Below are 50,227 nucleotides of genomic sequence, written 5' to 3'. Positions count from 1 at the left end.
GCTAGAACGGAAGAGTACGGCTGGGGCGTTCGGTGGGAGACCTTTCTCCGCGGCCTCGGTCGAGGCGTTCTGTCAGAACGGCGACGGCTCGCGGAAGTCTCGCCGGGTCGGGTGGGAAGGCGGTGGTTCGCGGAAGCCTCGGCGGGTCAGACGGAGCCTGCGGGGTCAGGACCCGGCGACGCGTCCTCGGGCGCGCCGAGGCGCGTCAGGCGCCACCGCTCGAGGATGGCGACCATCTCGCCCTGCAGGAAACGGAGGAAGTCCGCCATCTCCACGACGCGGCTCCCCGCGGGCGTGCCGGGACCGCCGAGGGCGTCCACGCCGGTGAGGGCGAGCTTCGCGATCTCCTCGTAAATCTGCCCGTTACTGGCGGTCACCTCGTACCATGCGTGGTCCGGTAGCCGGTATCGGTCCCTGCGGGAGCCGCGGACGGGCTCGCGGACCAGCATGTTGAGCTGCATCAGATATCGCACGGAACCGGAGACCGCGGCCGGGCTGACCTCGAGCCGCTCCGCGAGCTCGCCCGCTGTCATCGACGCGTCGTCGGAGGTCGTCAGCGCGAACAACACCCGGGCGGCCATCCGGGGAAAGCCGAACCTGGCGAAGGTCATGGCCATCTGCTCGACGTAGTCGTGGACCGCGTCCTCGTCGCGCCCGCCCTCGGCGTCATGGTGTCGTCCGGTCACCTCGGCTCCCTCCCGGTCTGCTGCGATCTTCACACATTCTCTACGCGTCGAGTCCCTGGTCAGTATTCACAGTTTTGTGAAACTAATGTAGCTTCTGATGAGTGGAAAACATCATAACCGCCTCGGGCCTGCGGAAACACTTCGGCAGTACCCGTGCGCTCGACGGCCTGGACCTCGAGGTCCGCCGCGGCGAGGTTCACGGCTTCCTGGGTCCGAACGGCGCGGGCAAGACGACCACCATCCGCGTCCTTCTCGGCCTGCTGAAGGCCGACGCGGGCACGGTCCGCCTGTTCGACGGCGACCCCTGGAACGACGCCACCTCGCTGCACCGGCGTCTCGCGTATGTCCCCGGAGACGTCACGCTCTGGCCCAACCTCTCCGGAGGAGAGGTGATCGACCTCCTCGGCCGTCTGCGGGGCGGTCTGGACAACAAGCGCAAGAACGAGTTGCTCGAGCGTTTCGACCTCGACCCGAAGAAGAAGGGCCGGGCCTACTCCAAGGGCAACAGGCAGAAGGTCGGGCTGGTCGCCGCCCTCGCGTCCGACGTGGAACTGCTGCTGCTCGACGAGCCGACCTCCGGACTCGACCCCCTCATGGAGGAGGTGTTCCGGCAGGTCGTCGCGGAGGAGCAGGCCCGCGACGGGCGAACCGTCCTGCTGTCGAGCCACATCCTCTCCGAGGTCGAGGCGCTGTGCGACCGGGTGAGCATCGTCCGCGACGGCCGCACCGTCGAGACCGGCACGCTGACCGAGCTCCGCCACCTGACCCGCACCACCATCACCGCCGAGCTCGCGAGCCCGCCCGACGGCCTGGCGGACCTCGCCGGCGTCCACGAGCTGCACGTCGACGGCACCCAGGTCCGCTTCGAGGTGGACACGCCCCAGCTCGACGCCGCGCTGCGGCAGCTCACCGCCGCCGGGGTGCGCGGCCTCGTCAGCCGGCCGCCGACGCTGGAGGAACTGTTCCTCCGGCACTACAAGACCGAGACGAACGGCGAGGTCAAGGCCGAGGTGGCGCGGTGAACACCCTCGCGGGCACCGGCGCCCTGGTCCGGCTGATCCTGCGCCGCGACCGGTTCCTCATGCCTCTGTGGGTCGTGCTGATGGCCCTCGTGCCGATGTTCCTCGGATCGTCGATCAAGCAGCTGTACCCCACGGCCGCCGCGGTCGGCGAGTACGCGAGGGAGAACCTCGGCAACTCCACCTTCATCGTCCTCTACGGCCGGATCTATGACACGAGCCTGGGCGGCGTGACGTTCTGGCGTGCCAGCAGCGGCATGCTGATCATCGGGATCATCAGCATGCTCGTGGTCATCAGGCACACGCGGGTGGAGGAGGAGGCCGGTCGCCGCGAGCTCCTCGGATCCGCCGTGGTGGGCAGGCACGCCGGTCTCGCCGCGGCCCTCATCGCGACGATCTGCGCCAACCTCGTGCTCGCGGTGCTGCTGGCGCTCGGCCTGACGGGTCTCGGGCTGCCGGCCGGCGGGTCGTTCGCCGCCGGACTGGCCTGGGCGGCGACCGGCGGGATCTTCGCCGCCGTGGGGGCGCTCGTCGCCCAGCTCACCGAGGGCGCGGGAGCCGCTCGCGGCGTCGGCGTCACGGTGGCGGGCGCGGCCTTCCTGCTCAGAGCGGTGGGCGACGTCGCCGGCGAGGGGGCCGACCCCTCGTGGGTGTCCTGGCTGTCTCCCCTCGGCTGGATGAGCCAGATGCGCGCCTTCGGACAGGAGCAGTGGTGGGTCCTCGCTCCGGCCGTCGCGCTCATCGCTCTGCTCGTCGCTGTCGCGTTCGCTCTGCAGGCCCGTCGTGACGTCGCGGCCGGCCTGCTTCCGCCGCGCCTCGGCCCCGCGGAGGCCTCGGCGGGCCTGCGGACGCCGCTCGCCCTCGCGTGGCGGCTGCACCGCGGCAGCCTGATCGGCTGGACCGCCGGGTTCGCCGTGCTGGGCGCCGTGTTCGGCGGGGTCGCGAAGTCCGCGCAGGACATGCTCGCCGGCAACCAGCAGCTGATGGAGATCTTCGAGCGCATGGGCGGAGAATCGGCGCTCAGCGACGTCGTCATCGTCGGCACGATGGGCATCTCCGCCCTGATCGCCTCCGGCTACGCCGTCCAGGCCACGCTGCGCATGCGGACCGAGGAGGCGGGACTGCGGTCGGAGCCGGTGCTGGTCACGAGCGTCGGCCGCGTCTCATGGGCGCTGAGCCACCTCGTCTTCGCGCTGTTCGGGCCGCTGGTGGCGATGGCGGTCGAGGGGCTGGTCACCGGCCTCGTCTACGGGGTGAGCGTGGGCGACCCCGGCCGTGAGATCCCCCGCGGCCTCGCCGCCGCGCTGGTGCAGCTTCCCGCGATCTGGGTGCTGGCCGGGCTCACGACCGCGCTGTACGGCCTGCGGCCCCGCCTCGCGCCCGCCGTGGGATGGGCCGGCCTCGGCGTCTGCCTCTTCCTCGGGCTGATCGGCGCGGCCGTGCAGCTGAGCCAGGCGGTCCTCGACGTGTCGCCCTTCACGCACATCCCGAAGATCCCCGGTGGCGATCTGGCCGGGGTGCCCCTGGTGGTGCTCGTCGCGGTCGCCGGCGCGCTCCTCGCGCTGGGCCTGGCCGCGTTCAGGCGCCGGGACGTCCCCGTCGCCTGACCTCGTACGCCGATCCCGGGGGGTCACCGGGCGGATCCGGCCGCGAGCTGGTCCGCTCATGGCCCCCCTTCGACGTGCCCGGACGCCTGACACGGCCGGACGACTGGCGTGCGTGGACGGCCGGCGTGCGTGGACGACTGGCGCGGCGAGATGGCGATCGAAGGATGCTTGACCGAGCCCTTGGTACCGTGACCGATACTGACCGGAAAAGGGGGTTTTGGTGTCAGTTGCACGGGAGGTAACCGATCGTCTTCTGGCCGCTCTGAACGACCACGACCTGGACGCCGTGGTGAAGTGTTTCGATCCCGAGGCGGTCTACTTCAACGTCGGGGGCACGGCGGAGGGTCACGACCAGATTCGCGCGTACTACGGCTACCTGCTCACCGCGTATCCGGACATGCACTACAAGGTGCAGAACAAGGTCACGGAAGAGGACACCACGGTGACCGAGTGGCGGTTGACGGCCACCCATCGCGGCCCGCTCCTGGCGCCCGACGGCGAGACCATCGAGCCGACCCATCGCCGGATCCTCCTGCAAGGATGCAGCGTCAGCACGGTCGAGGACGGCATGATCGTCAGCTACCGCGTCTACTTCAACGAGCTGGTCCACTACGCGCAGCTGGGTCTGTTCCTGCGCTCCAGCGACGCCGCCTGACACATCCTTCCGATCGCGGCCGGGGCGATAGCCGTACGAACCTGGTCCAATGCGACGGGGGCTCCGCTGCCCGGCGGAGGGAAGCGGCTCGGGCACGGTCTCGATGGTCACATAATGGGTTTCGATGGAGACGGAGAGTGACCACAGGGTCGATGTCAGCGTGCTGGTGCTCACGCGCAACTGTCGCGCGCACCTCGACCGCTGCCTGACCTCCCTGCTCGTCCAGCGGGTCGGCAAGCAGATCGTCGTCGTGGACGACAGCTCGTCCGACGGCACGCGGGACCTCCTCGATCTCTATGCGGCGCACCACCCGGGAGTGATCAAGGTGATCCGTCAGGATCGCCGGACGGTGCCCGCCCGCTTACGCAACCGAGCCCTGGCCGAGGCGACGGGACGGTACGTCTTCTTCTGCGACGGGGGAGACCACCTCGGGCCCGACGCTCTGCGCCGGATGGTCGCGGCGGCCGACGCGAACTCCTCGGACATCGTCCTCGGCAAGATCGTTCGCCGAGGCCGGTCGGCGGGCCACCCCGTCCGCCTGCCCGAGTTCGCCTTCCGCGACGACGCTGCCATGGTCACCCTGCTCGACGGCGCCTACGAAAGCCTCTCCTGCTTCAAGCTGTTCCGCCGTGCGACGCTCGAGCGGCACGGAATCCAGTTCGACGAGAGCCTGACCGTCGGCGAGGACCTGGCGTTCACCGTCCACGCGTACTGCCACGCCGGCGTCATCTCGGTGGTCGCCGGCCACGACTGCTATCACCTGACCCCCCGGCGGGGCGGCGGCCACCCCATGGCCGAGGCGGCCGGCCGGGACCCGCTCGCCTGGCTGCGGATGATCCGCACGCCCCTCGAGCTGATGGCCAGGCACATCCCCCCGGGCGCGCTCCGCGACCACCTGCTGCTGCGGCACTTCCGGCTCGACGTGTTCGCCCAACTCGGCGCCCCCTTCCTGGCCGCGTGCGATGCCGCGCGCGAGAAGATCGTCATGGAGGTCGCCGACATCTGCGCGGAATGGCTGACCGACGGCGTCCGCGCGCGGTTCGGCGACGTCGAGCGGCTGCGCGCCGCGTCGTTGGACGACCACGACCGCCTCGTGCGGCTGGCTCATGTCGAGACGGCGTCGATGCGCCATCGGCTCCTGGAGCTGGCCTGGATCGGAGACCGGCTGGGGGTGTCGGGGAGCGTCTCGCTCGCGGGGTTCGACGGGGAGGTGCGCCTCGTCCTGCGTGAGCGGACCTCGCAGCGGGAGCGGAGCGTCCCCGTGGCTCGCATCGCCGACCGGTTCGGCGCCTCGATCGAGGTGACCTCGCTCACCTCCGGCATATGGGACGTCCACGTGGCCGTGGAGTGCGAGGGGGTCCGCAGGCTGGCCCGGCTTCGGGCCGACCCTGTCCTGGTCGCGCCCGACGCCCACTTCTCCTCGGGTGTCGTGGCGGTGCCTTTCCTCACGCGTTCGCAGGGCTACCTCGGGCTCGACGTCGGCGGCCACCTCCTGCGGGTCCCCGGCGCCGTACGGCTGGCACGCGCCGAGTGGACCGGCAGGCGGCTGCGGGTCGAAGGCCAGGTGCACGTGGGCGCCACGCCGGGCGCCGTGGCCGTACGGCATCTGATCTGGCGTGAACGGGCCTCTGGCCGGGAGCGGCGCCAGCCCGTCGTAGCGACCGGCTCGCACACCTTCGCCGCGGACGCGGGAGGCTTCTCCGCCGGGACGTGGGACGCCTACCTCGAGCTCGACGTGGGCGGGCCGCTCACCCGCTTCCCCGTCAAGGTCGACAGGCCGGAGGAGCTCGACGGGACCATGCGCTGGTGGTCCGGGCTGATGAGATGGACCGTCCGTCCGTACGCCACCGCGGTGAACCGGCGCCTCAGCACGTCGGTGCACGTTTCCACGCCGTTCACCCTGCTGGGTTCCGCGATGCGTAAGTTAGGCGCAAGTTAATTGCCAGTTGTTTGCAACTGCGACATGCTCCTCTAAGGTGAGGGCGTATTCCGCCACTTCGGAGGTGCTTGTCCATGCATGTCCCTGACGGGTTCTTCGACGTTCCCGTGTCCGCCGGAGCGGGCGTGGTCGCGGCCGCCGGTGTCGCGGTCTGCCTGCGACGGGCCAGGCGGGAACTGGACGACCGCACCGCTCCGATGGCGGGCCTCGTGGCCGCCTTCATCTTCGCCGTGCAGATGCTCAACTTCCCCGTCGCGGCGGGCACCAGCGGCCATCTACTGGGAGGGGCGCTGGCCGCCGTGCTCGTCGGTCCGGCGACAGCCGTCCTATGTGTGGCCGTCGTCCTGCTCGTGCAGGGCTTCTTCTTCGCCGACGGCGGCCTGACGGCGCTCGGCGTCAACATCTCCCTGATGGCGATCGTCACCGCCGTCGTGGGCTGGACCGTCTTCCGGCTGGTGAGCCGTACCGCGCCGCGAAGCCGTACCGCCGTGGTCGTGGGGTCGTTCCTGGCCGCGCTCGTCTCCGTGCCGGCGGCCGCGCTCGCGTTCACCGTCCTGTTCTGGCTCGGCGGCACCGCGCCGATCGAGGTGTCGTCCGTGGCCGCCGCGATGGGCGGCGTCCACGTGCTGATCGGACTGGGCGAGGGGCTGATCACCGCGCTGACGGTGAGCAGCGTGCTGGCCGTGCGGCCCGACCTGGTGTACGGCGCCCGCGGCCTGAGGGCGCCCCTGGTGCTCCGCACCGCCGACGGCGAGATTCCGGTCGACAATCCCGCGCCCTCGCCCGCGCCGAAGCTCGGCATTCGGCCGGTCCTGGTCGGCGGAGGGCTCGTCGCCCTGTTGCTCGCCGGTGTCGTGTCGTTCTACGCCTCGAGCGCGCCCGACGGCCTGAACAAGGTGGCGGCCGACAAGGGGTTCAACGCCAACGAGAAGCCCCACGACCTCGAGAACGGGCCGCTGGCCGGATACGGCGTCAGCGGTGTCGAGAACGAGCGGCTCTCCGGCGGGCTTGCCGGGATCGCGGGGGTGGGGATCACCGTCCTCGCCGGCGGTGCGATCTTCTTCACGGTGCGGCGGAGGCGTCGGGACGAGGCCGCCGCGTGAGCGCGGGCCATCATCACGCCCTCTACCTACCGGGGGACACCCCGGTCCACCGCCTGCCCCCGCAGTGCAAGCTGATCGCGGCGGTGGGATTCGCGGTGGCCGTCGTGGCCACACCGCGCGAGGCCTGGGGGGCGTTCGCCGTCGACGCGCTGCTGCTGGCGGCTGTCGCCGCGGCCGGGCGGGTCCCCCTCGGCCTCGTCCTGCGCCGCATGGTCATCGAGGTGCCGTTCGTGTTGTTCGCGGTCGCGATCCCGTTCATCGGCCTCGGGGAGCGGGTCGAGGTGCTGGGCCTGTCCCTGAGCCTGCCGGGGCTCTGGGCGGCCTGGAACATCCTGGCCAAGGCGACGCTCGGGGTGGTCGCGTCGATCCTGCTGGCGGCCACCACCGAACCGCGCATGATGCTCCTCGGGGCGGAGCGGCTCCGCCTGCCGTCGCTGCTCGTGCAGATCGCCACGTTCATGCTCCGCTACCTGAGCGTGATCCTCGACCAGGCGCGGCGGATGCGGATCGCGAGGGAGTCGCGGGGATTCGTCGCCAGGGACATCCGTCAGGCGCCCGTCCTGGCCAGGTCGGCGGGCGCGCTTTTCATTCGATCGTACGAAAGGGGAGAGCGGGTGCACCTCGCCATGTTGAGCCGGGGCTACACCGGTCAGATGCCCGCCGTCCATGATCTGCCGGCGTCGCGACGGCAGTGGGCCGTCGCCGCGGTCCTGCCGGTGCTGGCCCTCACGACGGCCGTGGTCGCGCGGAGCCTGGCATGACATCCGCGGGGGACTCGGGAACCGTCGTGTCGCTCCAGGTGAGCGGGCTCGCGTACGCGTATCCGGACGGGACGCAGGCGCTCTTCGGCGTCGACCTGACCATCAGGCGCGGTGAGCGCGTCGCGCTGCTCGGGCCGAACGGCGCGGGCAAGACCACCCTGGTCATGCATCTCAACGGCATCCTCACCGCCGGTCACGGGACGGTCGAGGTGGCCGGTCTCCCCGTCCGGTCCGACACGCTCCGGGAGATCCGCCGCCGGGTCGGGCTGGTGTTCCAGGATCCCGACGACCAGTTGTTCATGCCGACCGTGCGCGAGGACGTCGCCTTCGGGCCGGCCAACCTGGGCGTGCGGGGCGAGGAACTGGACCGGAGGGTGCGGGACGCGCTGGACCGGGTCGGCATGCTGGAGGTCGCGGACCGGCCGCCGCACCATCTGTCGTTCGGGCAGCGGCGCCGGGTGGCGGTGGCCACCGTGCTGGCGATGGAGCCGGAGATCCTCGTGCTCGACGAGCCGTCGTCGAACCTGGACCCCGCCTCGCGACGCGAGCTCGCCGAGATCCTGCGGAATCTGGACGTGACGGTCCTGATGGTCACGCACGACCTTCCGTACGCGCTGGAACTGTGCGAGCGTTCCCTCATCCTCTCCCGTGGGGTGATCGCCGCGGACGGGGCCACCCGCTCCCTGCTCGCCGACGACGAGTTGCTGGCCGCCCATCGGCTCGAGTTGCCGTACGGCTTCGCGCCGTCTGCTCTCCCACGGTGATGCGCAAGTAAAGTGGGCCTCGCGGAGGAGGTTCAACGATGAAGCTGCGACTCGCGCGCCGATCGGCCTCAGGCGCCGTCGTCGTGGCGGTGGAAGGCGAGCTCGATCTGTTCACGGCCCCGTTCCTGCGCGAGGAGGTCCGTGACGCGATCAAGCAGGACGGGCCCACGCTCGTGCTCGACCTCGCCGCCCTGTCGTTCATGGACTCGAGCGGGCTCAGCGTGCTGATCGAGGCCTGGCGCCTGGCCTCGAGCGAGGGCGGCGGCGTCTGCCTGGCCTCACCGCAGGCGCCGGTGGCCCGCATCCTGCGCACCACCGGTCTTGACCGGCGCATCAAGGTCTACCCCGACGTCGACACCGCGATTTTGCGCCATCCCGAGTAGAACTTCATTCGGTTCTCGCGTTAAGGTCCGGCTATGGACCTGAACGGAGCAGCAGTCATCATTTCGGGCGGCGCCAGTGGCCTCGGTGAGGCCACGGCCCGCGAGCTGGCGGGCCTCGGCGCGACCGTCGTCATCGCCGACCTGAACGTGGAGCGCGGCAAGGCGCTCGCCGACGAGTTGGGCGGCGTGTTCGCCCAGACCGACGTGGCGGACGAGGCCTCGGTGCAGGCCGCCGTCGACGCCGCGGTGGCGACGGGCAAGCCGCTGCGCGCGGTGGTCAGCAGCGCCGGCATCGGCTGGGCCTCCAGGACCGTCAACCGGGACGGCTCGCCTCACGACCTCGCCACCTACCGCAAGGTGATCGACGTCAACCTGATCGGCACCTTCAACCTCATGCGCATCGGCGCGGCCGCCATGGCGAAGACCGAGCCCGTCGACGCCGACGGCGCGCGCGGAGTCGTCGTCAACACCGCCTCGGTGGCGGGCATCGAGGGCCAGACCGGCCAGGTGGCGTACTCGGCCTCCAAGGGCGGCATCATCGGCATGACCCTTCCCGCCGCCCGGGACCTGGCGGCGATCGGCGTCCGCGTCCTGACCATCGCCCCCGGCATCATCGACACGCCGATCTACGGCAAGATCGGCGACAAGAACGCCGAGGAGTTCAAGGCCAAGCTCATCGGGCCGGTGGCCTTCCCCAAGCGGCTCGGCCGGGCGTCGGAGTTCGGGCACCTCGTCCGCGCGCTGATCGAGAACGACTACATGAACGGCGAAGTGATCCGCTTCGACGGCGGCATCCGCTTCCAGCCCAAATAGGTTCATGTTGCTCGCCGCATCGCTGATTCCTTCCGGCTCCTCCGTGCGTCGGAGGATGCCCGCCGATGGCCGGGCGCCGTCGGCGGACCAGCGTGATCGCCGTAGCTCGCTGATTCCTTCTGGTTCCTCCGTGCGTCGGAGGATGCCCGCCGATGGCCGGGCGCCGTCGGGAGACCAGCCTGATCGCCGTAAGTCCCGAGTCTGGAGACGTCATGTCTGACGAGGTTCTGCTAGAGGTCGACGGCGGGGTCGCCGTCATCACGATCAACCGGCCGAAGGCCAGGAACGCGGTCAACGGGGCCGTGGCGCGCGGCATCGCGTCGGCCGTCGACGAGCTGGACGAGCGCAAGGACGTCGCCGTCATCGTCCTCACGGGCGCCGGAGGCACGTTCTCCGCCGGCATGGACCTCAAGGGGTTCCTGACCGGCGACTTCCCCGTCGTCGAGGGACGCGGTTTCGGCGGCCTCACCGAGGCGCCTCCGCGCAAGCCCGTCATCGCCGCGGTCGAGGGCTACGCGCTCGCCGGCGGTTTCGAGCTGGCCCTGGCCTGCGACATCGTCGTCGCCTCCGAGGCGGCCACGTTCGGCCTGCCCGAGCCCAAGCGCGGGCTGGTGGCGGGCGCCGGCGGGATCATGCGGCTCCCGCGCCGCATCCCGTACCACGTCGCCATGGAGATCGCCCTGACGGGCGACCACTATCCGGCGTCCCGGCTCTACGAGCTGGGGCTGGTCAACCGGCTCACGCCGGAAGGCGAGGCGCTGAGCGGCGCACGCGAGCTCGCCGCCACGATCGCGGCCAACGCGCCGCTCGCCCTGGCGGCGACCAAGCGGGTGATCGTCGAGTCGGCGGACTGGTCGAACGAGGAGATGTTCAAGAAGCAGGGCGCGATCATCAGCCCCGTCTTCAGCTCCAAGGACGCGATGGAGGGCGCCGCGGCCTTCGCCGAGAAGCGGCCCCCCGCCTGGACGGGCGAATAGGCGAAACCGCCCGGTCCCCGCGTGAATGATCAGGCGGGGACCGGGCAGTTTCCCCACTCGTGCGCAGAACTCATTACGGTGAAGCCATGAGCGATTCCGGAAGCGGCTTTCCCCCGTCCGGCGAGTCGATGAAGGACCGTTCGGCGCGGCTTCTCAACGGGGCGCTCGGCAGCGCGATCGTGATGATCGTGATGCTGTCCGTCATGTGGGGCCTGGAGGTCCTCGACTACATCCAGAACGGGCGGCTCGACCACTACGGGATCATCGCGCACGACCCGGACGGGCTGCCGGGGATCCTCTTCGCCCCGTTCCTGCACGCCGGTTTCGCCCATCTGATGGCGAACTCGGTGCCGCTGCTCATCCTCGGCTTCCTCGCGGCGATCCGGGGGATCAGCCGGTTCCTCACCGCCAGTCTCGTGATCATCCTGGTCAGCGGTGCGGGTGTGTGGCTCACCAGCCCGCCGAACACGCTGACCGTCGGGGCCAGTGGCCTCGTGTTCGGGTATTTCGGTTATGTGGTGGGGCGAGGTCTGTTCGACCGCCGGGCCCTGGACATCGTCCTCGGCGTGATCGTCGCGGTGCTCTACTACTCGATACTGTGGGGCGCTCTGCCGAACCAGCCGGGCATCTCCTGGCAGGGCCACCTCTTCGGCCTCATCGGAGGCATCGTCGCCGCCTGGTTCCTGCGCCGCCGCCGCGGCGTCGTCTGACCGAGACACGCCTGGCCGTACGGCCGGGCGGGGAGCGCACCAGCCTGTCGGTTCCGTCCCTGCTCAGGGTTAGTGTGGGACGTCTTCTGGAGCGGTGCGAGGTGGTCCTCCCGCACCCCGCCGCCCTCGATCGATGCGTGATCGCCCGTGGGGTCCTCGATGAGGCACAGCTCCGGTGTGAGCGATGTCATAGGAACCGGCGGTGCGCGGTTGGCAGAACTAGATATGGATCCTGGGTTCCGTGCCCGTGTTCGGGCGGGTGACGAGGCCGCTTTCGTAGTCCTGTTCAGGGAGCACGGGACGGCGGTGTACAACCACTGCTTCCGGCTCACCGGCGACTGGTCGGTGGCCGAGGACTGCGCCTCACTTGTGTTCCTGGAAGCGTGGCGCTTACGGGAGAAGGTCGAGCCGGAGGGCTCGGGCCTGTTGCCCTGGCTGCTGGGGATCGCCACGAACGTGGTGCACCGGCGTCGCCGGGTGGCCCGCCGCCACCGGGCGCTGATGGAGCGGATGCCGGCCCCTGAGCTTCTGCCGGACTTCGCCGACGAGGTGGTGGGCCGCCTGGAGGACCAGGAAAGGATCGCCGCTGTACACCAGGTCCTGGAGCGCCTGCCTCAGGCCGATCGTGACGTGCTGGCTCTGTGCGCGTGGGCGGGGCTCGACTACGCCGCCGCTGCTCAGGCACTGGGAGTCCCTGTCGGCACGGTCCGCTCCCGCCTGTCACGGGCTCGCCGCCGCCTGGAGAAGTTCGCCGAGAAGAATCTTCGCCAGAACAGGGAACCCTCGCCCGCAGGCTGGCAGCTAACAGGTGACCGCGACAGTGCGGTCCGGCCTGATGAAGGGAAGCACCGATGACGCAAGGTCCAGACGACGACCTGCGGGCGCTGCGCCGGATGTTGCCGGTGCCCGCCGAACGGGACTTTCCGCCCGGCCGAGGACACCAGCGTGAGGAACACCTGATGACCAGCTTGTTGCAGACGGGGGAAAGCGCCACCGCGAACGAACCGGCCGGAGGCGGGAGGCCGCCCCGGAGGTTCCGCCGACGGGGACTGGCACTGGCCGGAACCGTCGCGATGGTCGGAGCGCTCACCGTCGGCGTGACCCTGGCGATGCCCGGGACCGGCCCCGCCCCCACCCCCGCCGCCGCCGCCGTGGCCACGCCCAAGTTGCTGACCTACGTCCAGGACGCTCCGGCCCAGGACGCCCCCGAGATCCTGAACGGGCTTGCCGACACCGCCGCCCGGCAGCCGGACACGGCCGTCGCGGGTACCGAGCACCTCAAGACTCGGGGCTGGTACCTCAACAGCAGCGTCAAGGACGGCAAGACCACCTCCGCCGTGGTCCCCACCGAACGGGAGACGTGGACCGCCCCCGACGGTTCCGCACACTCCGTCAGGCGCGCCGGCGCACCGGAATTCCCCACGACGAAGGCCCTCGACCACTGGAAGAAGCAGGGCTGGTCCACGAAGCCAGGCAGGCCCGAGGTGAGCGACACACCGGCCGGAGCCGACAGCCGGATGTGGAAAGACCGGCCCCCGACCGACCCCGAGGCCCTGAAGACCTGGCTCGAGCAGGGACATCCGGCGGACAACGGACCGGCCGAGACACTGGTCGCCATCACCGACCTGGTCGGGGAGCGGGTCCTCAGCGCTCCGGAGCGAGCCGCGGTCCTGCGCGTGCTGGCCACGGTTCCCGGCCTTCAGTACGAGGGCACGACCACTGACCGGGCCGGCCGTACCGGCAAGGCGTTCTCCCTGGACAGCGACCACGGCGGCCTTCCGAACCGGAAGACCCTGATCGTCGACCCGGCCGACGGGCGCATCGTCGACGACGAGGAGACGCTCACCGAGAGCGCGGGCAGACTGGGCGTGCCGATCCCGTCGGTCATCTCCTACACCGTCTACCTCGAAGCCGACACCCGGCCCGCTCCCAAGCGGTAGACGGCCGGCCGCACTCCTATCCGGTTCGCGAGGCCGCGCCTCGTTCAGGCGCGGCCCACGCGTGTGATTCCAGGCGGACGCCCCAGAAGGGCCGTACCGCGGGGCCTGAGCCGGGCCGTACGGCGGGACGGGAGCGGAACTAGAGCCGCTCGACCACGTAGTCGACGCAGACGGTCAGCGCCTCGATGTCGGCCGGGTCGATGGCCGGGAACATCGCGATGCGCAGCTGGTTGCGTCCCAGCTTGCGGTAGGGCTCGGTGTCGACGATGCCGTTGGCCCGGAGGATCTTGGCGACCGCAGCGGCGTCCACCGAGTCGTCGAAGTCGATCGTGCCGACCACGTTGGAGCGCTGCGCCGGGTCGGCGACGAACGGCGTGGTGTACGACGTCTTGTCGGCCCAGGTGTACAGCCGGGAGGCGGAGTCGGCCGTGCGGGCCGTCGTCCAGGCCAGGCCGCCCTGGGAGTTCATCCAGTCGAGCTGCTCGGCGAGCAGGAAGAGCGTCGCGACCGCGGGGGTGTTGTAGGTCTGGTCCTTGACCGAGTTGTCGATCGCCGTCGGCAGGCTGAAGAACTCGGGAACGAACCGGCCGCTGTCCGCGATCTCCGACACCCGGGCCAGCGCCTTGGGCGAGAAGAGGGCGAGCCAGAGGCCGCCGTCGGAGGCGAAGCTCTTCTGCGGAGCGAAGTAGTAGACGTCGAACTCCTCGGCGGAGACCGGAAGGCCGCCCGCGCCGCTCGTGGCGTCGACCAGCACCAGGGAGTCGTCCTCGACGACCCGCTTGATCGGCATCGCGACGCCGGTCGAGGTCTCGTTGTGGGTGAGCGCGTAGACGTCCACGCCCTCCTCGGCCACGGCGACCGGGTGGGCGCCCGCATCGGCCTTGATCACGGTCGGCTCGCCCAGCCACGGGGCCTTCTTGGCCACCGTCGCGAACTTGGACGAGAACTCGCCGAAGGCGAGGTGCTGGGACCTTTCCCGGATGAGGCCGAAGGCGGCGATGTCCCAGAACGCCGTGGTGCCGCCGTTGCCGAGCACGACCTCGTACCCCTCGGGCAGGGAGAACAGGTCCGACAGCCCGGCGCGCACTCGGCCGACGAGGTTCTTGACGGGCTTTTGCCGGTGGGACGTGCCCATCACGCTCGCGCCGGCTCCGGCGAGCGCCGCCAGCTGCTCGGGGCGCACCTTCGAGGGCCCGCAGCCGAAACGGCCGTCAGCGGGTTTGATGTCAGCGGGAATCACGATGTCAGCCACCTAACCAAGGGTAGTTAGCCTGGCCCGCGGTCGTTCGACGGGTCCGCGATGTGAGAAATACGCGATCTATAGGCGATGCGGCGGTCCGGATGCGAATCTGATCCTCTCCACTGGGACACACCCTCGGATCCGCTCCCAGAGAGGCGTCTCCGTCCTGCGAGGAGCGGCCCGACGTCCTATTACTGCGCGGGGCGGATGCCGGAGTTCCTCGGCTTCCTCAGGGCGCTGGAGGGCGAGTCCTGCGGGCCGTGGGCGGTGAAGGTCATCGCGGGCGCCGTCAAGGTGGTCGCCGACCACGCGGGCGAGATCAGGGACCTCAGAAGGGTGCGGGTCTACTACGCGGCGCTCGCGACACGGGAGATGTGGCACGGACAGCCCCACGCCGTCCACGGCGTTCGTCTACGGCCCGCTCCGCGCACCTGACCGACGCGCCGGCTGACATGGGCTCCGAACGACGATGGCCCGCTCGTGAGGAGCGGGCCATCGGTCATGCGGGGGAGGCGCCTTGGGTCAGACCCTGCCGACCACGTCGGCGGCGCCGGAGACGTCGTGGACCGAGCGCTGCGGCGGTCCGACGTAGGTGGCGCTGGGGCGGACCAGCCTGCCCGTGCGCTTCTGCTCGAGGATGTGCGCGGCCCAGCCGGCCGTGCGCGCGCAGGTGAACATGGACGTGAACATGTGCGAGGGAACCTCGGCGAAGTCGAGGATGATCGCCGCCCAGAACTCGACGTTGGTCGCCAGGACCCGGTCGGGCTTGCGAGCGTGCAGCTCCTCCAGCGCGGCCGTCTCCAGCGCGGCCGCCACCTCGTAGCGCGGCGCGTTCAGTTCCTTGGCGGTACGGCGGAGCACCCGGGCGCGGGGGTCCTCGGCGCGATAGACCCGGTGGCCGAAGCCCATGAGCCGCTCGCCCTTGTCCAGCTGGCTCTGGACGTACTGCTTGGCGTCACCCATCTGCTCGACGCCTTCAATCATGTGGAGCACCCGGGCGGGAGCGCCGCCGTGCAGCGGGCCGGACATCGCGCCGACAGCGCCCGACAGCGCCGCGGCCACGTCGGCGCCGGTGGAGGCGATCACCCGCGCGGTGAACGTCGAGGCGTTCATCCCGTGCTCGGCGGCCGAGGTCCAGTAGGCGTCGATGGCCTTGACGTGCCTGGGGTCGGGCTCGCCGCGCCAGCGGACCATGAACCGCTCGACGATGCTCTCCGCCTCGTCCACGCGCTTCTGGGGGACCATGGGAAGGCCCAGGCCGCGAGCGGACTGGGCGACGAACGAAAGGGCGGTGACGGAGGCCCTGGCGAGATCGTCGCGGGCCTGGTCGTCGTCGATGTCGAGGAGCGGGCGGAAGCCGAAGGCGGGAGCGAGCATGGCCAGCGCGCTCTGCACATCGACACGGATGTCGCCCGAGTGGACGGGAACGGGGTACGGCTCCGCCGGGGGGAGGCCCGGCTGGAATTCGTTGTCGACGAGCAGGCCCCAGACATGTCCGTAAGAGACATGGCCGACGAGCTCTTCGATGTCGACGCCCCGATAGCGCAGGGCGCCCCCTTCTTTGTCCGGTTCCGCGATCTCGGTCTCGAACGCCACCACGCCCTCGAGACCGGGTTTGAAGTCGGACATTCTCGGCTGCCTCTCTCTTGTGAAGTCCAAAGCCTTGATGTCGAGATACCGGCGGGTCAATTTAACCCTCAGGGCGTCACTGGTCTGCCCCCGGTCCCTCTCAAACGCCGTTGTCCCAGGTAGGGGGTGCTGCGTTCGACACCAGCCAAGCGCGCAACAATATCGTTCCGTGGACAGCGCATCGCAACTCCCCGGTCTCCGGCGTAGCTACGAAGGCCAGCCGCTGCTCGAAGCCGACCTCTCGGACGATCCCCTCGTGCAGTTCACTCTGTGGTTCGCGGACGCCGTCGCCGCAGGCCTTCCCGAGCCGAACGCGATGATCCTCGCCACCGCCTCGTCGGGGGGCCGGCCCTCGGCGCGGACGGTCCTCCTCAAGGGGTTCGACGAGCGGGGCTTCACCTTCTTCACCAACTACGAGTCCCGCAAGGGCCGGGACCTGGCCGAGAACCCGCGTGCCTGCCTTCTGTTCCCGTGGCATCCGATCCGGCGTCAGGTGCGCGTCGAAGGCCGGTCCGTACGGCTTTCGCGGGAGGAGACCGCCGCCTATTTCAACAGCCGCCCGTACGGCTCCCGCATCGGCGCGTGGGCGTCGCGGCAGTCGGCCGTCGTCCGGTCGCGCGAGGAGCTCGACGCCCGCTACCGCGAGCTCGCGGAACGCTGGCCCACCGATCCTCCGGTCCCGGATTTCTGGGGCGGTTACCGGGTGCTGCCCTCCGAGATCGAGTTCTGGCAGGGGCAGACCGACCGCATGCACGACCGCATCCGTTACCGCCTCAACGGGGGCACCGGCCCGAACGCAGTCTGGCTGCGCGAGCGATTGGCCCCTTGAGAGCGATCGGCCCCTTGAGGGAGTGTCCGCCACAAAACATGATTTTCCCGGTATGTCCCCAGTTACGACAAGCCATCGGGCGGACGGGACCGCGTCGGCGGCCCGAGCGCCGCGGCGGCCTTGAGATCCTCAAGGAAGCCCTCGTAGGCCTCGTCCTGGTCCGGGGCGCGGAGGATTGCCGACGGATGGATGGTGGCGACGTAGAACGCGCCCTCGCGCCGAGGGACGGGACGGCCGCGCTCCCTGGTGACCCGGAATCCAGGCCCGAGCAGGGCGCGGGCCGCCGTGGCGCCGAGGACCACCGTCACAACCGGATCCACGAGACGCATCTCGGCATCGAGCCACGGCCGGCAGGCGTCGATCTCCGCAGCCGACGGTCTCTGATGGATCCTCCGCTTGCCCCGCAGCTCGAACTTGAAATGTTTGACCGCATTCGTCACATAAACGGATTCACGATCGATCCCGGCTTCGGCGAGGCCCTTGTCGAGGATGCGCCCCGCCGGTCCGACGAATGGCGCTCCCTGGCGGTCCTCCTGATCACCAGGCTGTTCGCCCACGAGCATGTATGTGGCGTGGGTCATGCCCGCCCCGAACACCGTCTGCGTGGCGTTCCTGTACAAATCACAGCCCTCGCAGGAGCGAGCCGCCTCCCTCAGCGCCGGCAGGCTGAGCCGGGCCGGAAGGAATCGTCCTGCTCCGATGTTTGTCACCCTAGGATCGCTTCCCAGACACAGTCGGCTGCGAACGCCTCGGGAGGTCGTAGCATCGATACAGAACTGGAGGAACCGTGACGGCACATGGCCTGATCGACACGACGGAGATGTATCTCCGCACGATCTTCGAGTTGGAAGAAGAGGGAATCGTCCCGCTGCGGGCGCGTATCGCGGAACGGTTGACGCAGAGCGGGCCCACGGTGAGCCAGACGGTCGCGCGGATGGAGCGTGACGGCCTGGTCAAGGTCGAGGGCGACCGCCACCTGAGCCTGACCGATCTCGGCCGCAAACTCGCCATCAGGGTCATGCGCAAACACCGCCTGGCCGAGTGCCTGCTGATCCAGGTGATCGGGCTCCCGTGGGAAGAGGTCCACGTCGAGGCCTGCCGCTGGGAGCACGTGATGTCGGAGTCTGTCGAGACCCGGCTCCTCCAACTGCTCGATCATCCGACCGTCTGCCCGCACGGCAACCCCATCCCCGGTCTCAGCGAACTCGGTGAACTCGGCGCCGCACAGTCCGGTTTGACCAAGGATGAGGCCATGTCTCCCATGGCAGATCTCGCAGGTCCGGCGATGGTTCCGGTTGTCGTTCGCCGAATTAGCGAACAAGTGCAAAGCGATCCCGCCCTGATGCTTAAACTCAAGCAAGTTGGGATACAACCCGGACGCGAGGTGACGCTCGCGGCTAGCGACGACGGTGTGCGGGTGACAGGGGACTGCGATGCGGACAGCACTTCCGCGGAACTTCCGCGTGATGTCGCGTCGCATGTTTTTGTCACCAGACGATGACGGAAAGAGTCGAGACTGGTTGAATCCCCATCGGGAGCCCCTCCTCTCCCGCGACACCCCACCCCCCCAGGAGCGCCCGTGGCCGGCATGACAGACGTCGCACTCCCTAGGGTGGTGCTGGGATGAAGCGTTGGGGGGATCTCACGCAGGACACCGCGGACCACCTGACCGCGGCCTCCGTCCTGGACCAGGCGGAGATGGCGGTGGTGGTCACCGACCGTTTCAGCAACGTCCTCTACTGGAACCCCTTCGCCGAGCGGCTGTTCGGCACACCCGGCGCCTCCTCCGGCCGGGAGTCCCTTCTGTCCCTCGGCATCATGAAGAAGGATCACCCGCTCGCCGCAGAGCTCGCCAAGCACGTGCTGCGCGGCGGCGTCTGGGAGGGGACCTTCGACGTCGTCCGTGCCGACGGCACGATGATCTACGTACGCGCGCAGGCCGTGCCGCTGCGGCACGGGTCGGGATCCGTCACCGGGATCGTGATCACCGCGCGTGAGGCGATGCGGAGCAACGAGCGGGAGAAGGACCGTTTCGGTCTGCTGGAACGTATCGGCGAGCGGCTCGCGGGCTCGCTCTACGTCGAGGAGACGCTCAACCGGGTCGCCGAGATGCTGGTCCCCCAGTTCGCCGATCACTGCTTCATCGAGCTGATGGAGAACGACCGGCTCATCCGCAAGGTCTCCACCCACGTCAACGGCTGGTCGCCGCCCGCCGGCACGTGGAAGCCGGTCGGCGAGGAGATCAAGTATCCGCCCGGCCACTACGCGGAGACGGCGCAGACGCGCCAGGAGACCATCCTGGTCGAGGACTTCTCCCAGGTCAGTTACCCCTCTCCCAGCGAGGGCGCGGCGCGGATCTGCGGCGAGGTCGGGATGACCTCCGCGATCGTGGCGCCCCTGTGCGCCCGCGGCGAGACGCTCGGCCTCATGTACCTCGGCCTGTCCAACCTCACCGACCGGCGCTCGCCGCACTACGACGCCTTCGACCGCGACTTTGTGGGCGCGATCGCGACCCGGGTCGCGGTGGCCGTGGACAACGCGCTGCTGTTCGAGGAGGAGCGGCACACGGCCGAGTCGTTCCAGAAGCATCTGCTGCCGCGTGAGCTTCCCGCGCTGGACGGGCTGGAGATCGCCGTCCGCTACTTCCCCGCGGCGCCGCTGGCCTCGCACGGCCAGGGCATCCAGACCCAGGTCGGCGGCGACTGGTACGACGTGATCCCGCTGTCGGCCGGCCGCGTCGGCATCGTGATCGGCGACGTGGAGGGCAGGGGAGCCAAGGCCGCCGCGGTCATGGGCCAGCTCCGGGCCGCGTTGCGCGCGTTCGCGCAGGACGACAAGCCGCCGGCGGACATCCTCGCCCGGCTCGACGAGTGGACGAGGGTCGTCGCCCATCCCGAGCGTGACGACTTCGGCGCCGACATCACCAACCCTCCGCTCGTGACCTGCCAGTACCTCGTGTACGACGCGTGGTCGCGCCAGCTGTCGTTCGCCAACGCCGGCCACGCGCCACCGCTGCTGATCGTCGACGGCAACGTCGCCGAGCTCGACATCACGGAGGTCGGCCAGCCGCTCGGCGTCCGCGCCAAGGGCGTCCACGCCGACCTGGTCTACAAGGAGGAGACGCGGACGCTCCCGCCGGGCGCGACGCTGCTGCTCTACACCGACGGGCTCGTCGACCGGCGGCCCATGCGGGGCTCCGAGACCCCCTCGCTCAGCGATGACGAGGCGCTGCGGATCCTGTCCGAGAAGGTCGCCAAGCTCTCCGGTGAGCCCGTCGAGCGGATAGCCGAGGCCGCAACCTCGGCCGTTCCCGGCGAGATCGACGACGACATGGCGATCCTGGTCGTCCGGTCGGTCGCGATGGAGCTCGAGGTCGAGGAGCGCACGTTCCCCGCTCAGCCGATCATGGTGAGCGAGGCACGCCGGATGGCGTCCGAGGCGTTCGCCGACTGGCAGGTTCCGGACGAGCGGGCCGACCTCGCCTGCCTGCTCGTGTCCGAGGTCGTCACCAACGTCGTGCTCCACGCCGCCAGCGCGAGCATCCCCCGCAGGGAACTGGTGCTGGACGGGCCGCCGCTGCCCTTCGACGAGTCCTGGGAGGTCCCGGGCTTCGAGGAGGAGATCGCCGCGGGGGACAAGGAGTTCACTCTCCGCCTGCGCCGCGGCAGGGACTCGATCTGGGTCGAGGTCTTCGACCAGGATCTCCGCCTGCCCCGTATCCGCAGCGCGGGGGAGAACGACGAGGGCGGGCGTGGTCTCTACCTGGTCGACCAGTTGGCCAAGCGCTGGGGCTCCCGTCCCACCCGTGAGGGCAAGGCCGTCTGGTTCGAGATCCCCATCGGCGGCCGCTGAGCCGGTCGGCGGCGCCTGGGCTCGTGATCCGGGCGCGGAGCATGTCACTCCGGATGGGCCCAGTCGGGGCGGGTTTACGTCATCGCAGGTCATCGTGCCTGTACAGGATGTCTTTCCCGGCGTCCGCCTACTGGTTCCGCGCTGCCATCGGTGCTTGACTCGCAGGTATGGAGCTTGCCTACGACCGGCGCGGCAGCGGATCTCCGCTGGTGTTGCTCCACGGCCTCGGGCATCACCGGCAGGGATGGCAGCCGGTTCTCGAGTTGCTGGCGGAGCGGCACGACGTGATCGCGGTCGACTTCCCCGGCTTCGGGGAGTCGCCGCCGTTGCCCCCGGGCCTGCCGTACACCACGGAGACGCTCGGCACGGCGGTCGAGGAGTTCTGGACCTGGCTCGGGGTGAAGGACCCGCACGTCGCCGGCAACTCGCTCGGCGGGTACATCGCGTTGGACATGGCCTCCCGTGGGGTGGTCTGCACGGCCGCCGCCCTGTCTCCCGCCGGGTTCTGGTCGCGGACCGAGCACCTGTACGCGCGGACGGCCCTGCGCCTGCTGCGCGCCTCGGCGTCGGCGACCCGGGGTGAGGCCGCCGCCGCGCTGGCCTCCACGAAGGCGGGCAGGACGGTCGCGCTGGGGTTGCTGATGGCCAGGCCGTCAAAGGTCCCCGCCGACGCGATACGCGCGGCCGTCGAGGCTCTGGGCGGATGCGTGGGCTTCGAGGACACCCTCGACGCGTGTGCCTGGATGGGGCCGCCTCCGCCGCCCAAGGTGCCGATCACCATCGCCTGGGGCGAGCACGACCGTCTGCTGCCGCGCCGCCAGGCGGTCCGGGCGGCGCGGTGGGCGCAGGAGCGCGTCGTGTTGCTCTCGGGGTGCGGTCACCTGCCGATGAGCGACGATCCCGCCCTCGTGGCGCGCGTCATCCTCGATAGCAGTCGCGACTAGCGTCCGCACGGACGGAGGAACCGACGCATACTGATCGGCATGGACTCCGGACTCATCCTTCTGGTCTTCCTGGCGTTCCTGTTCGCCTGGTTGTTGAACAAGGTGCGGAAGTTCTTCCGGTTGAGCCAGGTGGCCTACGCGGGCGTGATGATCGTCTTCGTGCTCGTCATGCTGGCCATATGGGGCCAGCAGTTCCGCTGAGCGGGAGCCGTACGGGCCGGTCTAGAAGCCGAACGACCTGCCGATGATCTCCTTCATGATCTCCGTCGTGCCCCCGTAGATCGTCTGGACGCGGCTGTCCAGCCATGCCTTGGCCACCGGGTACTCCAGCATGTAGCCGTAGCCGCCGTGCAACTGGAGGCAGCGGTCGATGACCTTCGTCTGCAGTTCCGTGGTCCACCACTTCGCCTTGGCCGCGTCCACGGCGGTGAGCTCTCCGGCGTTCAGGGCGACGATGCACTTGTCCACGTAGTGGCGGGCGATCTCGACCTCGGTGGCCAGCTCGGCCAGCAGGAACCTCGTGTTCTGGAACTGGCCGATGTTCTTGCCGAAGGCCTTGCGGTTCCTGCAGTACTCGATGGTCGTCTCGAGGACGGACTCGGCGGCGGCCACCCCGCCGACCGCGATGGACAGGCGCTCCTGCGGGAGGTTGTGCATCAGCTGGACGAAGCCCTGGCCGTCCTCGTCGCCGAGCCGGTTGGCGACGGGTACGCGGACGTTCTCGAAGAACAACTCGGCGGTGTCCTGGGCGTGCATGCCGATCTTCTCGAGGTTCCGCCCCCTGCTGAAGCCCTCCATCCCACGCTCGACGACGAGCAGCGTGGTGCCCCGCGCGCCCGCCGCCGGGTCGGTCTTGGCCACGACCACCACGAGGTCGGAGTTGATGCCGTTCGTGATGAACGTCTTCTGCCCGTTCACCACGTAGTGGTCGCCCTCGCGCAGGGCCGTGGTCCTGATGCCCTGCAGGTCGCTTCCGGCCCCGGGCTCGGTCATGGCGATGGCCGTGATCAGCTCTCCTGACGCGAAACCGGGCAACCAGCGCTGCTTCTGCTCGTCATTCGTCAGATCCACGAAATAGGGCGCCATGACGTCGTTGTGCAGAGAGAAGCCCAGGCCGGTCGCGCCGATGCGGGTGATCTCCTCCAGCACGACCGCGTTGTAGCGGAAGTCGGTGATGCCGGCCCCGCCGAACTCCTCGGGCACGGAGAAGCCGAACATCCCCAGCTCGCCCGCCTTCTTCCAGACCTCGCGGGGGACGATGCCGTCCTTCTCCCACTGGGCGTGGTGCGGGACGACTTCGCGCGTCAGGAACTCACGAACGGTCTCGCGGAAGAGCAGGTGCTCCTCGTCGAAGAGGTCTCGCCGCATCGGTACGCCTTCCGGCTCGGGGTGTCATTCCGTCACCAGAATACGATTCTGTTACCGGCGGGTCGATTGCCCGTCGTCACTCCCTGCCGATGGTGATCACGTCCTCGGCGCGGCTCGGCGAGCCCGGCTCGTCCTCGCGGTCAGGCATGCGCGCGCCGTCCGAGAAGTCGTCGTCATCCGAGGCCGCGCCGTCCTGGGGGCCGGAGTCCGCCGGGTGGCCAGGCCGTACCCGTGCCCGGACCAGGCGCTGGGCGAGCAGCGTCGCGCCGATGGCCAGTACGGCTGTGACGGCCACCGGCAGGTACGGCGGGGTGTCGTCGCCGTCGGTGGCCACGGTCGCCTTGGGAGACGCGGGTGCCGCCGGAGCGGCCGCGGGTTCGGGCTGCGCGACTGCCGCTGGTGCGGCGGTGGCGGGTGGAGCGGGCGGCTGCGACGAGGTGACCTCGCCGTCCCAGGGGAAGCCCGGAGGCTTGATCGTTCCCCAGTAGTCCACGATCCCGATCCCGAGGCTCATCGGAGCCTTCGGAGGGGCCGGGGTCAGCCCGCCCGGGACGTCCAGAGTTCCGATCTCGTACGGCAGGAACATTCCCTGGATGCCCTGGAGCCGCCATTGACCGTCCGGAATCTTGATGGTCACCGCGTAGTGGGCCGGCTCGGGGAGAGGCGTGCCGGTGAAGTTCAGAGTCGTTCCGCCCGACGTGCTGGTCAGGCGCAGACCGGTCGAGCCGAGGTCTTCCCCGGCGATGTCGAACGGATGGGTCCCGTGCTGGAGGACCCAGTATCCGATCGTGTACGCCTTGTTGGCCACGAGCTTGTCGGGAAGCGGATCGAGCTCGGTCGTCGCCCAGCCCCCCGCCCGGGTCTCCGCGTGAACGGGAAGAGCTGTGGCGAAGGCCATCGCCAGCGCGCCGAGTGCCACCAATAGTCGTCTCATCTGAGCACCTCCGGTGTTGATACACCCGGGCCCTCTCGAAGGTTCCACGGACACGGAGGCCGAATTGACCTGATCATGAGGAAATGCGGGTCGGATTTGCCGTGGGGGGCGGCGATTCGGACGCGCAGTACATAGGATCTCTACCGAGTCATGACCGTACGGTGAAATCCCGGTGCGGCTGTCGGAGCGCTGGATGGGAGACGGGTCAGTGCGGAGATCACAGGCACGACGTCGAACGGTCATCGGGGCGTCCGCGGCCGGAGTGGTCGGCGCCGTGGTCCTCGTCGGCGGTCTGTCCGCGATCGGCGCCAGCGCCGACACCAGGACCGTGGCCTATGTCTGCCTTCCGTCGGCCCCGGCGACCGCGACGGCCTCGCCCGATCTCACCGCCGCGCTGAGCGGGCCGGCCAGTGCCACGCCCTCCGAGGCGGTGACGCTCACCTGGACGAACCAGCAGCCTTCCGGCGCCGACGAGATCATCACGGCGCCCACCGAGATCGCCACCACGGACCGCATCGTCATCGTCGGAGACCTCGTGGTCTCCGGGCCGGGCTCCAGCGCGAAGAAGACGATCCAGGCGACCGCCACGGGCACGCCGGACCAGGGGATCCCGAGCGGATCCCCCGTCCCGTTGCCGACGCTGACGGCGGTGATCACGCCGACCGCGACCGGCACGGTCGGGGTCAAGGCCGACGCGTTCACCCTGAAGGTGGGCCCGGCCGACGGCACGCCCGAGACCTGGTACGACTGCTCGCTGTCGACGACCGCCGCGGCGAACACCAGCCCCGCGTCCCTGTCGATCAAGGTCAGCCCGCGGACGACCCGGACCGTCTACGAGACGGTCACCGCCCAGGTGAGCCAGACGCCGGAAGGCGGAGCCGCCACGGGCGGCGGCGCCGACGCGGGGCCTGACGGGCGCGTCTTCATCCTCACGGGCTCGGCTCTCGTTCTGGCCGCCGCGGGCGGCGGGCTCATGCTGCGCACCCGCCGCCGTGCCGTACGGCACTAGCGGCACACGGCGGCGGAAACGCGGATCATGAGCGGGTCGCAGGAAGGGCCCCAGGGGAGCCCGGCAGAGCACTCGGGGCCTTCGGCGGATTCGTGGTCGACGGCCGATCGTCCGACCCCGGTCTACGGCCCGCCGCCGCAGTTCTTCCAGCCCGTCATCCTGCCCCCGCAGGATCCCTGGCCCGGGCCCGACGGGGCGTCGAGCGGCGGTTCGGCCGTGCGCGGGGCGCTCATCCTCGCCGCCGTGGCAGGCGTGGTGACCATCGTCTTCGGGCTCGTGCTCATTCTGAGGTCTCCCGAGGAGTACGAGTCTCCGGCTCGGTCCGCGCTCAAGGTGCAGGCGCTGGCTCCGACGGTGGGGCCCGGGGGGTCGGGTCCGCTGAGCCAGGCGGACGCGACCGCGCCGCCGCCTCGCCCGGCCGAGCCCGCGGTCCCGCCGATGCAGCCGTCGACGCCGAAGCGGCTGATCATTCCGAGGCTGGGCGTCAACGCTCCCGTCGAGTCGGTCGGCACGGACAAGCACGGCGCCATCGAGACGCCGTCGATCAACGACTCCAACCTCGTGGGCTGGTACCGGGGAGGTCCCACCGCGGGGGAGGCCGGACCCGCCGTGATGCTCGGGCACAAGGACACCACCACGCGGTCGGCCGTCTTCACCCGTCTCCACGAGATCCGCAACGGCGACAAGATCGAGGTGGTCCGTCTCGACGGGACCACGGCGATCTTCACGGTGGGCGGTGTGGAGCAGGCGAACAAGCAGACCTTCCCCACCGACCGGGTGTACGGGCCGAGGGACGACGCGGAGTTGCGACTCATCACGTGCGGCGGCACATATAACCAGACGACTGGTCATTACGTGGATAACATCATCGTTTATGCGTTGATGACCGGCACGCGCCCTGCTGCGGGGAAGTCCTGAGCGCTGGCCGGTTCCGGTAAGGGCCCGTGGGACACGATTCCCGGGGGCTATCGTCTCTTCGAATCTTCACGAGGAGGGCCCTGTGGGCTGGTTGACGAATCTGATGCTTCCGGGCCGGTTGCGTACGGGACCTACGGCGCTGCTGCCCGAACGGCCGGATCCCAAGACCTTGCTGGCGATCGCCCAGCTGGCCGATCCGGACGCACGTTTCGACGGTGACGACATCGTGGTGGGCGGATCGCGGATCCTCGCCGCGGCCGAGCTGGACGGCGAGATCCTGGGCAAGCTCGGCGTGACGGGCGAGGAGCGGCTGTGGGCCTGCCGCCTGTCCGCCGAAGGCCCGCTGCCGATGGACTATTTCGACAAGAGCCTGTCCGAGGGCGTCGCCTACCGCCTCGGCGGATGGTCCCTGTGCCGGGGGGAGCCGACCGACCTCGCCGGGAGTGACCTGCGCGCCGTCCGCGTCTACCTGCCTGCCGCGCCGTCTCCCGAGGAGGTCGTGGCGCTGCTCGGCGAGGTGATCCGCCCGGTCGACTCGGTGGACGCCGACAGGTGGCCCGACGGTGAGCTGTCCGAGGGCGTCGTCCACGTCACGGTGGACGGCGGGGCGGTGACCGACGTCTACGCGGGCGCCGACATGATGCTCACGATCGAGGAGAGCAACAGGATCCCGCCCGCCGCCAAGGCGCACTGGCCGTACCTGACGGAGATCGTGATCGTGCGGCTGTCCGCGGTCGACGCCCAGGCGCCGGTGTCGTCCGGTGACGAGACGGCGGACGCCGGGGAGGCCGAGCCGGACACCGGAACCGAGAGCGTGGCCGAGGCCGAGGCCCCGACCGAGTCCGGATCCGGATCCGAGGTCACGGCCACTGCCCAGGCCGACGCCGCCGAGACCGGAGACGCCGAGCCTCAGGACGCCGAGACCGGCGGCGACGCGGACGACACCGCCGCGGCCGACGACGTCGCGGACGGAATCGCTGCCGCCGAGGCCGACAGCAGCGCCGGCGCCGACGACGAGGATGATGCCGACAGCGCCGACGACAGGGCCGGCGACAGCGCCGAGGATGACGTCGACGACACGGCGCTGGTCGAGCGGGCCGCCGTGGCGCTCGTCCTCGCGAACCGCCTTCAGGGAATCGCCACCGACCAGGGCGGATTCCAGCTCGTCGAGGCGGAGGACGTCCTTCCGGGGCGGTACGCCGTTCACCAGTGACTCACGTGCGCGGCCAGCCCAAACCATGCTTATCCAACCGAAACCTGGTGGAGTCAGACACCCGTCGATGATGGTTCTGAGGTAACCTCTCAGTAACCGAACAATGCTCGGTTTCTTCTGGAGGGCACTGTGGCAGAGGCGTACATCGTCGGGGCGGTCCGGACCCCGGTCGGCAAGAAGAAGGGCGGGCTCTCCACCGTCCACCCCACGGATCTGGCCGCGCACACGCTCTCGGCACTCGTCGAGCGCACCGGCGTCGACCCCTCCGCGGTTGAAGACGTGATCATGGGCTGCGTCATGCAGGTGGGTCCGCAGTCGATGGACATCGCCCGCAACGCCTGGCTGAGCGCCGGCCTCCCGGAGAACGTCGCCGGCGTCACCATCGACAGGCAGTGCGGCTCCTCACAGCAGGCGATCCACTTCGCGGCCCAGGGCGTGCTGTCCGGCACGCAGGACCTCGTCGTGGCCGCAGGCGTCGAGTCGATGTCGATCGTCCCGATGGGGGCGAGCATCACGATGGCGCTGGAGAAGGGCATGCCGTTCCCCTTCGGCGACAAGTGGGTCGAGCGTTACGGCAAGCAGGAGATCAGCCAGTTCCGCGGCGCGGAGTTGATGGCCGACAAGTGGGACCTGAGCCGCGAGCAACTGGACCAGTACGCCTACGAAAGCCACCAGCGGGCCGCCAAGGCCGTCGCGAACGGCTACTTCAAGGAGCAGATCGCGCCGCTCAACGGGGTCGAGGACGACGAGGGCCCCCGGCCGGACTCGACGCTGGAGAAGTTGGCCGAGCTCAAGACCCTCCGTCCCGACGGGAAGATCACCGCGGCGACCTCGTCGCAGATCTCGGACGGCTCCGGCGCCCTGCTGATCGCCTCCGAGCAGGCGGTCCGCGACCACGGTCTGACCCCGCGCGCCCGGATCGTCACGTTGGCGCTCACGGGTGACGACCCCGTCTACATGCTCACCGCGCCCATCCCGGCGACCCGCAAGGCCCTGAGCAAGGCCGGGCTGAGCATCGACGAGATCGACGTCATCGAGATCAACGAGGCGTTCGCCCCGGTGCCTCTCGCATGGCTCAAGGAGATCGGCGCGGACCCCGCGCGGACGAACCCGAACGGCGGCGCGATCGCCCTCGGGCACCCGCTCGGCGGCACCGGCGCGATCCTGATGACCAAGCTTCTGCATGAGCTCGAGCGCACCGGCGGCCGTTACGGCCTGCAGACCATGTGCGAGGGCGGCGGACAGGCGAACGTCACCATCATCGAGCGCCTCTGATCTCCATACGGCTGTAGCGTGGCCGTGTCCCAGTCGTGAAGGGCACCCAGGTCGGCGGGTGCCCTTCACTCATTTCACGGGTGGATCACTTCGACCGCGGCAGCCGGCGCGGCTGCCGCATCGGGCGGACGGGCTGCCGGGGCGGCAGCGCGCGAGCGGGCGCCGGCGGCCGGCCACGCTGCGGCTGAGATGGGCTCGGCAGGTTCTTGGCCTGCTTGCCGGACGGTCGGATAGGCATGTGGGATCTCCTCGGACGTCGAGAACGCGGCACCGAGGTGCCGTTCACTCAGCTGCCGCGTCAAGAAGGACAGGGCCAGAGAGCTGAGTCGCGCGTGATCAGCCGACTCGGGCTGATCAGCGGTCGCGGTGCGAAATCCACATGGGTCAGACCGTAACAAGCCCACCGGTCGCCACCAACTGGTTTTTCCGTACGGCCATGCGCGCCCTGCGGCCGCCCCGAGCTCGCGAGGCGGTCGCAGGGGCGTCAGCGGACGTGCCGGTGGAGGTCCTGGACCTCGGCGGGTCCGGGCCGGGCAGGGGCGATCCAGGGACCCTCGAGCGAGGGATCGAGGATGCCGTCCTCCACGAACGCGTAGCGCCCGTCAAGGACGCGCTTGGCCAGCCGTACGTCCCGGGAGTCGGAGTTGTCCCACAGCCGGGCGAACAGGCTGTCGGCCCGCAGCCGCGCCTGCTCGCAGAAGGTGTCGGCGATCTCGTACGGCCGGCGGCCGAAGTGGGCGCCGTCCTCCTGCGCGCGGATGCACACCGCGGTCATCGCGAACAGCTCGGCGCCTATGTCGACGATCCGGGACAGGAAGCCCTGCTTGTGCTCGAGCTTCCCCTGCCAGCGGGACATGCCGTAGAAGGTGGCCCGCGCCAGCTTGCGGCTGGTGCGTTCGACGTAGCGCAGGTGGTGGGCGAGCACGCCGAACTCGGAGTAGGCCGTCGGCAGCTGGCCCGGACCGGCGAGCAGGCTCGGCAGCCACTTGGCGTAGAAGCCGCCCGCCTTGGTGGCCGCCCGGCCCTTGGCCCGCAGATCGGCCTTCGGGTCGATCAGCTCTCCCGCGACCGACAGGTGGGCGTCCACGGCCTCCCTGGCTATCAGCAGGTGCATGATCTCGGTGGAGCCCTCGAAGATGCGGTTGATCCGCAGGTCGCGCAGCATCTGCTCGGCGGGGACCCCGCGCTCGCCGCGGGCGTGGAGCGACTCGGCGGTCTCGTAGCCCCGGCCGCCCCTGATCTGCACCAACTCGTCGGCGACCTGCCAGGCCATCTCCGAGCCGTAGAGCTTGGCGAGGGCGGCCTCGATGCGGATGTCGTTGCGCTCGTCGTCCGCCAGCCGGCCGGCCAGCTCGACGACCGCTTCGAGGGCGTAGGCCGTACAGGTGATGAAGGAGATCTTCTGCGCGACCGCCTCGTGCTCGCCGATGGGGCGGCCCCACTGCACGCGTTCCGACGCCCACTCCCGGGCGATCTTCGTCGCCCACTTCGCGGTGCCGGCGCAGGTGGCCGGGAGTGAGAGGCGGCCGGTGTTCAGCGTGGTCAGTGCGATCTTCAGGCCCTGGCCCTCGCGGCCGATGAGGTTGGCGGCGGGCACGCGGACCTGGTGGAACCGCGTGACGCCGTTCTCGATGCCGCGCAGGCCCATGAAGGAGTTGCGGCGCTCCACGGTGATGCCCGGAGAGTCGGCCTCGACCACGAAGGCCGAGATCTTCGCGCCCGTCCTGGCCATCACGACGAGCAGGTCGGCCACGACCCCGTTGGTCGTCCACAGCTTGACGCCGTCGATGACGTAGGAGTCCCCCTCGCGTACCGCCGTCGTGGCGAGCCGGGCCGGGTCGGAGCCCACGTCGGGTTCCGTCAGCAGGAACGCGGAGATCTCGCCCCGGGCGCATCGAGGCAGGAACCGCTGCTTCTGTTCGGGCGTGCCGAACAGCCGCAGCGGCTGGGGCACGCCGATGGACTGGTGGGCGGACAGCAGCGCGCTGAGCGCGGGGGAGTACGACGCGGTCAGCTGCAACGCCCGCGTGTAGTAGGTGTGGCTCAGCCCGAGCCCGCCGTACTCCTCGTCGATCGTCATCCCGAACGCGCCGAGCGCGACCAGGCCCTTGACGACCTCGTCGGGGATGACGGCGGTCCGTTCGATGAGCGCGGGGTCGACCTTGTCCTGCAGGAGGCTCCGCAGCGCGCGGAGGAAGTCCTCGCCCTTCTCGGTCTCCTGCTCGCTCAGCCGTGGTGCCGGGTGGACGAGATCGAGCCTGAAGTCCCCGAGGAAGAGCTGCTTTCCGAAGCTCGGCCTGGTCCACTCCTTCTCACGGGCCTGCTCGGCGACTTCCCGTGCCTTGGCGTAGTCGGTCATCGCGGCCTCCGGAGGCTGTTGATGACTATGACGTTACGCCTGGTTACTACTCGTGAGTAGCCAGCTCTGGTATAGGCCGGATTACCGCACGCTCACTGGGGGACGCGGGCGACGCAGAAGACGGTCTGGCCGAACGGGGGCCGGATCAGGCGCTCGATGAAACGTGTGGCGGGCACGACGGTCCGGTCGTAGATCTTGACGAGCCGGGGGTCCGGGTAGCCCACGCCGCCGCGGCGCACGGCGGCCCACCAGGCGATGCCGCCCAGGAAGTTGATCGGCTTGAGGACCTCGGCCTCGAGACCGGCTCCCGCGACCGTCGCCGCTAGGGTCTTGGGGGTGTACCGCTGAACATGGCCGACCTTGCGGTCGAAGTCCCCATAAAGCTGCATGTATCCGGGCACCCAGATGATGATCCGGCCGCCGGGCGCGGTGACCTTGGCGAGCGACCTGAGCGCCTCGACGTCCTCCTCGATGTGCTCGAGGACGTTCATCATGACGACGGTGTCCACCGGGTCGTTCAGCGGGATCTCGGTCGGCAGGCCGAACTGCAGGACGGAGATGTCGTCGCGGCCCTCGAACCGCTTCCCGAGCTGCTCGACGCAGTAGGGGTCGAAGTCGCTCACGACGAGCCGGTCGAGCCGGGGGAGGAACTGCTCGGCGAAGTGACCGAGGCCCGAGCCGATCTCCAGCATCGACCGTCCGACATGGGGGGCGACCATGTCGAACTCGTACTGCCGGTAGTTCTTGGCCTCGTCCCCACCCAGGTGGTTCTCCAGTGCCTCGTCTCCGGCGGCGGGTTGGACTACACGGTCATACCCAGACATTCGATCCTCGTTTACGCGGTCTGACGGGGTTCTGGAAAGTGTAGTGCCCTCCCATTAGCCACAGTTCGATTCGTCGTACTAGGCTTCAACGTCATTTCGCGAACGTTGACCGATGGATGACGACGAGGCCATAACACGAGCCCTGGCCGGCGACCTGGACGCCTATGAGGTGCTGGTCGCCCGGTACAGCGCGGCCGCACACCGTACGTCGGCCCTGCTCGGCGCGGGTGACGAGGCCGAGGACGTCGTCCAGGAGGCGTTCGTCAAGGCGTTCCGCCATCTGGGGAGTTTCCGGCGTGAGGCCGCCTTCAAACCGTGGCTGCTGCGCATCGTCGCGAACGAGACCCACAATCTCACCCGTTCCCGCGGCCGCCGGGCCGATCTCACGGTCCGCCTCGGCCAGGAGCGGGAGCAGGACGGGCCGGAGAGCCCGGAGGGCATCGTGGTCGCCGCAGACGGGGGCGCCCGCCTCCTCGCCGCGGTGCGGAGACTGCCTGATCGGGAACGTGAGGCGGTGGTCTGCCGGTATTTCTTACAGCTGTCCGAGGCGGAGACCGCCGAAGTCCTCGGAGTACGGCTGGGCACGGTGAAGTCGCGGACGTCCCGCGGCCTGCGGCGCCTGCGAGAGGAGGTGGACCGTGAGCTCCTCCCATGACCGTCCGGGCGCGGACGATCGTTTCGACGAGCTGGAAGCCGAACTCCGCGCGCTCGGCGAGACGCTGCACGTTTCCACCCCGTCGCCCGACGCCACCGCCCGCGCCGTACGGGCCCGCCTGGAGGCTCCCAGGCCCAAGGGCGCCCTCTCGCGCCGGCCGGGCCTCCTTCCGCGGCTACGGCTTTCACCGCGTAAGGCCGTCGCCGCCGTGATGGTGTTCCTCGCCGTGTTGATCGGGGCCACGCCCCAGGGCCGGGCCGCGGTCGTGTCGATCCTCAGATTCGCCGGGGTGGAGATCAGGGTCGGCGAGCCCGGGCCGCTGCCGACCGGTGTGCCGAGCCCGCTTCCCTCGGAGAGGCGGGTCACGCTCGACGAGGCGCGGCGCGCGGTCGCCTTCCCCATCGCGGTTCCGTCCGCGCTGGGCGATCCGGCCGACGTGCGGGTGGCCGACGGCGGGCGGGTGGTGACGCTTTTGTGGCCGGGCCTCCGGCTCGACGAGTACGACGGGACCCTGAACGTGGTGTTCCGCAAGGATCTCGGTGAGCCCTGGCCCGAGGACGTCCCGACCATCCGGGGATGGTGGATCCAGCAGCCGCACGAGGTCTCCTACGTGCCCAAGAACGGCGGCCCGCCCAGCGAGGACCGGGTCGCGGGTCCCACGCTCATCTGGCAGCTCGGCGGCGTCGGGCTCCGGCTGGAGGGCGCGAACAGGGAAGAAGCCGTCCGGATCGCGAACTCGACCCGGTGACCTCTCCCGCGGCCCGCCCGCCGCGGCAGGTCATCACTCCGGAGGAGCCGCGAGCCACGCGTCGATCTCGCCGGACAGCTCCTTCTTCGTCGAGTCGGGGGCGGCCGACGCCCGGATCGACTGCCGGGCCAGCTCGGCGACCTCCGCGTCGCTGAAGCCGTACGTCTCGCGGGCGAGCTCGTACTGCGGCATCAGCCGCGCTCCGAACAGCAGCGGGTCGTCGGCGCCGAGGGCGATCGGGACCCCGGCGTCGAACAGCCGGCGCACGGGCACGTCCTCCGGCCGCTCGGCGACGCCGAGCCCCACGTTGGACAGCGGGCAGACCTCACAGGCGACCTGCCGGTCGGCGAGCCGTTCCATCAGGCGCGGCGACTCCGCCGCTCGCACGCCGTGGCCGACGCGGTCCGCGTCGAGATCGTCGACGCATTCGGCGACGCTGGCCGCTCCCAGGAGCTCGCCTCCGTGCGGTACGGCCAGCAGGCCCGCCCGTTTGGCGATGCGGAACGCGCCGTCGAAGTCCCTGGCGCGGCCGCGGCGTTCGTCGTTGGACAGCCCGAAGCCCACCACGCCCTTCCCGACGTACTGCGAGGCCAGGCGTGCGAGGGTCCGGGCGTCGAGGGGGTGGCGCGTGCGGTTGGCCGCCACGATCACCGCGATGCCGAGGTCCGACGCCGCGGCCGCCCTGTCGGCGGCGTCGAGGAAGAGCTCCAGCGTCGATGTCAGCCCGCCGAACCGGTGGGCGTATCCGGACGGGTCGACCTGGATCTCCAGCCAGCGCGAGCCCTCGGCGACCTCGTCCTCGGCCGCCTCCCGCAGCAGCCGGTACACGTCCTCGGGCGTCCTGAGCACCGACCGGGCTATGTCGTAGAGCCGCTGGAACCGGAACCAGCCCCGCTCGTCGGTCGCCCGAAGCCGGGGAGGCCAGTCCTGCTCGAGGGCGTCGGGCAGATGGACGCCGTGCTCGCGCGCGAGCTCGATGAGCGTGGAATGCCGCATCGAGCCGGTGAAGTGCAGGTGCAGGTGAGCCTTGGGGAGCTTGTCGAGTGGGCGCGGCATCTCCACATCCTGCCGTATCCGCTTCTCAAGCTCATGCCCGCCTCACGCGTTGTAGACGAGCGAGAGGGGAGCTCATGACCGAGGAAGACGAAGCCGGGCGCTTCGAAGAGGCCGGCCGAAACCTCGGGCCGAGGGCTCGCGGACAGCGAAGAGGCCCGGGCGCCGTGCCCGGGCCTCCCATGGTGATCGATCGGTGCGATCAGCGTGTGATCAGCGGGTGATCAGTGGGCCTCGCCGAGGAGCTTGGCGACCCGGCTGACCCCCTCGACCAGGTCGTCGTCGCCCAGCGCGTAGGACAGGCGGAAGTAGCCGGGCGTGCCGAACGCCTCGCCGGGGACGAGGGCGACCTCGGCCTCCTCGAGGATGAGCTCGGCGAGCTCGGCCGACGTCTGCGGGCGCCTGCCGCGCAGTTCCCTGCCCAGCAGGGCCTTGACCGAGGGGTAGGCGTAGAACGCGCCCAGCGGCTCGGGGCACAGGACGCCGGGGATCTCGTTGAGCATCCGGACCATCGTCTGACGGCGGCGGTCGAACGCCTCACGCATCCGGGCGACGGCCGACAGGTCGCCGGTGACGGCGGCGAGCGCGGCGGCCTGCGAGACGTTCGCCACGTTCGACGTCGCGTGCGACTGCAGGTTGGTCGCCGCCTTGACGACGTCGGACGGGCCGACCAGCCAGCCCACCCGCCAGCCCGTCATCGCGTAGGTCTTGGCCACGCCGTTCAGCACCACGACCCGCTCGCGAAGCTCCGGCACGGCGGTGGCGATGCTGGAGAAGACGGCGTCGCCATACACGAGGTGCTCGTAGATCTCGTCGGTGACGACCCACAGGCCCTTGTCCAGCGCCCAGCGGCCGATCTCCTCCACCTGGGCGGGGGTGTAGACCGCGCCGGTCGGGTTGGACGGCGAGACGAACAGCAGGACCTTGGTGCGGTCGGTCAGCTTCTCCTCGAGCTGCTCGAGGGAGGCGAGGTACCCGGTGGTCTCGTCGGTCACCACGTCGACCTGGACGCCGCCCGCCAGCTTGATCGCCTCGGGGTAGGTCGTCCAGTAGGGGGCGATGACCAGAACCTCGTCGCCCGGGTCGAGCAGTGTGGCGAACGCCTCATAGACGGCCTGCTTGCCCCCGTTGGTGACCAGGACCTGGGAGGCGTCGACCTGGAACCCGCTGTCGCGCAGCGTCTTGTCCGCGATGGCCTGCTTGAGCTCGGGCAGACCGCCGGCCGGCGTGTACTTGTGGAACCGGGGGTTCCTGGACGCCTCGATGGCCGCCTCGACGATGTAGTCGGGGGTCGGGAAGTCGGGCTCGCCGGCGCCGAAGCCGATGACCGGGCGACCGGCGGCCTTCATGGCCTTGGCCCGGGCGTCCACGGCGAGCGTCGCGGACTCGGAGATCGCGGAGATACGCGCGGAGATGCGAGGTCGGGTCATGGCCCCCATCGTTCCAGACCCGCCCGGCGGTTTCCCCTCGGTATCCGGGATCCGGACACTTCCACGCGATACCTTTGAGCCGCGTGGACCAATGTGGTTCGACGAAGGGGGCTTTCCCCCGTAGACTGCACCGACTAGTGGACCATGACGGGGAACGCACGGCTGAACTCACGCGTTTCTCGGGTATTGTGGTGCACGGCTTAGGGCACTAGCGCAATTGGTAGCGCACCGGTCTCCAAAACCGGCGGTTGGGGGTTCGAGTCCCTCGTGCCCTGCGGAGTGCGGTCCGCGCACCAATGGCGTTGAAGCGCGCCGCAAGATGCGATGGACACGACGGATCAGGTGAGGACTGTGGCGATCGACACCCGCGGCGAGACCGCTGGAAAGCCAGGCAAGCCGAGCGGTGAGAAGAAGGCCAAGCGCACCTCTCCCGCTGTTTTCTATCGTCAGGTCGTCGCCGAGCTCCGCAAGGTCATCTGGCCCCGGCGTAACGATCTGATCAGCTACACGACCGTGGTTCTCGTCTTTGTTGTGATCATGGTCGGGATCGTGTTCGGGATCGACTCCTTGCTGGGGAAGGTGGTGCTGGCGGTCTTCGGCGGATCCTGATCCAGTCCGAGGCGTGGCAGCACGTCATTTCACCGATCGAAGAAGGAAGAGTCCCGTGTCCGAGTCTCCGCTGCCGGTCGATGGCTCCCGTGACGAATGGGAGTCCGAGCCGGACGAGGCCGTAGAAGCCGTGGAAGAGGTCGACGACGCCGTCGCCGACCCGGACGGTGTTGACGGTGAAGCCGACTCGACCGAGGCCGTGGCAGAGGTCGACGAAGACGGCGACATCCTGCCCGACGTCGACCCGATCGAGGAGTTCAAGCGCCAGCTCCGCGGCCAGTACGGCGAGTGGTACGTCATTCACTCCTACGCCGGTTACGAGAACCGCGTGAAGCAGAACATCGAGAGCCGCACCGGGTCCCTCAACATGGAGGACTTCATCTTCCAGGTCGAGGTGCCGACCCACACGATCACCGAGTTCAAGGGCGGCAAGAAGACTCCGATCAAGGAGCGCGTCCTTCCCGGTTACGTGCTGGTCCGGATGGACCTGACCGACGAGTCGTGGGCCGCCGTCCGCAACACGCCCGGTGTCACCGGTTTCGTGGGCCTGTCGAACAAGCCGAGTCCGCTGAACCTGGACGAGGTCGCCAAGCTGCTCGCGCCCGAGCCGAGCGAGGAAGTCAAGAAGGCGACGTCCAAGGCCGCCGCCGCGACGGTCGACTTCGAGGTCGGCGAGTCCGTCACGGTCATGGACGGTCCTTTCGCGACGCTGCCGGCGACGGTCAGCGAGATCAGCGCCGAGTCGCAGAAGCTGAAGGTGCTCGTTTCGATCTTCGGTCGCGAGACCCCGGTCGAGCTGTCGTTCAACCAGGTCTCGAAGATCTGAGCACGTCGCATAGACTCGTTAGTCGTCCTCACGCGCGCAAAGGGAAAGCCGGTCGCAGAACCGGCTTTCGTCGCGGTGTGAGGGTTTTGTAGGACAAAGGACCCGGAGAAGGACAGATGCCTCCAAAGAAGAAAGTCGCGGCCCTGGTGAAGGTCCAGCTTCCCGCTGGCCAGGCCACGCCCGCGCCGCCGGTCGGTACCGCGCTCGGTCCGCACGGCGTCAACATCATGGACTTCGTCAAGCAGTACAACGCCGCGACGGAGGCCCAGCGGGGCAACATCATCCCCGTCGAGATCACCATCTTCGAAGACCGCAGCTTCACCTTCGTCACGAAGACGCCCCCGGCGCCTGAGCTGATCAAGAAGGCCGCCGGTCTGCAGAAGGGCAGCGCGGTCCCGCACAAGGAAAAGGTGGGCAAGCTCACCAAGGACCAGCTGCGTCAGATCGCTGAGACGAAGATGCAGGACCTCAACGCCAACGACATCGAGGCGGCCGAGAAGATCATCGCCGGCACCGCCCGGTCGATGGGCATCACGATCGCCGACTAGTCGCGTCGCCGGACACGGCGTAGTGACCCCGTGAGGGTCGCGGCGAGAGACTGGACTGAGGAGCGCACGGGAGCGAAGCGACCAGGCGCGACGAGGGAAGTCCTCGCCTCAACCGCGACCCGAACAGCCTCGCGCAGCGAGGCGATCAAACGCAGTGGAAGGGCCCGATGCGCGGCCCGCACCACGAACTCCACGAGGAGCGGAAAGTGAAGCGCAGCAAGAGCTACAAGAACGCGGCCGCACAGATCGACCGCGACGCCCTGTACAGCCCGCTGGACGGCGTCCGGCTGGCCAAGCAGACCGCGACCACCAAGTTCGACGCCACCGTCGAGGTCGCCCTGCGCCTGGGTGTCGACCCGCGTAAGGCGGACCAGATGGTCCGTGGCACGGTCAACCTCCCGCACGGCACCGGCAAGACCGCCCGGGTCCTGGTCTTCGCGACCGGTGACCGTGCCGAGGAGGCCCGCGCCGCGGGCGCCGACATCGTGGGCTCAGACGAGCTCATCGACGAGGTGGTCAAGGGCCGTCTCGACTTCGACGCCGTCGTCGCGACCCCTGACCTGATGGGCAAGGTCGGCCGTCTGGGCCGTGTGCTCGGTCCGCGTGGTCTCATGCCGAACCCGAAGACCGGGACCGTCACCCCGAACGTCACCAAGGCCGTCACCGACATCAAGGGCGGCAAGATCGAGTTCCGGGTCGACCGGCACTCGAACCTGCACTTCATCATCGGCAAGTCGTCCTTCGACGAGCGTCAGCTCGTGGAGAACTACGCCGCCGCCCTCGACGAGGTGCTGCGTCTCAAGCCGTCGGCCGCCAAGGGCCGCTACCTCAAGAAGGTCACCTTCACGACGTCGATGGGCCCCGGCATCCCGGTCGACCCGAACGTCACGCGTGCGATGACCGAGGCCGAGGCCTGAGGTACCGCCTGATCCGAGCCTGATCTCAGGCCCGGAATCGGATTTCGTGAGAAACCCCTGCCCGAATGGGCAGGGGTTTCTCTCTTTATGGGACAGGCGTTCGCCGGGAGCGCCGACACGTCGCCTTTCCCGATGCGTGGCCTTCTATGGTCATGCAGCACCCATCCGGCACGAGCCGTGTGACCTGGCCTTTTCTGGTGCGGCATCGCCGTCGTCCCCGACTCCCCGCCCTTTCCATGGTGTTCTTAACACGCATGGACCCTTTTTATGTATTTTTCGTATTTTCTGTGTCAGGGTGCGCGTTCGGAATGTGTAGGAATCGTGTATATCTGATGGCGTTTTTCCCCTTATCTGCGCGCGTGGGGTTCCGGCCGCGTAGGGTCGGGGAGCACTTGTTGGGGGAAACGAAGGGAATGTAGGCATGCGCCGGTTTCTGGTGGCCGCCGGAGTGGCGGTCACGATCACGGCAGCGGGATGCGGTTCGACCACGGCCACCCCGTCGCTGGAAAATCACGAGCTCACGGCGGCCGAGGTCCTGCAGGAGACGGCGCAGAAGACCGACAAGGTCACGTCCTACGCCGCGGACATCGTCATGGACATCACCGGCCCCAACGGCGAGACCGGAAACATCGAGGGCACCATGCGTGCTCAGACGGCTCCGACGGCCGCGTTCGACCTCACGCTCGACAAGATGAGCTCGGCGGGCCAGGACATCCCCGGCGGCATGCGGATGATCCTCGACGGTCGCGTCGCATACATGAAGATGGACATGCTCAAGGCCCTCATGGGCGGCGACAAGGCCTGGGTCAAGATCGACCTCGCGAAGGCCGGTGCCCAGGCGGGTCTCGACATGGACCAGCTGCTTGGTCAGGCCAACCAGATGGACCTGCGGACCAACATCAAGATGCTGACCGCGTCCAAGGACATCAAGTCGGTCGGCAGCGAGAAGGTCGGCGGCGTCGACACCACGCACTTCGCGGGCAGCTACCCGGTGTCCGAGGCGCTGAAGCAACTGCCCGCCGAGGCGCGCAAGCAGGCCGAGACCCAGATGACCGGGATGAAGGACATGAAGTTCGACGTCTGGATCGACGGTGAGGGTCTGCCCCGCAAGATGGCGGTGAAGGCCGAGCAGGCCAAGACCATGGCCATGGACATGACCATGCTCTTCAAGTCGTTCAACGAGAAGCTCACGATCAAGGCCCCGCCGGCGAGCCAGGTCGCCGAGATGCCGACGAACGTGCCTCTGGGCGGCTGATTTGGCGTCCTAGGGATTGACACGTATTCTGTCTCCTGCCAAAGACCGCCGGTCGTCGCCGGGCTGTTTCGTAGCTCGGCGACCGAAGGTTCCACGTGAGTGGACGGCCCGCGTAGGTGTGGAGAGAGCTTGGGACGATTAGATCGTCCTTCCAAGCCCCGTGCGCCTGCGCCGGGGCTTGTTCGTTTGAGGGGAGTCCTTCGCCGGCGGCACATCTGGAAGGAGGCCCATGGCGAAGGCGGACAAGAGCGGTGCGGTTGCCGAACTCAAGAACGAGTTCGAAGGCTCCAGCGCCGCCGTTCTGACCGAATACCGCGGTCTCACCGTCGCTCAGCTCAAGGAGCTGCGCGTTTCTCTCGGTGGGCATGCGAAGTTCGCCGTGGCGAAGAACACGCTGACCAAGATCGCGGCCAACGGCGCCGGGATCACCGCCCTGGACGACCTGCTCAAGGGCCCGACCGCCATCGCGTTCGTCAAGGGCGACGTGGTGGAGGCGGCCAAGGGTCTGCGTGACTTCGCCAAGGCCAACCCCCTCCTGGTGATCAAGGGTGGCGTCGTCGACGGCAAGTCGATGAGCCCCACCGAGATCACGAAGCTTGCCGACCTCGAGTCTCGTGAGGTGCTCCTCGCGAAGCTGGCCGGTGCGCTGAAGGCCAAGCAGTCCCAGGCTGCCGCCACCTTCGCCGCGCTGCCCACCAACATGGCTCGACTCGCCGAGGCTCTGCGCGCCAAGCGCGAAGAGGCCGGCGAGTAGGTCCCGCGCAGGCGGGCGGGGGAAGCGCGCTACCGCGGTCCCTTTTCAACGTTTTGCTAGATCCACTGGAGGAACACCATCATGGCGAAGCTCAGCACTGACGAGCTGCTCGACACCTTCAAGGAGATGACCCTCCTTGAGCTCTCCGAGTTCGTGAAGCTCTTCGAGGACACCTTCGACGTCAAGGCCGCCGCCCCGGTCGCGGTCGCCGCTGTCGCTGGTGGCGGCGCTGCCGCTCCCGCCGAAGAGGCCGAGGAGCAGGACGAGTTCGAGGTCGTCCTCGAGGCCGCCGGCGACAAGAAGATCCAGGTCATCAAGGAGATCCGCGCTCTGACCAGCCTGGGCCTCAAGGAGGCCAAGGACCTCGTCGACGGCGCTCCCAAGTCCGTCTTCGACGGCAAGGTCAACAAGGAGCAGGCCGAGAAGGCGAAGGCGGCCCTCGAGGGCGCCGGCGCCACCGTCACGGTCAAGTAGCACCTCGCCGGAAGGGCGGGTCCACCCAGGTGCCGGGTGGGGCCCGCCCTTTCGCATGTCCGGGGTCGATCCGGTACCGGGATCGAACACCCTATGGGCAGGTACGGCCGCCTGATCTATGTTGCGGGAGGGGATCCGGCGTCCGGCGGCATGATCGGGGGTGGGCCTGGTGCGGCGCGCGCTGGTCGTCTGCCTCCTGCTCGTCACCGTCGCGCTGGCGGGGGCGGTCGTGTGGGCAGGAGGGGCCCGTGACGCGGCCAGGGCCGCTCAGGACGATCGCCGGTCGGCGGCGCGTGCGGCGGCCGTTCACGCGGTCAGTCTGCTGTCCGTCGACCACAGGACCGTCGACGACGACATGAAGCGCATCCTCGCGACGTCGACCGGCGAGGAGCGCGAGGAGTACGCCAGGAACGAGGCGGCCCTCAAGAAGGCCACGGTCGACAACAAGGTGGTCCAGACCGGCGTGCTCAGGGCGACCGGCCTGGCGTCCATGGCCGCGGACCATCGCAGGGCCGAAGTGCTGATCGTCGCCGACGCGGTGATCCACTGGGAGGACGGCAGGGACGCCGCTCCCGAGGAGCGCTTCTACCGATGGCGCATGGAGGTCACCAAGGCCGGCGGGGCCTGGCTGGTCTCGAAGGCGGAGCTCGTCCAATGAGGCGCCTGCTGATCGCTCTGATCGCCCTCTCGGCGCTCTTCCTCGCCGTCACGGCGGTTCGGACCGGGCTCGACCTACGGCGCATCCAGGACGGCGACAGATCCGCCGCGGCCGGCCTGGCCGCCGCCCGGGCGCTGGCCCCCGACATGTTGTCGTACGACTACCGTACGATCGATCAGGATCTTCAAAGGGCGCAGAGCCGGGCCACGGGGACGCTGGTGCGGCGCTATCGCGAACTGGCGGAAACGCTTCCCGCGGAGGCCCGGCGTCGCAGGCTCGTGCAGCAGGCCGTCGTGGCGGCGGCCGGGGTCGAGACCGCCACGCCTGAGGAGGTCCGGGTGGTGTTGTTCGTCAACATGACCCGGAGCAGTTCCGAACCGGGCGGCGACGGGCCGGAGCAGCAGGTCAGCCAGGGGAGGGCCCGGCTCCTGATGGTGACGGACGGCGACGGCTGGCGGGTCGCGGACCTGTCCACCCTGCTCGGTGACACGCCCGCCCGATGACCCGGGTTATTCAATTGTTAGCAAAGGTTGCGTTTGGGGCGCTTCGATCGCGGGCAGATGTTCGGCACGGTGGCGTAGACCGATGGTCAGCGTTGGCCCGTCCGTGTGACGGAACGTTACCTGGACCGGCTCCCGGGTAGGGACTGGTTCCGATGATGTTCGTCTGTCGTCCGGATGGGAAACACCCAGCGTGGTGCCCGTCAGTTAGGCGAAATGTGGGCTCTCGGGCTTGACGTTTCGGCTCAGACGGGTGATGCTGCCACCAACGTGGAGCGCAGAGCGAGAGCGGAGTGGACAGGTGTATGCCTATCGGCTACACTGCCCCTTTGCGCTGCCCTTTGACGACCGTCTCTCTGAGTAATGCTTAGTCTCTGGTCGTCTGGCGTGCGTGTAGTCAGTCCGCGAGCCCTCGGAAGGACATCTGTTGGCAGCCTCGCGCAACGCCTCCGCCGTACCCGCCGGTCCCCGTAACGTGTCGTTCGCACGTATCCAGGAGCCGCTCGAAGTTCCCGACCTTCTCGCCTTGCAGACCGAGTCCTTTGACTGGTTGCTCGGCAACGAGAAATGGAAGGGCCGGGTCGAGGCGGCTCGCCAGGCCGGGCGCAAGGACGTTCCGGCCCAGTCAGGTCTCGAAGAGATCTTTGAAGAGATCAGTCCCATTGAGGACTTCTCCGGCACCATGTCCCTGTCGTTCCGGGACCACAGGTTCGAGCCGCCCAAGTACTCAGTCGATGAGTGCAAAGACAAGGACATGACCTTCTCCGCCCCGATGTTCGTGACGGCGGAGTTCATCAATAACACCACCGGTGAGATCAAGAGCCAGACGGTGTTCATGGGCGACTTCCCGCTCATGACCTCGAAGGGCACCTTCATCATCAACGGCACCGAGCGTGTCGTGGTGTCCCAGCTGGTCCGGTCTCCGGGTGTCTACTTCGACCGTTCGGTCGACAAGACCTCCGACAAGGACCTGTTCGGCGCGAAGGTGATCCCGTCGCGTGGTGCCTGGCTCGAGTTCGAGATCGACAAGCGTGACAGTGTCGGCGTGCGTGTCGACCGTAAGCGCAAGCAGCCGGTGACGGTGCTGCTGAAGGCGCTGGGGTGGACGACCGACCAGATTCTGGAGCGTTTCGGGCAGTACGAGTCGATGCGCGCGACCTTGGAGAAGGACCACACGTCCGGCCAGGACGACGCGCTGCTCGACATCTACCGCAAGCTGCGTCCGGGTGAGCCGCCGACCAAGGAGTCGGCGCAGACGCTGTTGGAGAACCTGTACTTCAACCCGAAGCGTTATGACCTGGCGAAGGTCGGCCGCTACAAGATCAACAAGAAGCTGGGCGTCCAGGGGGACATCACCCAGGGCACGCTGACCGACGAGGACATCGTCGCCACCATCGAGTACATCGTCCGGCTGCACGCCGGCGAGGAGTCGATGGGCCCCGAGGGCTCCGTCATCGTCGAGACCGACGACATCGACCACTTCGGCAACCGCCGTCTGCGTACGGTCGGCGAGCTCATTCAGAACCAGGTCCGGCTGGGTCTGGCCCGCATGGAGCGCGTCGTCCGTGAGCGCATGACGACGCAGGATGTCGAGGCGATCACGCCGCAGACCCTGATCAACATCCGCCCGGTCGTGGCGTCGATCAAGGAGTTCTTCGGCACCTCGCAGCTGTCGCAGTTCATGGACCAGACCAACCCGCTCGCGGGCCTGACGCACAAGCGGCGTCTGTCGGCCCTCGGCCCCGGTGGTCTGTCCCGTGAGCGGGCCGGCTTCGAGGTCCGTGACGTGCACCCGTCCCACTACGGCCGGATGTGCCCGATCGAGACGCCTGAAGGCCCGAACATCGGCCTCATCGGCTCGCTGGCCTCCTACGGCCGGATCAACTCCTTCGGGTTCGTCGAGACCCCGTACCGGCGCGTCGAGGACGGCAAGGTCACGGACATCGTCGACTACCTGACCGCGGACGAGGAGGACAGGTACGTCGTCGCCCAGGCGAACACGGGCCTGAGCCCCGACGGCCGCTTCACGGAGTCCCGGGTGCTGGCGCGCCGCAAGGGCGGCGAGTTCGAGGCCGTCCAGCCCTCCGAGGTCGACTACATGGACGTGTCGCCGCGGCAGATGGTGTCGGTCGCCACCGCCATGATCCCGTTCCTGGAGCACGACGACGCCAACCGCGCGCTCATGGGTTCGAACATGCAGCGCCAGTCGGTGCCCCTGCTCAAGAGCGAGGCTCCGCTGGTCGGCACCGGCATGGAGTACCGCGCCGCCACCGACGCCGGCGACGTCATCAGCGCCGAGAAGGCCGGTGTGGTGGAGGAGGTCTCCGCCGACTACGTCACCGTCATGAACGACGACGGCACGCGCACCACCTACCGCGTGGCCAAGTTCAAGCGGTCCAACCAGGGCACGAGCTTCAACCAGAAGCCCATCGTCGCCGAGGGCGACCGGGTCGAGGTCAACCAGGTCATCGCCGACGGTCCCTGCACCGACAACGGTGAGATGGCGCTCGGCAAGAACCTGCTCGTGGCGTTCATGCCGTGGGAGGGCCACAACTACGAGGACGCGATCATCCTGTCCCAGCGTCTGGTGCAGGACGACGTGCTCTCCTCGATCCACATCGAGGAGCACGAGGTCGACGCCCGCGACACCAAGCTGGGCCCTGAGGAGATCACCCGGGACATCCCGAACGTCTCCGAAGAGGTCCTGGCCGACCTCGACGAGCGCGGCATCATCCGCATCGGCGCCGAGGTCACCACGGGTGACATCCTCGTCGGCAAGGTCACCCCGAAGGGTGAAACCGAGCTGACCCCCGAGGAGCGGCTGCTTCGCGCGATCTTCGGTGAGAAGGCGCGTGAGGTCCGTGACACCTCGCTGAAGGTGCCGCACGGCGAGTCCGGCAAGGTCATCGGTGTCCGCGTGTTCAGCCGCGAGGAGGGCGACGAGCTTCCTCCCGGTGTGAACGAGCTGGTCCGTGTCTACGTGGCCCAGAAGCGCAAGATCACCGATGGTGACAAGCTGGCCGGCCGTCACGGCAACAAGGGCGTCATCTCCAAGATCCTCCCCGTGGAGGACATGCCGTTCCTCGAGGACGGCACTCCGGTCGACATCGTCCTGAACCCGCTGGGTGTTCCTGGTCGAATGAACGTCGGCCAGGTCCTGGAGACCCACCTGGGCTGGATCGCGGCCCGCGGATGGGACGTCAGCGGAGTCGAGGAGGCCTGGGCTGAGCGCCTGCGCAACAAGGGGCTGACCAGCATCGAGCCGCGCACCAAGGTGGCGACCCCGGTCTTCGACGGCGCCCACGAGGAGGAGATCGTCGGCCTGCTGAGCAACACCCTGACCAACAGGGACGGCTCCCGCATGGTCGGCGAGAACGGCAAGGCGCGGCTGTTCGACGGCCGCTCCGGTGAGCCGTTCCCGCACCCGATCTCGGTCGGCTACATCTACATCCTCAAGCTGCTCCACCTGGTCGACGACAAGATTCACGCTCGTTCGACCGGTCCGTACTCCATGATCACCCAGCAGCCGCTCGGCGGTAAGGCCCAGTTCGGCGGCCAGCGCTTCGGTGAGATGGAGGTGTGGGCTCTCGAGGCGTACGGCGCGGCCTACGCGCTGCAGGAGCTGCTCACGATCAAGTCCGACGACGTGCTCGGTCGCGTGAAGGTCTACGAGGCCATCGTCAAGGGAGAGAACATCCCCGAGCCGGGCATTCCGGAGTCCTTCAAGGTCCTCATCAAGGAAATGCAGTCGCTGTGCCTCAACGTCGAGGTGCTGTCCAGCGACGGCATGTCCATCGAGATGAGGGACACGGACGAGGACGTCTTCCGCGCTGCGGAGGAGCTCGGCATCGACCTGTCCCGGCGTGAGCCGAGCAGCGTCGAAGAGGTCTGATCTAGAAGCTGAGGGGATCAAAAGTGCTCGACGTCAACTTCTTCGACGAACTCCGAATCGGCCTGGCGACCGCTGACGACATCCGCCAGTGGTCACACGGCGAGGTGAAGAAGCCGGAGACGATCAACTACCGGACTCTCAAGCCGGAAAAGGACGGACTCTTCTGCGAGAAGATCTTCGGTCCTACCCGGGACTGGGAGTGCTACTGCGGCAAGTACAAGCGCGTCCGTTTCAAGGGCATCATCTGTGAGCGTTGTGGCGTCGAGGTCACGCGCGCCAAGGTGCGTCGTGAGCGGATGGGCCACATCGAGCTGGCCGCGCCCGTCACCCACATCTGGTACTTCAAGGGCGTTCCTTCGCGCCTCGGGTACCTGCTCGACCTGGCCCCGAAGGACCTGGAGAAGGTCATCTACTTCGCGGCCTACATGATCACGCATGTCGACAACGAGACGCGTGACCGTGACCTGCCGTCGCTGGAGGCCAAGATCTCCGTCGAGCGGCAGCACATCGAGCAGCGCCGTGACGCCGACATCGAGGCCCGCCAGAAGAAGCTCGAGGCCGACCTGGCCGAGCTGGAGGCCGCCGGCGCCAAGGGCGACCAGCGACGCAAGGTGCGTGAGGGCGCCGACCGCGAGATGCGGCAGCTGCGCGACCGTGCCCAGCGCGAGCTGGACCGTCTCGACGAGGTCTGGAGCCGCTTCAAGAACCTCAAGGTCCAGGACCTCGAGGGCGACGAGCTGCTCTACCGCGAGATGCGCGACCGTTTCGGCCGCTACTTCCGCGGCGGCATGGGCGCCCAGGCGATCCAGGAGCGGCTGAACAGCTTCGACCTGGACGCCGAGGCGGAGAACCTGCGCGAGACCATCCGCAGCGGCAAGGGCCAGAAGAAGGCCCGCGCCCTCAAGCGGCTCAAGGTCGTCGCGGCGTTCCTCAACACGAGGAACTCGCCCAGCGGCATGGTGCTCGACTGCATCCCGGTGATCCCGCCGGACCTGCGCCCGATGGTCCAGCTGGACGGTGGCCGCTTCGCGACCTCCGACCTGAACGACCTGTACCGCCGGGTCATCAACCGCAACAACCGCCTCAAGCGCCTGCTCGACCTTGGTGCTCCCGAGATCATCGTGAACAACGAGAAGCGCATGCTGCAGGAGGCCGTCGACGCGCTGTTCGACAACGGCCGCCGCGGCCGCCCGGTCACCGGTCCCGGCAACCGCCCGCTGAAGTCCCTCAGCGACATGCTGAAGGGCAAGCAGGGCCGGTTCCGCCAGAACCTGCTGGGCAAGCGTGTCGACTACTCCGGCCGTTCGGTCATCGTCGTCGGCCCGCAGCTCAAGCTGCACCAGTGCGGTCTGCCCAAGCAGATGGCGCTGGAGCTGTTCAAGCCGTTCGTGATGAAGCGCCTGGTCGACCTGAACCACGCACAGAACATCAAGTCGGCCAAGCGGATGGTCGAGCGTGCCCGTCCGGTCGTGTGGGACGTGCTCGAAGAGGTCATCACCGAACACCCGGTGCTGCTGAACCGTGCGCCCACGCTGCACCGTCTGGGCATCCAGGCGTTCGAGCCGCAGCTGGTCGAGGGCAAGGCGATCCAGATTCACCCGCTCGTCTGCACCGCGTTCAACGCGGACTTCGACGGTGACCAGATGGCCGTGCACCTGCCCCTGTCCGCTGAGGCCCAGGCCGAGGCGCGCATCCTGATGTTGTCCACCAACAACATCCTCAAGCCGGCCGACGGCAAGCCCGTGACGATGCCCACCCAGGACATGGTCATCGGTCTGTACTGGCTGACGACGGACAAGGCCGACGCCCTGGGGGCCGGTCGCGTGTTCGGCACCGTGTCGGAGGCCCTCATGGCCCACGACCGCCACGAGCTGGACATGCAGGCCAAGATCCAGGTGCGGCTCAAGGACGTCCCGCCGCCCCGTGGCTGGGAGGCCCCGGAAGGGTGGGAGGCCGGCGAGCCGATCCGGCTGGAGACCACGCTCGGCCGCTGCCTGTTCAACCAGACGCTGCCGGACAACTACCCCTTCGTGAACTACCAGGTCGGCAAGAAGCAGCTCTCCGGAATCGTCAACGAGCTGGCCGAGCGGTACCCGAAGGTCGAGGTCGCCAACGCGCTCGACTCGCTCAAGGACGCGGGCTTCCACTGGGCGACCCGCGCCGGTGTCACGATCTCGATCGAGGACGTCGTGGCCCCGCCGAACAAGGCGACGATCATGGAGTCGTACGAGAAGCGGGCCGACAAGGTCCAGCGCGAGTACGACCGTGGTCTGATCACCGACGAGGAGCGCCGTCAGGAGCTCATCGAGATCTGGACCCACGCCACGGCGGACGTCGAGACCGACATGGTCAACGCGTTCCCCGCGACGAACCCGGTCTGGATGATGGTCAACTCCGGCGCCCGCGGTAACAAGATGCAGGTGCGGCAGATCGCCGGCATCCGCGGCCTGGTGTCCAACACCAAGGGTGAGACGATCCCGCGGCCGATCAAGTCCTCCTTCCGTGAGGGCCTGTCGGTGCTGGAGTACTTCATCTCCACCCACGGCCAGCGGAAGGGTCTGGCGGACACCGCTCTGCGGACCGCCGACTCCGGTTACCTGACCCGTCGTCTGGTCGACGTGGCCCAGGACGTCATCGTCCGCGAGATCGACTGCGGCACCGACCGCGCGGTCCCGCTGCACGTCGGCGAGCGCGACCCCCAGGGCAACCTGGTCAAGGCCGAGAACGCCGAGAGCAACGTGCACGGCCGGATCCTGGCCGAGGACGTCGAGGTGGACGGCAAGCTCGTCGCGTCGGTGGGCTCCGACATCAACGACTCGATCGTCACGGCGCTGGTCGAGGCCGGGGTCGAGACGGTCCGGACCCGCAGCACCCTGGTGTGCGAGGCCAAGATCGGCGTCTGCGCCACCTGCTACGGCCGCTCGCTGGCCACCGGCAAGCTGGTCGACGTCGGTGAGGCCGTCGGCATCATCGCGGCCCAGTCCATCGGTGAGCCCGGCACCCAGCTGACCATGCGTACCTTCCACACCGGTGGTGTGGCGGGTGCGGACATCACGCACGGTCTGCCGCGTGTCCAGGAGCTGTTCGAGGCGCGCATCCCCAAGGGTGTCGCTCCGATCAGCGAGGTCATGGGCCGGGTGCGGATCGACGAGACCGACAAGACCCGCAAGATCGTCATCACTCCGGACGACGGCTCGGAAGAGATCGCCTACCCGGTGTCGATGCGGTCCAGGCTGCTGGTCTCCGACGGTCAGCGCGTCGAGGTCGGTCAGCTGCTGATCGCCGGTGCGCGCAACCCGAACGAGGTCCTGCGCATCCTCGGCCCCCGCGCGGTGCAGCTGCACCTGGTGGACGAGGTCCAGCAGGTCTACCGCTCGCAGGGTGTGTCGATCCACGACAAGCACATCGAGGTCATCGTCCGGCAGATGCTCAAGCGCGTGAACGTGCTGGAGTCGGGCGACACCGAGCTGCTGCCCGGTGAGCTCGTCGAGCGGCCGCGCTTCGAGGTGCTCAACCGTGAGACCAAGGCGGAGGGCGGCCAGCCGGCCTCCGGCCGTCCGGTCCTCATGGGCATCACGAAGGCGTCCCTCGCCACCGAGTCGTGGCTGTCGGCGGCGTCCTTCCAGGAGACGACCCGGGTGCTCACCGACGCGGCGATCCACGCCAAGTCGGACTCCCTGCTCGGCCTCAAGGAGAACGTCATCATCGGTAAGCTCATCCCGGCCGGTACGGGCATGCCCCAGTACCGCAACATCCGGGTGGAGCCCACCGAGGAGGCCAAGGCCGCGATGTACACGGTCGGCGGCTACGACGGCTCCGCGGCGGACTACACGTTCGGCTCCGGCAGCGGCGAGGCCGTTCCGCTGGAGGAGTACGACTTCGGTCAGTACGGCCGGTAAGTCCTAGCTCGTACGTCACACACGAAACGCCCGGAGTGGTCCGCCACTTCGGGCGTTTTCGTATTCATGGTCCTCGCTCCGCTCGGACGGGCTCGGGACGACTCAGTCGGTGGCGAGCCGGATCTGCGGGGACGCGGGGGTGTCTGGGCTGAGACGCGGAGGGGTGAGCGAGGGCGCGGCGGTGCCTGGACTGCGGCGTGAACGGGAGCAAGGAACGACAACCCCGGAGCCCGTGAGCAGAGCCCAGGATGAACGCGA

The 50,227-nt window shown here is 68.9% G+C and carries 47 protein-coding genes and 1 tRNA gene; 37 read left to right on the top strand and 11 right to left on the bottom strand.

Features of this window, described 5'->3' with window-relative positions:
- Nucleotides 1-146: 146 nt before the first annotated feature.
- Nucleotides 147-686: a GbsR/MarR family transcriptional regulator gene (locus tag Pph01_RS28060; RefSeq protein ID WP_204076167.1), complete on the bottom strand. Its 540-nt coding sequence runs from the start codon at nt 684-686 to the stop codon at nt 147-149.
- Nucleotides 687-787: 101 nt separating this feature from the next.
- Here Pph01_RS28060 and Pph01_RS28055 point away from each other — a divergent pair, with 101 nt between their 5' ends.
- The 13 genes from Pph01_RS28055 to Pph01_RS27995 all read left to right on the top strand — a co-directional run bounded on the left by Pph01_RS28055 (nt 788) and on the right by Pph01_RS27995 (nt 13,357).
- Nucleotides 788-1,708: an ABC transporter ATP-binding protein gene (locus tag Pph01_RS28055; protein WP_204076166.1), complete on the top strand. Its 921-nt coding sequence runs from the start codon at nt 788-790 to the stop codon at nt 1,706-1,708.
- On the top strand, nt 1,705-3,312 hold the full coding sequence (locus Pph01_RS28050; protein ID WP_204076165.1) for an ABC transporter permease: 1,608 nt from the start codon (nt 1,705-1,707) through the stop codon (nt 3,310-3,312). The genes Pph01_RS28055 and Pph01_RS28050 overlap by 4 nt, the downstream gene beginning before the upstream one ends.
- A gap of 220 nt (nt 3,313-3,532) precedes the next feature.
- A complete protein-coding gene (locus Pph01_RS28045; protein WP_204076164.1) occupies nt 3,533-3,967 on the top strand; it encodes an ester cyclase in 435 nt (144 codons plus the stop codon).
- Between the two features lie 124 nt (nt 3,968-4,091).
- Complete coding sequence (locus Pph01_RS28040; RefSeq protein WP_204076163.1) at nt 4,092-5,906, top strand: glycosyltransferase family 2 protein; 1,815 nt, start codon at nt 4,092-4,094, stop codon at nt 5,904-5,906.
- Nucleotides 5,907-5,980: 74 nt separating this feature from the next.
- Complete coding sequence (locus tag Pph01_RS28035; protein WP_204076162.1) at nt 5,981-7,009, top strand: energy-coupling factor ABC transporter permease; 1,029 nt, start codon at nt 5,981-5,983, stop codon at nt 7,007-7,009.
- On the top strand, nt 7,006-7,770 hold the full coding sequence (gene cbiQ / locus Pph01_RS28030) for a cobalt ECF transporter T component CbiQ (RefSeq protein ID WP_204076161.1): 765 nt from the start codon (nt 7,006-7,008) through the stop codon (nt 7,768-7,770). The genes Pph01_RS28035 and cbiQ overlap by 4 nt, the downstream gene beginning before the upstream one ends.
- Nucleotides 7,767-8,534, top strand: coding sequence for an energy-coupling factor ABC transporter ATP-binding protein (locus tag Pph01_RS28025; RefSeq protein ID WP_204076160.1), 768 nt, complete (start codon nt 7,767-7,769; stop codon nt 8,532-8,534). Before cbiQ ends, Pph01_RS28025 begins: the two co-directional genes overlap by 4 nt.
- A gap of 38 nt (nt 8,535-8,572) precedes the next feature.
- Complete coding sequence (locus tag Pph01_RS28020; RefSeq protein WP_203888098.1) at nt 8,573-8,917, top strand: STAS domain-containing protein; 345 nt, start codon at nt 8,573-8,575, stop codon at nt 8,915-8,917.
- Between the two features lie 33 nt (nt 8,918-8,950).
- On the top strand, nt 8,951-9,730 hold the full coding sequence (locus Pph01_RS28015) for an SDR family NAD(P)-dependent oxidoreductase (RefSeq protein ID WP_204076159.1): 780 nt from the start codon (nt 8,951-8,953) through the stop codon (nt 9,728-9,730).
- A gap of 212 nt (nt 9,731-9,942) precedes the next feature.
- Nucleotides 9,943-10,707, top strand: coding sequence for a crotonase/enoyl-CoA hydratase family protein (locus tag Pph01_RS28010; protein ID WP_204076158.1), 765 nt, complete (start codon nt 9,943-9,945; stop codon nt 10,705-10,707).
- 86 nt (nt 10,708-10,793) lie between these two features.
- Entirely contained in the window at nt 10,794-11,417 is a 624-nt protein-coding gene (locus Pph01_RS28005; protein ID WP_204076157.1) for a rhomboid family intramembrane serine protease, read from the top strand.
- A gap of 225 nt (nt 11,418-11,642) precedes the next feature.
- Nucleotides 11,643-12,272 carry an RNA polymerase sigma factor gene (locus tag Pph01_RS28000; RefSeq protein ID WP_204076156.1) on the top strand — a complete coding sequence of 210 codons (630 nt, stop codon included), beginning with the start codon at nt 11,643-11,645 and terminating at the stop codon, nt 12,270-12,272.
- Nucleotides 12,269-13,357 carry a CU044_5270 family protein gene (locus Pph01_RS27995; RefSeq protein ID WP_204076155.1) on the top strand — a complete coding sequence of 363 codons (1,089 nt, stop codon included), beginning with the start codon at nt 12,269-12,271 and terminating at the stop codon, nt 13,355-13,357. The genes Pph01_RS28000 and Pph01_RS27995 overlap by 4 nt, the downstream gene beginning before the upstream one ends.
- A gap of 139 nt (nt 13,358-13,496) precedes the next feature.
- On the opposite strand, the gene serC is transcribed toward Pph01_RS27995, so the two are convergent.
- Nucleotides 13,497-14,609, bottom strand: coding sequence for a phosphoserine transaminase (gene serC, locus Pph01_RS27990; protein ID WP_204076154.1), 1,113 nt, complete (start codon nt 14,607-14,609; stop codon nt 13,497-13,499).
- Nucleotides 14,610-14,804: 195 nt separating this feature from the next.
- Here serC and Pph01_RS27985 point away from each other — a divergent pair, with 195 nt between their 5' ends.
- On the top strand, nt 14,805-15,032 hold the full coding sequence (locus Pph01_RS27985) for a hypothetical protein (RefSeq protein ID WP_204076153.1): 228 nt from the start codon (nt 14,805-14,807) through the stop codon (nt 15,030-15,032).
- Between the two features lie 87 nt (nt 15,033-15,119).
- Here the strand turns inward: Pph01_RS27985 and Pph01_RS27980 are convergent, their stop codons facing one another.
- A complete protein-coding gene (locus Pph01_RS27980; protein ID WP_204076152.1) occupies nt 15,120-16,226 on the bottom strand; it encodes a citrate synthase 2 in 1,107 nt (368 codons plus the stop codon).
- A 169-nt stretch (nt 16,227-16,395) separates the two neighbouring features.
- On the opposite strand from Pph01_RS27980, the gene pdxH reads away from it, so the two are divergent.
- A complete protein-coding gene (gene pdxH, locus Pph01_RS27975; RefSeq protein WP_239117063.1) occupies nt 16,396-17,055 on the top strand; it encodes a pyridoxamine 5'-phosphate oxidase in 660 nt (219 codons plus the stop codon).
- Nucleotides 17,056-17,117: 62 nt separating this feature from the next.
- On the opposite strand, the gene Pph01_RS27970 is transcribed toward pdxH, so the two are convergent.
- Nucleotides 17,118-17,765 carry a UdgX family uracil-DNA binding protein gene (locus Pph01_RS27970; RefSeq protein WP_239117062.1) on the bottom strand — a complete coding sequence of 216 codons (648 nt, stop codon included), beginning with the start codon at nt 17,763-17,765 and terminating at the stop codon, nt 17,118-17,120.
- Between the two features lie 77 nt (nt 17,766-17,842).
- On the opposite strand from Pph01_RS27970, the gene Pph01_RS27965 reads away from it, so the two are divergent.
- From Pph01_RS27965 to Pph01_RS27950, 4 genes are all read left to right on the top strand, one after another.
- The gene (locus tag Pph01_RS27965) at nt 17,843-18,556 is read left to right on the top strand and encodes an iron-dependent transcriptional repressor DtxR (RefSeq protein WP_204076151.1); all 714 of its coding nucleotides are present in this window, start codon (nt 17,843-17,845) and stop codon (nt 18,554-18,556) included.
- 122 nt (nt 18,557-18,678) lie between these two features.
- Nucleotides 18,679-20,907, top strand: coding sequence for an ATP-binding SpoIIE family protein phosphatase (locus Pph01_RS27960; RefSeq protein ID WP_204076150.1), 2,229 nt, complete (start codon nt 18,679-18,681; stop codon nt 20,905-20,907).
- 167 nt (nt 20,908-21,074) lie between these two features.
- On the top strand, nt 21,075-21,851 hold the full coding sequence (locus Pph01_RS27955; protein WP_204076149.1) for an alpha/beta fold hydrolase: 777 nt from the start codon (nt 21,075-21,077) through the stop codon (nt 21,849-21,851).
- A 39-nt stretch (nt 21,852-21,890) separates the two neighbouring features.
- Nucleotides 21,891-22,052, top strand: a complete 162-nt coding sequence (locus Pph01_RS27950) for a hypothetical protein (RefSeq protein WP_204076148.1) — start codon at nt 21,891-21,893, stop codon at nt 22,050-22,052.
- 21 nt (nt 22,053-22,073) lie between these two features.
- Here Pph01_RS27950 and Pph01_RS27945 read toward each other — a convergent pair whose 3' ends face one another.
- Nucleotides 22,074-23,219, bottom strand: coding sequence for an acyl-CoA dehydrogenase family protein (locus tag Pph01_RS27945; RefSeq protein ID WP_204076147.1), 1,146 nt, complete (start codon nt 23,217-23,219; stop codon nt 22,074-22,076).
- Nucleotides 23,220-23,295: 76 nt separating this feature from the next.
- A complete protein-coding gene (locus Pph01_RS27940) occupies nt 23,296-24,153 on the bottom strand; it encodes a hypothetical protein (RefSeq protein ID WP_204076146.1) in 858 nt (285 codons plus the stop codon).
- Between the two features lie 208 nt (nt 24,154-24,361).
- On the opposite strand from Pph01_RS27940, the gene Pph01_RS27935 reads away from it, so the two are divergent.
- The 4 genes from Pph01_RS27935 to Pph01_RS27920 all read left to right on the top strand — a co-directional run bounded on the left by Pph01_RS27935 (nt 24,362) and on the right by Pph01_RS27920 (nt 28,568).
- Nucleotides 24,362-25,162 (top strand): hypothetical protein, encoded by an 801-nt coding sequence (locus tag Pph01_RS27935; RefSeq protein ID WP_204076145.1) that lies wholly within the window; start codon nt 24,362-24,364, stop codon nt 25,160-25,162.
- Between the two features lie 27 nt (nt 25,163-25,189).
- Nucleotides 25,190-26,080, top strand: a complete 891-nt coding sequence (locus Pph01_RS27930) for a class F sortase (protein WP_204076144.1) — start codon at nt 25,190-25,192, stop codon at nt 26,078-26,080.
- Nucleotides 26,081-26,162: 82 nt separating this feature from the next.
- On the top strand, nt 26,163-27,293 hold the full coding sequence (locus tag Pph01_RS27925; protein ID WP_204076143.1) for a hypothetical protein: 1,131 nt from the start codon (nt 26,163-26,165) through the stop codon (nt 27,291-27,293).
- A 129-nt stretch (nt 27,294-27,422) separates the two neighbouring features.
- Nucleotides 27,423-28,568, top strand: a complete 1,146-nt coding sequence (locus Pph01_RS27920) for an acetyl-CoA C-acetyltransferase (protein WP_204076142.1) — start codon at nt 27,423-27,425, stop codon at nt 28,566-28,568.
- Nucleotides 28,569-28,653: 85 nt separating this feature from the next.
- Here Pph01_RS27920 and Pph01_RS27915 read toward each other — a convergent pair whose 3' ends face one another.
- The 3 genes from Pph01_RS27915 to Pph01_RS27905 form a co-directional block, all read right to left on the bottom strand.
- Nucleotides 28,654-28,806 (bottom strand): hypothetical protein, encoded by a 153-nt coding sequence (locus tag Pph01_RS27915; protein ID WP_204076141.1) that lies wholly within the window; start codon nt 28,804-28,806, stop codon nt 28,654-28,656.
- 246 nt (nt 28,807-29,052) lie between these two features.
- On the bottom strand, nt 29,053-30,927 hold the full coding sequence (locus tag Pph01_RS27910; RefSeq protein WP_204076140.1) for an acyl-CoA dehydrogenase family protein: 1,875 nt from the start codon (nt 30,925-30,927) through the stop codon (nt 29,053-29,055).
- 92 nt (nt 30,928-31,019) lie between these two features.
- Nucleotides 31,020-31,751 (bottom strand): class I SAM-dependent methyltransferase, encoded by a 732-nt coding sequence (locus Pph01_RS27905; RefSeq protein ID WP_204076139.1) that lies wholly within the window; start codon nt 31,749-31,751, stop codon nt 31,020-31,022.
- Between the two features lie 112 nt (nt 31,752-31,863).
- Here Pph01_RS27905 and Pph01_RS27900 point away from each other — a divergent pair, with 112 nt between their 5' ends.
- Both Pph01_RS27900 and Pph01_RS27895 read left to right on the top strand, forming a co-directional pair.
- Nucleotides 31,864-32,406 carry an RNA polymerase sigma factor gene (locus Pph01_RS27900; protein ID WP_204076138.1) on the top strand — a complete coding sequence of 181 codons (543 nt, stop codon included), beginning with the start codon at nt 31,864-31,866 and terminating at the stop codon, nt 32,404-32,406.
- The gene (locus tag Pph01_RS27895) at nt 32,390-33,154 is read left to right on the top strand and encodes a hypothetical protein (RefSeq protein ID WP_204076137.1); all 765 of its coding nucleotides are present in this window, start codon (nt 32,390-32,392) and stop codon (nt 33,152-33,154) included. The genes Pph01_RS27900 and Pph01_RS27895 overlap by 17 nt, the downstream gene beginning before the upstream one ends.
- Before the next feature lie 33 nt (nt 33,155-33,187).
- Here Pph01_RS27895 and Pph01_RS27890 read toward each other — a convergent pair whose 3' ends face one another.
- Both Pph01_RS27890 and Pph01_RS27885 read right to left on the bottom strand, forming a co-directional pair.
- Nucleotides 33,188-34,210, bottom strand: coding sequence for an adenosine deaminase (locus Pph01_RS27890; RefSeq protein ID WP_204076136.1), 1,023 nt, complete (start codon nt 34,208-34,210; stop codon nt 33,188-33,190).
- A gap of 221 nt (nt 34,211-34,431) precedes the next feature.
- Nucleotides 34,432-35,637, bottom strand: coding sequence for a pyridoxal phosphate-dependent aminotransferase (locus Pph01_RS27885; RefSeq protein ID WP_204076135.1), 1,206 nt, complete (start codon nt 35,635-35,637; stop codon nt 34,432-34,434).
- A 202-nt stretch (nt 35,638-35,839) separates the two neighbouring features.
- Here Pph01_RS27885 and Pph01_RS27880 point away from each other — a divergent pair.
- The 12 genes from Pph01_RS27880 (at nt 35,840) to Pph01_RS27825 (ending at nt 49,969) form a co-directional block, all read left to right on the top strand.
- Nucleotides 35,840-35,912, top strand: a tRNA-Trp gene (locus tag Pph01_RS27880).
- Nucleotides 35,913-35,988: 76 nt separating this feature from the next.
- Nucleotides 35,989-36,246, top strand: coding sequence for a preprotein translocase subunit SecE (secE, locus tag Pph01_RS27875; RefSeq protein WP_239094956.1), 258 nt, complete (start codon nt 35,989-35,991; stop codon nt 36,244-36,246).
- A 55-nt stretch (nt 36,247-36,301) separates the two neighbouring features.
- A complete protein-coding gene (nusG, locus tag Pph01_RS27870) occupies nt 36,302-37,072 on the top strand; it encodes a transcription termination/antitermination protein NusG (protein WP_203953426.1) in 771 nt (256 codons plus the stop codon).
- 116 nt (nt 37,073-37,188) lie between these two features.
- Nucleotides 37,189-37,620, top strand: a complete 432-nt coding sequence (gene rplK / locus Pph01_RS27865; protein WP_204076134.1) for a 50S ribosomal protein L11 — start codon at nt 37,189-37,191, stop codon at nt 37,618-37,620.
- Nucleotides 37,621-37,826: 206 nt separating this feature from the next.
- The gene (gene rplA, locus Pph01_RS27860) at nt 37,827-38,537 is read left to right on the top strand and encodes a 50S ribosomal protein L1 (RefSeq protein WP_204076133.1); all 711 of its coding nucleotides are present in this window, start codon (nt 37,827-37,829) and stop codon (nt 38,535-38,537) included.
- A gap of 421 nt (nt 38,538-38,958) precedes the next feature.
- Complete coding sequence (locus Pph01_RS27855; protein ID WP_204076132.1) at nt 38,959-39,792, top strand: SCO4651 family lipoprotein; 834 nt, start codon at nt 38,959-38,961, stop codon at nt 39,790-39,792.
- A gap of 229 nt (nt 39,793-40,021) precedes the next feature.
- Nucleotides 40,022-40,546 (top strand): 50S ribosomal protein L10, encoded by a 525-nt coding sequence (gene rplJ / locus Pph01_RS27850; protein WP_204076131.1) that lies wholly within the window; start codon nt 40,022-40,024, stop codon nt 40,544-40,546.
- A gap of 81 nt (nt 40,547-40,627) precedes the next feature.
- The gene (gene rplL / locus Pph01_RS27845; protein ID WP_204076130.1) at nt 40,628-41,020 is read left to right on the top strand and encodes a 50S ribosomal protein L7/L12; all 393 of its coding nucleotides are present in this window, start codon (nt 40,628-40,630) and stop codon (nt 41,018-41,020) included.
- A gap of 169 nt (nt 41,021-41,189) precedes the next feature.
- Complete coding sequence (locus Pph01_RS27840; RefSeq protein WP_239117061.1) at nt 41,190-41,678, top strand: Rv1363c family protein; 489 nt, start codon at nt 41,190-41,192, stop codon at nt 41,676-41,678.
- On the top strand, nt 41,675-42,181 hold the full coding sequence (locus Pph01_RS27835) for a hypothetical protein (RefSeq protein ID WP_204076128.1): 507 nt from the start codon (nt 41,675-41,677) through the stop codon (nt 42,179-42,181). Before Pph01_RS27840 ends, Pph01_RS27835 begins: the two co-directional genes overlap by 4 nt.
- A gap of 424 nt (nt 42,182-42,605) precedes the next feature.
- On the top strand, nt 42,606-46,070 hold the full coding sequence (gene rpoB, locus Pph01_RS27830; protein WP_204076127.1) for a DNA-directed RNA polymerase subunit beta: 3,465 nt from the start codon (nt 42,606-42,608) through the stop codon (nt 46,068-46,070).
- A 23-nt stretch (nt 46,071-46,093) separates the two neighbouring features.
- A complete protein-coding gene (locus Pph01_RS27825) occupies nt 46,094-49,969 on the top strand; it encodes a DNA-directed RNA polymerase subunit beta' (RefSeq protein WP_204076126.1) in 3,876 nt (1,291 codons plus the stop codon).
- Nucleotides 49,970-50,227: the final 258 nt, after the last annotated feature.

Source organism: Planotetraspora phitsanulokensis, from assembly GCF_016863295.1.
GTDB classification, from domain to species: Bacteria; Actinomycetota; Actinomycetes; order Streptosporangiales; family Streptosporangiaceae; genus Planotetraspora; species Planotetraspora phitsanulokensis.
The sequence above is the reverse complement of the archived record's forward strand: the minus strand, read 5'-3'. Positions and strand labels throughout refer to the sequence as shown.

Bases quoted from the DNA above. Each gene is read 5' to 3' on its own strand.
- Pph01_RS28040 (WP_204076163.1), top strand. From the start codon at position 4,092: ATGGAGACGGAGAGTGACCACAGGGTCGATGTCAGCGTGCTGGTGCTC.
- Pph01_RS28035 (WP_204076162.1), top strand. From the start codon at position 5,981: ATGCATGTCCCTGACGGGTTCTTCGACGTTCCCGTGTCCGCCGGAGCG.
- Pph01_RS28025 (WP_204076160.1), top strand. From the start codon at position 7,767: ATGACATCCGCGGGGGACTCGGGAACCGTCGTGTCGCTCCAGGTGAGC.
- Pph01_RS28020 (WP_203888098.1), top strand. From the start codon at position 8,573: ATGAAGCTGCGACTCGCGCGCCGATCGGCCTCAGGCGCCGTCGTCGTG.
- Pph01_RS28015 (WP_204076159.1), top strand. From the start codon at position 8,951: ATGGACCTGAACGGAGCAGCAGTCATCATTTCGGGCGGCGCCAGTGGC.
- Pph01_RS28010 (WP_204076158.1), top strand. From the start codon at position 9,943: ATGTCTGACGAGGTTCTGCTAGAGGTCGACGGCGGGGTCGCCGTCATC.
- Pph01_RS28005 (WP_204076157.1), top strand. From the start codon at position 10,794: ATGAGCGATTCCGGAAGCGGCTTTCCCCCGTCCGGCGAGTCGATGAAG.
- Pph01_RS28000 (WP_204076156.1), top strand. From the start codon at position 11,643: ATGGATCCTGGGTTCCGTGCCCGTGTTCGGGCGGGTGACGAGGCCGCT.
- Pph01_RS27995 (WP_204076155.1), top strand. From the start codon at position 12,269: ATGACGCAAGGTCCAGACGACGACCTGCGGGCGCTGCGCCGGATGTTG.
- Pph01_RS27985 (WP_204076153.1), top strand. From the start codon at position 14,805: ATGCCGGAGTTCCTCGGCTTCCTCAGGGCGCTGGAGGGCGAGTCCTGC.
- Pph01_RS27980 (WP_204076152.1), bottom strand. From the start codon at position 16,226: ATGTCCGACTTCAAACCCGGTCTCGAGGGCGTGGTGGCGTTCGAGACC.
- Pph01_RS27960 (WP_204076150.1), top strand. From the start codon at position 18,679: ATGAAGCGTTGGGGGGATCTCACGCAGGACACCGCGGACCACCTGACC.
- Pph01_RS27955 (WP_204076149.1), top strand. From the start codon at position 21,075: ATGGAGCTTGCCTACGACCGGCGCGGCAGCGGATCTCCGCTGGTGTTG.
- Pph01_RS27950 (WP_204076148.1), top strand. From the start codon at position 21,891: ATGGACTCCGGACTCATCCTTCTGGTCTTCCTGGCGTTCCTGTTCGCC.
- Pph01_RS27945 (WP_204076147.1), bottom strand. From the start codon at position 23,219: ATGCGGCGAGACCTCTTCGACGAGGAGCACCTGCTCTTCCGCGAGACC.
- Pph01_RS27940 (WP_204076146.1), bottom strand. From the start codon at position 24,153: ATGAGACGACTATTGGTGGCACTCGGCGCGCTGGCGATGGCCTTCGCC.
- Pph01_RS27930 (WP_204076144.1), top strand. From the start codon at position 25,190: ATGAGCGGGTCGCAGGAAGGGCCCCAGGGGAGCCCGGCAGAGCACTCG.
- Pph01_RS27915 (WP_204076141.1), bottom strand. From the start codon at position 28,806: ATGCCTATCCGACCGTCCGGCAAGCAGGCCAAGAACCTGCCGAGCCCA.
- Pph01_RS27910 (WP_204076140.1), bottom strand. From the start codon at position 30,927: ATGACCGACTACGCCAAGGCACGGGAAGTCGCCGAGCAGGCCCGTGAG.
- Pph01_RS27905 (WP_204076139.1), bottom strand. From the start codon at position 31,751: ATGTCTGGGTATGACCGTGTAGTCCAACCCGCCGCCGGAGACGAGGCA.
- Pph01_RS27900 (WP_204076138.1), top strand. From the start codon at position 31,864: ATGGATGACGACGAGGCCATAACACGAGCCCTGGCCGGCGACCTGGAC.
- Pph01_RS27890 (WP_204076136.1), bottom strand. From the start codon at position 34,210: ATGCCGCGCCCACTCGACAAGCTCCCCAAGGCTCACCTGCACCTGCAC.
- Pph01_RS27885 (WP_204076135.1), bottom strand. From the start codon at position 35,637: ATGACCCGACCTCGCATCTCCGCGCGTATCTCCGCGATCTCCGAGTCC.
- rplK (WP_204076134.1), top strand. From the start codon at position 37,189: ATGCCTCCAAAGAAGAAAGTCGCGGCCCTGGTGAAGGTCCAGCTTCCC.
- Pph01_RS27855 (WP_204076132.1), top strand. From the start codon at position 38,959: ATGCGCCGGTTTCTGGTGGCCGCCGGAGTGGCGGTCACGATCACGGCA.
- rplJ (WP_204076131.1), top strand. From the start codon at position 40,022: ATGGCGAAGGCGGACAAGAGCGGTGCGGTTGCCGAACTCAAGAACGAG.
- rplL (WP_204076130.1), top strand. From the start codon at position 40,628: ATGGCGAAGCTCAGCACTGACGAGCTGCTCGACACCTTCAAGGAGATG.
- Pph01_RS27835 (WP_204076128.1), top strand. From the start codon at position 41,675: ATGAGGCGCCTGCTGATCGCTCTGATCGCCCTCTCGGCGCTCTTCCTC.